Genomic DNA, 56,529 nt, shown 5'->3' with positions numbered 1-56,529 from the left:
CGTCAAGGCGTGGAACAAGGCGTTCTGGCAGACGGCGCCCGTCGAGATCCCCGCGGACGCCCGCCTCCCGCGCGGCATGGTCGGGCCCGCGACGGCGCTCGTCGCCTTCGGCCTCGCGCTCACCCTGGTCGCCGGCCCGCTCTACTCGTACACCGAGCGCGCCGCCACCACGCTCCTCGACGGCCACACCTACGTCGACGCCGTGTTCCCGGGCGACTCCGACCGCGGCCAGGGCGAGTCGAACGAGGTCGCGACCGGCGAGACGGACGACGCGCAGCCCGCCGCCACGACGGGAGGTGGGGACGGATGAGCCTGCACCGCCGTCGTCGCGCGCTCGCCACCGGGTGGTTCGCGCGCGTCACCACGCAGTGGCGCACGATCCTGTGGCTGACGCTCGTCTGGGTCATGCTCTGGGGCGACCTGTCGTGGGGCAACGTCCTCGCGGGCGTCATCCTCGGCTTCGCCGTCATCACGTTCTTCCCGCTGCCGTCGATCGCCGCGCGCGGGAAGTTCCGGCCGTGGCCGTTCGTCGTGCTCGTCGCGCGCTTCGTCGCCGACCTCGTCGTCGCGTCGTTCCAGGTGAGCCTGCTCGCGCTCACCCCGCGCCACACGCCGCGCGGCGCCGTCGTGGGCGTGCGCCTGCGCAACCCGTCGGACATCTACCTGACGATCACGGCCGAGCTCTCCTCGCTCGTGCCCGGCTCGATCGTCGTCGAGGCCCACCGCCTCACCGGGATGCTCTACCTGCACGTGCTCGACGTCGAGGCCGCGGGCGGCGTGGAGAAGGTCCGCCAGGACACGCTCGCCCTGGAAGCGCGCGTCCTGCACGCCTTCGCGTCGAACGAGGACCTGCGCGCCGCCGGCCTGTACCGCGAACCGTCGGAGCGAGAGGTGGCCGAGGCATGAGCGACACCGTCTACCTCGTCGTCGTGATCGCGTCCGCCGCGCTGCTCGCGGTCGGTGCGAGCCTCGCGATCGTGCGCGCCGAGCGCGGGCCCTCGATGCTCGACCGCACCATCGCGCTCGACGTCTTCACGACGACGCTCGTCGGGGCGATCGCGCTGGAGGCCGCGTTCTCGCGCCGTACGGACACCATCCCGATCCTCGTCGTGCTGTCGCTCGTCGGCTTCGTGGGCTCGGTGACGATCGCGCGGTTCGCGTCGGTCGAGCCCGAGGACGAGGGCCGCATCCGCACGGCCGACGAGGTCGCCGCGGAGGACGCCGCGCGCCGCGAGGCGGAGGAGGCCGACCGCGACTCCGCCGTGGACCCCGAGCACCACGGCGGGGCGCCCGAGGGGGAGGTGCGCTGATGGACCCCGCGACCAGCTTCTGGGACACCCTGGCCGACGTCGTCTCGGCCGTCTTCCTGCTGAGCGGCGCGTTCCTCGCGTTCGCCGCGGGGGTCGGCGTCGTCCGTTTCCCCGACCTGCTCGCGCGCATGCACGCCGCGACGAAGCCGCAGGTCCTCGGGCTGATCCTCGTGCTCGCGGGCCTGAGCCTGCGGCTGCGCTCGTGGGGCGCCGTCGCGACGCTGTTCCTCGTCGTGATCTTCCAGCTCCTCACGTCGCCCGTCGCGGCGCACATGGTCGGTCGCGCCGGGTACCGGACCGGCAAGGTGCGCACGGACCTGCTCGTCGTGGACGAGCTCACGCGCGACCAGGACGCCGCCGAGCGCGAGGACTCCGGAGAGCACGAGGGCACCGCCGAGCACGCCGGACAGGGTGCGCACGAGGGGTCGGCCCCTGACGACCGGGGCCCCGCGGCGGTCGACGAGCCCGGGCGCTGACCGCGGCCGTCGCCGGTCCCGGCGCCGACCGCCCTCGCCGCGCGGGTCGCGGACCCGGCTGGTAGACCGGCACCATGGCCGACGCCCCCACGCCTGCCCCGCCACAGCCGGAGTCACGCAACCCCCGGATGGCCCGGCCCGAGGACGGCGGCGAGAGCACCGTCACCGTCGTCGTCGCGTTCCTCGCGAACGCGCTCGTCGCGGGCGCCAAGACGGTCGCCGCGACGATCACCGGGTCGGCGTCGATGCTCGCGGAGGCCGTGCACTCGTGGGCGGACACCGGGAACGAGATCTTCCTGCTCGTCGCCGACAAGCGCTCGCGGCGCCCCGCCGACGCGGAGCACCCGCTCGGCTTCGGGCGCGAGGCGTACGTGTGGTCGATGTTCGCCGCGATCGGGCTGTTCGCCGTGGGCGCGGGGGTGTCGATCACGCACGGTATCCAGGAGCTGGTGCACCCCGAGCCCGCGGACAGCTTTCTCGTCGCGTACGCGGTGCTGGCGTTCGCGTTCGTCCTGGAGGGCGTGTCGTTCCTCCGGGCCCGGCGCCAGGCGCGCGACGAGGCGCGGGCCGCCGACCGGGACACGCTGCACCACGTGCTCGTGACCTCCGACCCGACGCTGCGGGCCGTGTACGCGGAGGACGCCGCCGCGCTCGTCGGCCTCGTCGTCGCGTTCGGCGGCGTGCTCGCGCACCAGCTCACGGGGTCGCCCGTCCCGGACGCGATCGGGTCGATCGTCGTCGGCCTCGTGCTCGCGGTGGTGTCCGTCGTCCTCATCGACCGCAACCGCCGCTTCCTCGTCGGCGAGGCCGCCATGCCCGCGACGCGCGCCGCCGTCCTGCAGGGCATCCGGGACCTGCCGGAGGTCGAGCGCGTGACCTACCTGCGGCTCGAGTACGTCGGCCCGCGAGCGCTGTACCTCGTGGCGAGCGTCGACCTGCGCGGCGACGAGTCGGAGACGTCGGTCGCGCGCCGGCTCGACGAGCTCGAGCGCCGCGTGACCTCCGTGCCGCTCATCGCGGGCGCGGTCTTCACCGTCTCGGCGCCGGAGGAGCAGTCGATCGCCTGACCCTCCACGGCGCCGAACCCGGGGTTGCTCCCCGGTTCGACGCCGAACCGGGGAACAACCCCGGGTTCGGCGGGAACGGGACCGCGGGCAGAACGGACGAAGCGGTACACATCCGCGGTCAGCGTGGGTAGGGTCGAGCGATGGCCCCGCAGCGCACGCCCCGGCACCGGGCCGGCGCGCCCGCGGAGGTGCCCCGCTCGCGACCGGTGTCCGAGGCGTCGCGGCGCGAGCGCTCGTCGTCCACCGTCCCTGCGCCCGGGTCGGCCCGACGGCGGGGCGGCCCGTTCGCACGGCACCTGCGGTCCGGTCCGCGGGTCGCCGTGACGTCGGGGGTCGCCGCGGCGCTGCTGCTCGGCCCACCGCTGGGCGTCACGGTCGCGACGGCGACCGGCGAGCTCCGGCCGGAGCACGTCGGCCCGCTCGGGCCGGTGGTCGCGGCGCTGCCGTGGCAGGGGACCGACCCGGCGTCCTGGCTCGACGGCCGGGACCCGCGCGACGACCGCTCGTCGCGGACGCTGGCCGACGGCCGCTCGGCGGACGGCCTGGAGCATCCCTCGGACACCTCGGCGGAGCCGACCGCGCCCAGCGCGCCGGACACCCCTCCGGACGGCGCCGAGCAGGCTGAGCCGGGCGGGGCCGACGACGGGGCCGAGCCGGCCCCGGCATCCCCGGAGCCGACGCAGCCGGGTCCGGGCGATGCGCAGGCCGATCCGGCGCCGTCGGGCGAGGCGGCCGACCCGGCGCCGAGCGTGACGCCCGCCCCCACCGCGGCGGTCCAGGTGGGGCCGGGTGCGATCTCGGCGGAGGGCGCCGCCGTCGTCGAGCGGACCAACGCGGAGCGTGCCGCGGCGGGATGCGGTCCGCTCGTCGTCGACGAGCGCCTCACGGCCGCGGCGCAGCTCCACAGCGAGGACATGCTCGCCCAGGGCTACTTCGACCACACGAGCCTCGACGGCCGGTCCCCCTGGGACCGCGCGAAGGCCCAGGGCTACGCGAACCCGGGTGCGGAGAACATCGCGAAGGGTCAGGCGACCGCCGAGGACGTGGTGCGCGCGTGGATGGAATCGCCCGGGCACCGGGCGAACATCCTCAACTGCGACCTGCGCGAGATCGGGGTCGGGCACGCGGACCGGGTGTGGACCCAGCTCTTCGGCTGGGGCTGATGCTGAGGCTGGGCGCGTGACCCGGCACGCGTCGGACGCTCAGAGGAGCGACGGCGCCCCGGTCGCGCGCGCCTCGCGGTCGAGCAGGCTCCGCTTGACCTCGAGGCCGTAGCGGAACCCGCCCAGGCTGCCGTCCGTGCGCAGCACGCGGTGGCACGGCACGAACAGCGCGGCCGCGTTCATCGCGCACGCCCCCGCGGCGGCGCGCACCGCGGCCGGCCGCCCCGACAGCTCGGCGTACCGCGTGTAGGTGACGGGGTCGCCCGGCTCGACCGTGCGCAGCACGTCCCACGCGTGCGCGCGGTACGGCCCGGATACCTGGCGCACGGGCACGGCGTCGATCGCGTGCACGTCGCCCGCGTAGTACGCCCGGACCGCGGCGACGGCCGGGACGACGGCGGGCGCGTCGTCGGGCACGGGCGTCACGGCCGCGGGACGCAGGTCCGGGTGGACGAGCGCGACGAGCGCCGCGGGCTCGGCGGTCCAGCCCGAGGCGAGGACCGTGCCGTCGGGGTCGGCGACGACCGTGAACGGGCCGTCCGGCGTCTCGATGGTCGTGGTGACGGCTGCGGTGGCGGGGGTACCGGTGGTGGTCGGCGCGGTGGCGGTGGCTGCGGTGGTCACGGGATCTCCTTCGTGGGGACGGACGAGGGTCGGGGGGCGGCGGCACGCCAGAGGTGCATCGCGGCGTACGAGCGCCACGGCGCCCAGCGCTCCGCGCGCGCAGCGAGCGCGCGGCGGTCGTCGGGCAGGCCGAGCGCCGCGGCGCCCGCACGGAGGGCGAGGTCGCCGTCGAGCAGGACGTCGGGGTCGTGCAGGACGCGCATCGCGACGTACCCGGACGTCCACGGGCCGACGCCGGGCATCGCCTCGAGCGCCTCGCGCTGCGCGGCCGGGTCGTCGGCGGGGGACAGCGCGAGCGTGCCGTCCGCGAGGGCCCGCGCGACGCCGAGGATCGCCGCCGTGCGCCGCGCCGGCCCGCGCACGTGGACCGTGCCGCCGTCGGCGAGCTGCGCCGCGGTCGGGAAGAGGCGGGTCGGCCCGAACCGGGACGCGAACGGCGTGCCGAGCGCGGCGGCGAGCCGCGACAGGTGCGTGCGCGCGGCGGCGACGGAGATCTGCTGCCCGACGAGGGCGCGCACGAGGATCTCCGTCGCGTCCACAGCGCCCGGGACGCGGATCCCGGGCACGGCGTGCACCGACGCGGCGAGCGCGGGGTCCGCCGCGAGGGCGGCGTCCACGGCCGCGGGGTCGGCGTCGAGGTCGAACAGGCGGCGGACCCGTGCGATCGCGGCGGGGAGGTCGGCCACGGACGTGAGCTCGAGCTCGACGTGGAACCCAGCCGTGCCGCGGGCGCTCCCCGGCGGCGGGCCGTACGTTGCGCGGAACGCGCCCGGCCCGTGCGGCAGGGCGAGGGTGCGCGCGTACGACAGGACGGGCCCGGCGAGGTCGGCCACCTCGACGCCGTCGACGGCGCGCGCGGCGAGGAACGCGAACACGCCGGGCGCGTCGAAGGGCTCGCGCAGCGGGAGCGTGAGGTCGAGGGCCGCCGTGGTGCCGCCGTCGTCCCCGACAGCACGTGCGTCGTCGGGGACGCGCACGCCAGCACCGCGGGGAGGGGCCGGGCGGTCGGGCCGGGCCCGACGGCGCAGCTCGCTCGGCGTCGTGTCGAAGACCTCGGTGATGGTGTCGTTGAACTGTCGGACGCTGCCGAAGCCCGCGGCGAACGCGACGTCGGCGAGGCGGAGGTCGGTGCCCGTGAGCAGGGCGCGCGCGGTCTGGGCCCGCAGCGCGCGGGCGAGCGCGACCGGGCCGGCGCCCAGCTCCGCGACCAGCACGCGGTGCACGTGCCGGGCCGAGTACCCGAGGCGCACGGCGAGACCGTCGACGCCCTCGCGGTCCACGACGCCGTCGGCGACGAGGCGCATCGCGCGGGCGGAGAGGTCGTGCCCGAGGTCCCAGCTCGGCGTGCCGGGCACGGCCTCGGGGAGGCAGCGCTTGCACGCGCGGTAGCCCGCCTCGTGGGCGGCCGCGGACGTGAGGTAGAACGTGACGTTCTCCGGCTTGGGCGTCCGTGCCGGGCACGACGGCCGGCAGTAGATGCCCGTGCTGCTCACGGCGGTGATGAACTGCCCGTCGAACCGGCGGTCGCGCGAGGCGATGGCGCGGTAGCGCTCCGCGAAGACGGGGTCCGCCGTCGTGCGGGAGGTCGCGAGGGTCGTGGTCATGCCTCGATCCTCGCCCGCGGGACGACCGCTTGGCTAGCGGGATTCGGACACGACGGTGGGGCCGTCGTCGGGCAGGGCGCGCCGCAGCAGGGGCTTGTTCACCCGCTCGGTGAAGAAGTCGATGAGCGGACCGGCGAAGAACGCCGTCATGACCGTACCGACGCCCACCGGGCCGCCCAGCGCGATCGCGAGCCCCACGAACGCGAGGTCCTGGACCACCCGGACGACGCGGTACCGCGCGTGCGTACGGTCGACGACGATGGGGGCGATCGCGTCGTACGGCGCCGTCCCGACCCCCGCCGTCATGTACGCGGACGCGCCCGCCGTGAACAGGACGATCCCCACGACGAAGAGCGCGGTCTGCAGGAGACGGCTCGGCGGGTCCGGGACGAGCGGGGCGAGGAGCGCGGAGAACCACTGGACGAAGAACCCCGTCATGACCATGTTGATGATCGTCCCGACCCCGATGTACCGCCGCCCCCACACGACGACGGGGACGAGCAGCACCGCGTTGATCGCGAGCTGGTAGACGCCCAGGTCGACACCGAGGAGCGTGCTCGCGCCGATGTTCGCCGCGGTGAACGGGTCCACGCCGACGTGCGCCGACAGCAGCACCGCAGAGCCGAGCCCGAGGACCGCGACCCCGAGGAGCGCCCACACGGCGCGCAGGACGACGTGGGAGGGGCGGGACCGCGGCGCGCTCGTCACACGCCGACGCTAGGGGAGCGGTCGGACGGACGCGACCGGGCCGTCAGACCCGGGCGTCGAGCCAGTCGAGGACCTCGCGCAGGTAGGTCGACCGGGCGGGCTCGGGGGAGAGCGCGAGGTCGTGCGCGCCGCCCTCGACCGCGACGATCGTGACGTCGTCGCCCAGCCGCTCGGCGCGCGACGTGATCTGCCCGACGTCGAGCACGCTGTCGGTCGTGAGCAGGGCGTCGTGCCAGCCGGACGCCGGGCCGCTGCGCGCGGACGCCAGCACGAGGACCGGGCAGTCGACGTGCAGCCCGCGGGCGACGCGCGCGTGCCCGCGCCGCACCGCGCGCAGGAACCCCGCGCGGACGGGGAAGCCCTCGATCGGCTTCCAGGCGAGGTCGAACTCCCACTCGCCGCCCGTGCTCGCGTGCAGGGCCTCGGCCCAGTGCGGGTCCAGGCCGCCCACGACGAGCCGCGGCGCGACCCGACCGACCCCGTCGATCGCCCACGTCACGGGCCCGCGGAACACCCAGGGCTTGTTGAGGTCGAACCACGGGCTGTTCAGCACGAGCGCCGCGAGCCGCCCGGGCCGCGCGTCGGCCCACAGGCTCGCCACGAGACCGCCCGTCGAGTGCCCCAGCACGACGAGCCGCTCGTGCCCCTCCGCGCGGATCGCGCGCGCGGCGGCGTCGAGGTCGCGGGCGTAGACGGCGAGATCGGTGACGAAGTTGGGGTCGTCGTCGGGCCGCGACGGCGCGCCCGAGCCGCGGCCGATCGAGCGCCCGTAGCCGCGCAGGTCGAGCGCGTAGAACCGGTACCCGCGCGCCTCGACGGCCTCGGCGACGTGGGTCTGGAAGAAGTAGTCGATGAACCCGTGCACGTACAGCACCGCGGGCCGTTCTCCGGTGCCCGACGGCGGCTCCTCGCCCACGGCGGTGCCCTCGCCCGGCGCGGTGGAAGGCGCGGCGGGCCGGGCGTCGTCGACCCTGCGCACGAGCGTCGCCACCGCGCCGTCCGGCAGGTCGAGGTCCCGCGCGACCCAGTCCTCGCCCAGCACGTCCGTGCGCCATGCCGGCGGCTGCGTCTCGGTCATCGGCGTCTCCAGTCCTCTGCGTGCGACGTGTCAGCAGATTCTCGCGCCATACGGCGACCTCACGCTGACAACTCACAGGCGCGGCGAGTTGTCAGCGTGAGGTCGTCGTAGGGAGCGACGTGCTGCTGACACGTCCGGGGGGCGTGCCGCGGGTAGCGTGGCGCGCGTGACGAGCGAGATCATCGCCCGCGTCGACGACGGCGTCGGGCACCTCACCCTGGACCGACCCCGCGCGCTCAACGCGCTCGGCTACGCCATGCTCGGCGAGATCGCCGACGTGCTGGAGGAGTGGCGCGTCGACCCGACCGTGCGCGTCGTGCTGCTCGACGGTGCCGGTGACCGGGGCCTGTGCGCGGGTGGGGACGTCCGCGCGCTGCACGCGTCGATCGTGGCCGGGAAGCAGGCCGAGGCGCGCCGCTACTTCCGGCGTGAGTACGCGGTCGACGCGGCGCTCGCGGAGCTGCCCGTGCCCGTCGTGACGATCATGGACGGGATCACCATGGGCGGCGGTGTCGGCCTCGGCGCGCACGCCCCGGTCCGCGTCGTCACCGAGCGATCGCGCGTCGCGATGCCGGAGACGCGGATCGGCTTCACGCCCGACGTCGGCGGGTCCTGGCTGCTGGCCCGCGCGCCCGGGCGGCTGGGGGAGATGCTCGCGCTCGGCGCCGTGACGATGGACGCCGCCGACGCGATCTTCGTCGGGCTCGCCGACCACTACGTGCCGAGCGAGCGGCTGCCCGTGCTGGCGGCCGACCTCGCCGCGCTCGCGACCGCGGGGGTCGACCCGCTCGACGTCGAGGACGTGCGGGAGGTCGTGCGTCGGCACACCCTGCCCGCACCGATCTCGTGCCTCGTCACCCGCCAGGCGGCGGTCGAGGCCGCGTACGCGGCGGACACCGTGCCCGACATCGTGGCGCGCCTCCGCGCCGCCGCCCGAGACGGGGACGAGCAGTCCGGTGCCGAGGCCGACGAGCTCGAGCGACTCTCGCCGACCGCGGTCACCGTGGCGCTCGCGGCCGTGCGCAGCGCGCGCGACCTCCCGGACCTGCGCGCTGCGCTGGAGCAGGAGTACGGCCTCGTCTCCTGGTTCGTCGACACGCAGCCCGACCTCGTCGAGGGCGTCCGCGCGCAGCTCGTCGACAAGGACCGCGACCCCTCGTGGCGCCCGGCGACGCTCGCCGATGTCGACCCTCGTCTCGGCGCCGAGGCGCTCGCCTACGAGCCCCCCGAGCGCCTGTGGGACGACGCGCTCAGCCCGCGCCTCGCGCGTCGGGCGGTCGAGGCCGTCGTCCGCCGGTTCAGCGACGACGAGCCGACCGCGGAGGAGCTCGCGGAGGCGGCTGACGACCTCGTGGTCGAGCTCGTCCAGCGGCGCGACGACGGCGGCACGGTCGTGCACCTCGCGGACTCGTGCGGGGAGCACTTCCTCGACGGGTACTGGCCCGCGGTGCGGTTCGACGCCGTCGGCGACGTCGTCGAGGTGACGGTCGAGTCCTGACGCACGAGCCACGACGCACGACGGCCCGCCCCGGTCTCTCGGGGCGGGCCGTCGACGGTGGTGCTGCGGATCACCGGCTGCGGGTCACCGGCGGCGCGGCGTCGGCCGCGCTGGTGGTCGGACCGTCACTCGGGCGGCGGGCGCAGGCGCGTCGCGTCGTCGATCTCGTCGTCCGGACCGGCGGACCCGTCCGGCCCCGGGGCGCCCGGCTGCGGCGGGAGCGGCTGGGTAGGCGCGGGCTGCTGGTAGGGCGGCAGCGGCTGGGTCGCCCCCGGCGGGACGGGCGGCTGCGCGGGGAGCGGCGTCGTCGGCGACGACTGCGGGTGCGGCGCGGCGGGAGGGGCGTACGGGGCCGCGCCGGGGTAGCCGCCCTGCGGCGGGGCCGGCGGCTGGGCGCCGTACTGGCCCGGGGCCGGGGGCTGCGCCCCGTAGCCCTGCGGCGCGCCCTGCTGGCCGGGGTAGGCGCCGGGCTGACCCGGCTGCTGACCCGGGTAGCCACCCTGCTGGCCCGGGTAGGCACCGGGCTGACCCGGCTGCTGGCCGGGGTAGGCGCCGGGCTGCTGGCCGGGGTAGGCGCCCGGCTGCTGGCCCGGGTAGCCGCCCTGCTGGCCCGGGTACTGACCCTGGGGCTGGCCGGGGTACTGACCGGGTGCGGCGTACGCGCCGGGCTGACCGGGCTGGCCCGGGTAGCCGCCCTGCTGGAAGCCGGTCGCCTGTCCGTCCTGCGCGCCCGGCTTGGAGCGGAGCACCAGCCAGAGCACGAGGCCGATGATGCCGAGCAGCACGATGCCGCCGATCACGAACCAGAGCCAGGCCATGGACCCCGAGTCGGACGCGTCGCTCGCGCTGTCGCCGCCGTCGGGCGCGGTGGCGCCGTCGGAGTCGGAGTCGCCGGTGGCCTCGTCCGAGCCCTCGTCGCCCGTGCCGGCCGCGCCGCCCGCGACGGCCGAGCCGCGCGCGGTCATCTCGTTGGTCTCACCGACGACCGGCGTCCACGTCACGGTGTTGCCGTCGATCTCGCCGTTCGACTCGGCGACCTCGCCGGGGAACGTGATGGAGATCTTGATGTCGAGGCTCTCCATCATCTGCTGCGTCAGCTCGTCGCTCGTCGCGTCGCCCGTGTCGGGGTTGAACTCCTCGCCCGTCATGTCCATCGAGCCGCTCACGACGTACTCGTCGCCCTCGCGCGTGACGGAGATCGAGTCGGCCCCGGCGGACGAGAGCTGCGAGATGGGCTGGTCCGCATAGGTGATCTTGGTGCCCGTGTACCCGTCCTGGGCGTACGGCTCCTGGGTCGCGCCCTCCGGGAGCTCGGACTCCATCTCGGAGCCCATCTGGTCCCACAGCTCCTGCGGGTCCGACCCCATGGACGTGGCGAGCTCGTCGCTGAACGCCATGACGACGCTGCCGTCGAACGTGTCGTCCTCGTTGAGGGTGAGGGCCATGTCCATCCTCATGCACCCCGCGAGGAACAGTGCGAGGGTGGCGAAGAGGGCGCCGAGGCCGAGTCGTCTGCGCAAGGGTGTGGGGTTCACCCGCCCAGCATGTCGCGGATCGTCGCCCGAGGCGAGGGTCGATGCCGATTTGAGACGGAATGCGGCCGGGAGTTCATCCGCTCCGGACGTGGGACCACCGGGGGGTCGCGTGCGAGGCTGACGAACGAAGTTGAGCGGAATACACTCAACTTCGGAGTCGTTCCACTGGTCAGACCATCTTTCGAGCACCACACCGGAGCACCCATGGAAACGAAGTTCACCACGATGTCGCAGCAGGCGATCGGCGAGGCGATCCAGACCGCGTCGGCCGCCGGCAACCCCCAGCTCGAGCCGACCCACCTCCTCGCCGCGCTGCTCACGCAGGAGGGCGGGGTCGCCGTCGGGCTCCTCGACGCCGTCGGCGCGGACAAGCAGGCCGTGGGCCAGAAGGTCCGCGCGGCCCTCGTCGCGCTGCCCACCGCGAGCGGGTCCGCCGTCGCGCAGCCCACGCCGTCGCGCGCCACGTCGACCGCGCTCGACAACGCCGCGAAGGAGGCGCAGGCCCTCGGCGACGAGTACGTCTCCACCGAGCACCTGCTGCTCGGCATCGCCGCGGGCTCGTCGCAGGCGGCGACGATCCTCCAGCAGGCCGGCGCGACCGCCGACGCGCTGCGCTCGGCGCTGCCCGCCGTGCGCGGGAGCGCGCGTGTCACCAGCCCCAACCCCGAGGGCACGTACAAGGCCCTCGAGCAGTACGGCACCGACCTCACGGCCGCCGCCGCCGAGGGGAAGCTCGACCCCGTCATCGGGCGCGACTCCGAGATCCGGCGCGTCGTGCAGGTGCTGAGCCGCCGCACCAAGAACAACCCCGTCCTCATCGGCGAGCCCGGCGTCGGCAAGACGGCCGTCGTCGAGGGCCTCGCGCAGCGCATCGTCGCGGGCGACGTCCCGACGTCGCTCCAGGGCAAGCGCCTCGTGTCGCTCGACCTCGCGAGCATGGTCGCGGGCGCCAAGTACCGCGGCGAGTTCGAGGAGCGCCTCAAGGCCGTGCTGGAGGAGATCCGGTCCTCCGACGGCGAGGTCGTCACGTTCATCGACGAGCTGCACACGGTCGTCGGGGCCGGCGCCGGCGGCGAGGGCGCCATGGACGCGGGCAACATGCTCAAGCCCATGCTCGCGCGCGGCGAGTTGCGCCTCGTCGGCGCGACCACGCTCGACGAGTACCGCGAGTACATCGAGAAGGACCCGGCCCTGGAGCGCCGGTTCCAGCAGGTGTTCGTCGGCGAGCCCTCGGTCGAGGACACGGTCGCGATCCTGCGCGGGCTCAAGGAGCGGTACGAGGCGCACCACAAGGTGACGATCGCCGACTCGGCGCTCGTCGCCGCGGCGTCGCTCTCCGACCGGTACATCACCGGGCGCCAGCTCCCGGACAAGGCGATCGACCTCGTCGACGAGGCGGCGTCGCGCCTGCGCATGGAGCTCGACTCCTCGCCGATCGAGATCGACGAGCTGCAGCGCGCCGTCACGCGCCTCGAGATGGAAGAGGTCGTGCTGTCCGAGTCGACCGACCCCGCGTCGCTCGAACGGCTCGAGAAGCTCCGCGCCGACCTCGCGGACCGTCGCGAGGAGCTCGCCGCGCTCACCGCGCGGTGGGAGGCCGAGAAGGCGGGCCACAACCGCGTCGGCGACCTGCGCGCGAGGCTCGACGAGCTGCGTGTCCAGGTCGAGCGCGCGATCCGCGAGGGTGACCTCGAGACCGCCGGCCGGCTCCAGTACGGCGAGATCCCGCAGCTCCAGCGCGAGCTGGACGCCGCGGAGGCCGAGGAGCAGGCGGACGACGCGTTCGCCGCGTCCGGGCCCGAGGCAGCCCCGATGATCGCCGACAAGGTCGGCGCGGACGAGATCGCGGAGGTCGTGTCCGCGTGGACCGGCATCCCCGCGGGCCGCATGCTCCAGGGCGAGAGCGAGAAGCTCCTGCACATGGAGGACGTCATCGGCGAGCGCCTGATCGGCCAGCAGGCCGCCGTCCGCTCGGTGTCCGACGCCGTCCGTCGCTCGCGCGCGGGCGTCGCCGACCCGGACCGGCCCACGGGCTCGTTCCTGTTCCTCGGTCCCACCGGGGTCGGCAAGACGGAGCTCGCGAAGTCGCTCGCGGACTTCCTCTTCGACGACGAGCGCGCCATGGTGCGCATCGACATGTCGGAGTACTCCGAGAAGCACTCGGTGGCGCGCCTCGTCGGCGCGCCCCCGGGGTACGTCGGCTACGAGGAGGGCGGCCAGCTCACCGAGGCCGTGCGGCGCAGGCCGTACTCGGTCGTGCTGCTCGACGAGGTCGAGAAGGCGCACCCGGAGGTCTTCGACATCCTGCTGCAGGTGCTCGACGACGGCCGCCTCACCGACGGCCAGGGCCGCACGGTGGACTTCCGCAACGTCATCCTCGTGCTCACGTCGAACCTGGGCTCGCAGTTCCTCGTCGACCCGACGCTCGACGACGCCGCGAAGCGCGAGGCCGTGATGAGCACGGTGCGAGCGAGCTTCAAGCCGGAGTTTCTCAACCGCCTCGACGACGTCATCGTGTTCGAGCCGCTCACGATCGAAGAGCTCGGCCGGATCGTCGACATCAGCGTCGCGCACCTCGCGAAGCGCCTCGCCGACCGGCGCATCACGCTCGACGTCACGGCGGCCGCGCGCGAGTGGCTCGCGCTCGAGGGCTTCGACCCGGCCTACGGGGCGCGCCCGCTGCGCCGCCTCGTGCAGCGTGAGATCGGCGACCGCCTCGCGCGGATGCTGCTCTCGGGCGAGGTGAGCGACGGCGACGTCGTGGTCGTCGACCGCGACCCCGAGGCCGAGGGCCTGACCCTCGGCACGGAGATCCTCACGGCGTGATCCTCCGGGGGCCGCGGTAGAGCCCTGGTCCGCCGAGGTAGAGCCCTGGTCATCGACCAGGGCTCTACCTCGTGCGGCCGGGCCGAGGACGTCGATGCCGGGCGGGCGTTGCGGCGTCGGGCCATACTCGGGACGTGCCGACCGACGAGACCCCAGAGCCCGCCGCCCAGCAACGCCTCGACGAGAAGCCCCTGCGCTCCGCCGTCATCGTCAACCCGAACCGGGTCGACGGCCTCGACGCGCTGCGTGCCACGATCACCGCGCGCCTCGCCGAGGCGGGGTGGCCCGAGCCGGCGTGGCTCGAGACCACCGCGGAGGACCCGGGCACGGGACAGGCGCGGCAGGCCGTCGACGACGGCGCGGAGGTCGTGTTCGTCAGCGGTGGCGACGGGACGGTCCGGGCGTGCATCGAGGGGCTCGTGGGCACCGACGCGGCGCTCGCGATCCTGCCGGGCGGCACGGGCAACCTCCTCGCGACGAACCTCGGCATCCCGCCGCGCCCCGAGGACGGGATCCGGCTCGCGCTCGAGCGGGGGCGGCGGCAGATCGACGTCGGCGAGGTCGACGGGCAGGTCTTCGCCGTGATGGCCGGCATGGGCCTCGACGCCGCGATGATGGACGACGCCCCGACCGCGCTCAAGGCGAGGGCCGGGGCGCTCGCGTACGTGGTCTCCGCGCTCAAGCACCTGGCCGACGACGAGATGAACCTCGAGGTGACGGTCGACGGTCGGACGCGGCGGCGTCGGGCACGGACCGTGCTCGTCGGGAACGTCGGGCGCCTGCAGGCGGGGACGAACATCCTGCCCGACGCCGAGCCGGACAACGGGCAGCTCGAGGTCGCGATCGTCGCGCCCCGCAACCTCAAGCACTGGGTGCAGCTCGCATGGGGCGTCGTGCGCGGCAAGAGCCGGGTGCCGAGCCGAGAGGTCGTGCGGGGCCGCCAGATCTCGGTCGTCTCGGACCGCCCCCAGCCGCGCCAGCTCGACGGCGACGTCATCGAGCCGTCGGAGCGCCTCGACGTGACCGTGCGTCCCGACGCCCTGTGGGTGTGCGTGTACCAGCCCGACGAGTCCGAGGACGTCGCCGAGGGCGCACCCTCCGCGCGCTGACGCGGACGTGCCACGACCTGTGGACGGGGAGGTGACGGAGCCGGGCGTTCGGCAGGATGGGCGCATGAGCGCTCCCCAGCCCGGCCCCGAGACCTGGTCGTCGCCCGCCCCACCTGCCGACGGCCCGACCGTGCCGGCGCCCGCACCCGGCGCGCGACGCTCCCCGCTCGCCGTCGCGTCGTTCGTCACCGGTGTCGCGACGGTCGTCGTCGGCGCGGTCGTCACTCTGGCCTTCCCGTTCGTCCTGTCGTCGTCCGGGTACTCGCCGACGTCCGTCGGCGTCCTGCAGCTCGTCAACGGCATCCTCGCCGGCCTGCTCGGCCTCGTCGCGGTGATCACGGGCGCGGTCGCGCTCGTGCGACGGCTGCCGGGCACGGCGTTCGCGGCAGCCGGCACCGCGCTGGGCGCGGCCGCGCTGCTGGGCTTCGTCCTGAGCCTCGTGCAGGGTGCGCTCTACCAGGTGCTCTGACGCGGTGCGCCCGGACTCGCCGCCCGGACCGCCGGCACCGCGCGGCGGGGTCGTCGTGACCGCCCAGCGCTGGGAGTCGCTGACGTTCCTGCACTGGCCGGTCGACCCGGCCGTCGTGCAGCGGTGGCTGCCGCCGGGGCTGACGGTCCAGGTGCTCGACGGCGCGACGTGGGTCGGGGTGGTCCCGTTCGTCATGGCGGACGTGCGGGTGCCGCCGCTGCCTGCGCTCGGCGCGTGGTCGACCTTCCCCGAGCTCAACGTCCGCGTCTACGTCCAGGACCGTGAGGGTGCGGAGGGCGTCTGGTTCCTCGGACTGTGGGCGACCCGTCGCGCGTTCGTCGCCGCGACGCGCGCCGCGGGCGTCCCGTACCACCCGGTGGTCGCGGCGGTCACGGGAGATGGGTCCGACGTCGTGCGCTACCGGTTCCGCGCACCGGGCCGGCGCGGACCTTTCCCCGTCCCGCACGAGCACCCCGCACTGCACTCCGGGTACCTCGACGCGGTGGTCCGCGCGCACGAGGTCGTGGACGCGTCGTCGGGCCTCGCGTCCTGGCTGACCGCCCGCTGGAACGGGTACGGGTCCCGCGCCGGCAGCCTCTGGCGGTTCCCGGTCGAGCACGAGCCGTGGGCGCTTCGGCGAGGGTCGCTCGACGTGCTCGACACCGACCTGCCCCGGCGGCTCGGGCTGCCCGACGGCGGCGCGCCGCCCCTGGTGCACGTCGCCGCACCCGTCCACGCGCGGTTCGCGGTGCCGCGCCCCGTGCGCTGAGGTCAGCCGGCCGGGTCGGCGACGCCGTGCCGGAACGCCCACACGACGAGCTGGACGCGGTCGCGTGCCCCCGTCTTGGTCATCGCCCGGCTCAGGTGCGACTTCACCGTGCTGGGCTCGAGGAACAGGGCCGTCGCGATCTCCGCGTTGGACGACCCGCGGCACAGCAGTCCGACGATGTCGAGCTCGCGCGGGGTGAGGAGCGCGGCCGCGTCGTCGTCCCGCGTGACGGGGGCGCGACGGCGCGCGAACTCGCCGATCACGCGTCGGGTGAGCGACTGGTCGACGAGGCCGTCACCCGCCGCCACGCGGCGCACGGCGTCGACGAGCACGTCCGGCTCGGCGTCCTTGAGCAGGAACCCGCTCGCCCCGGCCTCCAGGGCCCCGAACACGTAGTCGTCGAGGTCGAACGTGCTCACCACGAGCACGGGGACCGGGTCGACGACGTCCGGCCCGGCGAGCGCGCGCGTCGCGGTGATGCCGTCGCCGCCGGGCATGCGCACGTCCATGCACACGACGTCCGGGTGCTCGCGGCGCGCGACGCGGACGGCGTCGGTGCCGTTCGACGCCTCGCCGACCACCTCGATCCCCTCGCTCTCGAGGATGACGGTGAACCCGGCACGGACGACCGCCTGGTCGTCCACGAGCACTACGCGTGTCACGAGACCTCCTGGTCGGGGGTGAGGTGCTCGGCGGGGCGTGGGTCGCGCGCCGGTGAGCGAGGCACGGTCAGGCGGACGAGCCACGCGCCGTCGGGCACCCGCCGTGCGTCGAGCGTGCCGCCGAGCACGGTCGCCCGCTCGCGCATGCCGACGAGCCCGTGACCGGGCCGCGGGTCCGGGGGCGGTGCGGTGCCCGCCGCCGGGTTGCGCACGGTGAGCACCAGGTCCGCGGCGGACCACGCGAACCGCACGGCCACGGGGCGGCCCGGCGCGTGCCGGCGCGCGTTGGCGAGCGCCTCCTGGAGCACGCGGTAGACCGCGATCTGCGTGCTCGGCGTGGGCTCCCACGGGCTGCCGTCGGTCTCGACCGTGACGACGGTGCCGGCGGAGCGTGCCGTGTCGAGGAGGGCCGGGACCTCCGCGAGCGTCGGCTGCGGCGCCTCGCGCTCGGCGCCGTCCTCGTCGTCGCGCCCGCGCAGGATGCCGACGACGAGGCGCAGGTCGTCGAGCGTCTCGCGCCCCTGCGCGCGGATCCACCGCACCGACTCCTTGGCGCGCTCCGGGTCGGCGTCGACGAGGCGCTCGGCGGCGGACGCCTGGACCACGATGCCCGACAGGTGGTGGGCCGCGACGTCGTGCAGCTCCCGCGCCATGCGCGCCCGCTCCTCGAGGACCGCCTGGGCGGCGAGCGCCTCGCGCTCGCGCTCGGCACGGAGGACCCGGTCGCGCAGCTCGGCGACGAGCTCGCGCCGCGTCGCGACGTACGAGCCGACGAGCGCCGCCCCGACGAACGTGAGCAGCGCGGAGAGCAGCGCGCCGCCCACCTGGAGCGCGTGCTGCGCGGGCCCCGCCCCGGCCGGGACGGCGAAGCCTCCGAGGGCGAAGACGAGCACGACCTGCGCGAGCGCCGCGAGCGCCGGGGCGCCCAGGCGCGCCCGGCGCGGCGCGTACGCCCCGGCGGAGTAGGCGGCGACGAGCGTGGCCGGCGCCTGGAACCCGACGTACGGCGGCAGGAGCACGGTGATCGCGACCTGGGCCACGACGGCGAGCGCGAGGCACGTGAGGGGCGCCCGACGGCGGAGCGTGAGCGTCGCGGCCTGGACGACGACGAGCGCGAGCACCGTCGCGCGCGCCCCCGGGGTGACGATCGCGGCGTCCGGCCCGGCGCCGAAGGTCGCCCCGACGTCCGTCGCGAGCACGCGCTCGATGCCGAGGAACAGCACGACGGTCGCGACGGCGACCACCGCGGCGAGCACGGCGTCGCGGCCGGTGTCCGTGCGCACGCCGACCCGGTCGAGCGCGCGGCGCAGGGCCTCGGTCACGATCTCCTCCAGGGGGCGACGGGTACGGACGACGGGAACGGACGGCCCGCTCACCCTACGGGGGCGCACCGACCCGACCGCGAGGTAGAGGCGTGGACCAGGCCTCTACCTCGGCGGCCGTCAGACCAGGTCGCGGCGCTGCAGGGTCACGGCGCCGCTCCCGAGGAGCACGGCGACCCACGCGACGAGCCCGGCGAGCGCGGCGAGCGTCCCCAGCGGTGCGGTGCCGCCCAGGAGCGCCGCACCCGACTGGCCCGTCGAGGCGAGCGCGCCCAGGCCGAGCGGGAGCCACTCCGCCGCGGCGGACTCGCCGCCCGACAGCAGCGTCACGGCGCCCCGGACGATCGGCTCGGCGAGCGCGAGGGCCGCGACGGTCACGACGGCGGCCACCTGGCCGCGCACGAGCGTCCCGATCCCGAGCCCGAGCCACGAGAGGAGGACGAGGACCGCGAGACCGCGGGCCCACACGCCGAGGACCTCGCCCGGTCCGAGCGCGAGGGTCGCGCCCGGGGTCGTGACGATCGCGACGGTCAGCCCCAGGGCACCGACCAGGGCGAGCACCGCGCCGACGGCGAGGGCCACGGTCCCGGTCGCGCCGGCCTTCGCCGCGAGGATGCGCAGGCGCGACGGCTGGGCGAGCGCCGTCGGCACGATGCCGCCCGTCCGGAAGTCCGTGGTCACGGCGAGCACGCCGAGCAGGAGCATGCACACGGTCGCGACGCCCACCGACCCGGAGCCGTTCAGCCCGTTGCCGAGCAGGTCGAGCATGCCGCGCTGGAACGCGGGCTGGGCGGCGTCCGTGAGCGCGCCGAGGTCGGGGGCCAGGTTCTCGAACGTCTCGGGCGACGCCTGGAACCCGACGGTCGCGCCCCCGCCGAGCGCCTCGGTGCCCCGCAGGATCGTGGGCAGCAGGAGGGTGAAGGCCTGGACGACGAGCATCCCGGCGACGGCGACGGCCGCGACGACCCACGTCGCGCGGGTCGTGCGGAGCTTGAGCATCTCGGCGCGGTACATCAGCGCACCCCTTCGGTCGTGGCGGTCAGGTCGAGGTAGAAGTCCTCGAGGGACTCCCCGCGCAGCAGGTCCTCGAGGGGGCCGTCGGCGACGACGCGGCCCTGCCCGACGACGACCAGGTCGTCCGCGACCTGCCGCACCTCGGACAGGACGTGGCTCGCGAGGAGCACGGTCCCGCCGTCGTCGGCGAAGCCGCGCACCAGGTCGCGCAGCCAACGCATGCCCGCCGGGTCGAGCCCGTTGGCGGGCTCGTCGAGCACGAGCACCTCCGGGTCGCCGAGCAGCGCTGCGGCGATGCCGATGCGCTGCCGCATCCCGAGCGAGTAGGTGCGCACGCGCCGGTCGGCGGCGGGCGTCATGCCGACGAGCGCGAGCACCTCGTCGACGCGGCGGACCGGGGTCCGGCCGGCCGCGGCGAGCACCCGCAGGTGGTCGCGGCCCGTGCGCCCGGGGTGGAGGCCGCCCGCGTCGAGCAGCGCGCCGACGGTGCGCGCGGGGTGCGTCAGGTCCGCGAACGCGCGACCGTCGAACGTCGCGCTCCCCGCGGTCGCCGTGGCCAGCCCCAGCAGGACGTGCAGCGTCGTCGACTTCCCGGCGCCGTTCGGCCCGAGCAGCCCGACGACGCGGCCGGGTGCGGCCGTGAACGTCACGTCGTGCACGGCGTCGAACGCCCCGTAGGTCTTGCGCAGCCCGGAGACGTGGATGGTGGTCATGCCGGTCCCTTCCTCGTGCGTCCCGCACGGGCCTCCCGTGCGGTGCCCCACCAGGCTGTCGCGCAGGGGGCGCCCCGGTCTTGCGGCGCAGGGGGGAACCTGCGTTGCGACCTTCGTCGGAGTCGGCGCCGACGCGCCGGGACCGGTGGTGTCCGTCCCGGCGTCGTCGCAGGTGAGGGCGCCCGGCGTGACATCGGGCCGGGCGATGGGGCAGGGTGGACGTTCACCCGACCGCTCTGACGGGCAGCGCCACGCGTCGTCCGCCGGTCCCGACCGTCCTCGGAAGGAGGCGACGTGCGCCGACGTCACGACTCGTCCGGCACCCCCGACGGGGGGCGCGTCAGCCCGCCGAGGGACGCGCACCGCGCGGCCACGCCGTGGGTCACGGTCGCGGCAGGTGCCGGTGCGGTGACTCTCGTCGTCGCGGTCGCCGGGATGGTTGGCGCCGCGACCGGGGGCGGCGAGGCGGTCGTCGTCGGTGCGTCGGCCGACGGGGGGAACGCGGTCGAGGACGGCGTCCCGGCCGTCACGCCCCGCCCCGACGCGCCCCGCCCCGAGGTGACGCGCATCCCACCGCCCGACCACGCGCACGACCCGGCGGACGGTGCGGACCCGGCGGCGACGCCCGCGCCGCGGCCCTCGTCCGGCGGGACGGGCACGCCGCCCACGGTGGCCGACCCTGGGCCGGCGCCGACGACCGAGCCCTCGGCCGCCCCGGGCACCGCCGCGCCGGAGCCCACGCCGACCACCCCCGCGCCGACCGCCGACCCCGCGTCCGTCACCTGGGTCCAGGAGCGGCTGCGCGTGCACGGCGCGGACGTCGCCGTCACGGGCACCCTGGACGACGCGACGCGCGCGGCGCTGCGGGCGTTCCAGCAGGCCCACGGGCTGCCCGGCGACGGCGCCGTGACGGCGGCGACCGCCGAGGCGCTGGCTGCCGCGCCGGCCGGCGGGGGCGAGGCGCCCACCGACCCCGGCGGCACGGCCCCGACGGAGCCGGCGCCGCCGTCGCCCACGGACAAGCCGTCGGCCGGCGTCCCCGGCGCGATTACCCCGAGCACGGGCGGGCAGGCGGAGTCGACCCTCGCGCCGTCGTCCTGAGCGACGGACCACCAGCCCGGCGGACCGCGGGTGAACTCGCGGCTGCACGGGGTTCCGGGCCCGCCATGGTCGGTAGGGTCTTCCCTCGTCGGACGACGGACGGAGCAGGACCATGACGAGCGCGGCCATCGGCGCCGGTCAGGACCGCGGGGCACCCCGCCGCGCCGCGACACCGGACCCCGGGCGCGGGTACGCGAAGGGTCGCGCGAAGCGCGAGGAGATCCTGCAGGCCGCCGTCGTGCTCTTCGGCGAGGTCGGCTTCCACGCCGCCTCCCTGCGTGAGCTCGCGTCGCGCGTGGGCATGTCGCACCCCGGCCTGCTCCACCACTTCCCGACGAAGGTCGCGCTCCTCGAGGCGGTCCTCGACCACCGCGACACCGTCGACCAGGCGGACCTCGACGACGACCTCGCGCGCGGCACGGACTACTTCGACGCGCTCGTGCGTCTGGTCGAGCGCAACGCCCTCCGCCGGCACATCGTCGAGCTGTTCACGGCGCTCTCCGCGGAGGCGACGTCGCCGGACCATCCGGCGCACGAGTACTTCGTCCGACGGTACGAGTGGGCCGTCGCGCGGACGGGCGAGCAGCTCGGGCGCCGGGCACGCGCGGGCGGCCTGCGGGACGGGGTCGACCCCGTGGGCGCGGCGCGGCAGATCATCGCGCTCATGGACGGGCTCCAGGTCCAGTGGCTGCTGTCGCTCGACCGGCCCCGGCCCGAGCGCGTCGACATGGCGGCCGACCTGCGCGCCTACCTCCGGCTCGTCCTCGCCGAGGAGGTCCCCGCGCGCTGAGCGCGAGGACCCCCGGCCGTGCTCAGCCGAGCAGGTCGCCCGGGAGCGGCACGGCGCCTGCCGCCAGGCACAGGCCCGTCCGGTCGCCGTCGCGCCACGACGCCTCGGTCGGCGACCACACGACGAGCTCGACGCCGTCGGGGGCGTCCGACCCCAGCACGTCGGGCGTGCACACCCGTGCCACGCGTCGGTCGACGGCCTGCTGGCCGGGCCACACCTCGTCCGCGCCCAGGTCGGTCCGTGCGACGACCTGCGCCCGGTGCTCGTCCGCGCAGGGCACGGCCCGCACCTGCGTCACCTCGCCGTCGGGCGGCAGCTCGTCCAGGCACGTCCCCAGCACGAGCTGGACCGCGTTGACCGTCTGCGGGGCGGCGACGTCGCCCGCGAGCGGCGCGCGCGCCTGCGCGCCCTGCCACCAGAGGAGCGCGCCCGCGGTCCACGCGACCGTGACGACGGCGCCCACCACCATGCCGGCGACGGCCAGCCCACGACCGCGCGTGCCCCGGGAGCGCACGCGGGAGAGCCCCGCGGCGCCGATCCCGATCCCGACGGGTCCGAGCACCACCCCCGCGGGCACGGCCGCCGCGGCGAGCGGCTCGACGCGCGGCGCCGCCGGCTGCCACCCGGGCGCGTAGTACGTCTCCGCGGCGAAGCCCGGTTCGACCGGGGCGGCCGGGGGCGGCACCGGCGTGCCTGTCGGCGCCGGGGCGCCGGGCAGGTCCGGGCCCCCCGCCGGCGGTGGCGGGACCGGGGCCCGGGGCCCGGGTGGGCCGGTCGGGCCGGTCGGGCCGGTCGGGCCGCCGGGCGGGGCGAAGAGGTCGTCGTCGGCCACGGCTACGAGTCGCTCAGGGTCGCGGCGAGCACGATGAGCATCGCGAACGCCGTGCAGACGGCACCCACGACGATGCCGGTGACGGCGAACCCGCGCCCGCGCGTCCCGTCCCGCATCACCTGGTTGAGGGCGACGATCCCGAGCACGAGGCCGACGATCCCGGGGAAGCCGGCGCAGAGCACGAGGCTCGCGATCGAGACGATCATCGACGCCAGCGCCAGCCCGTTCGTCCGTGGCGGCGCCGTGTAGGCGGACCCGTACGGGGGCGGGTAGGCGCCGTAGCCGGGACTCCCGGCGAAGCCCGACGGGTCCGACGGCGGGTACCCGGGGCCCGGGGCCGAGCCGTACGCGGGTGCCGCGCCGGGGCCGTAGGGCGAGCCCTGCCCGACCGGTGCGGGGGGCACGCCGTACGGCGCTCCCGCCCCGGGCGCCGACGGGCCCGGGTACCCGCCGCCAGCCCCGGACGGTGCGACGAAACCGCCCTGCTCCGGCGTCGGCGCGCCGGTCGTGGCGTCGGTCGGCGGGTTGTACGGGGTGAGCGGCGGCTGGTGCGGGCGCGGAGCGGCGTACGGGTCGACGGGTTCGTCGGGGGACCCGTACGGCGGGACGGGTGGCGTGGTCATGGACACACCGTAGCGACGGCGGAGAACTCCGTCCGACGGATGAACAGACCCTTGCAAGACGGCGCAAATGTTGCTACATCTTGCAGCAACGGTGCAGCCAGGGTGCGTCCTCCATGTCGGCGGCGCGCGGACCGGCGGCCGACGTCCCGGCACCGACGCCGGGGCACGACACGGAGGAACACCGATGCGAACAACGAAGCTCGCAAGGTCGCGGGCACGCCTGGCGGGGGCGCTCGCCCTGGCCGTCGCGCTGCCGGGGGCGGCCGGACTGAGCGCCGTCGCGGCACCGAGCGCGGCGACGAGCGCGGCACAGAGCGCGGCACCGACCACGACGACCGTCTACTACCCGGACCGCCCCGGCTGGGCGGCGACGAACGTCCACTACGGCGTCGACGGCGCCGCGTGGACGTCGGTCCCCGGCGTGCCGATGGCAGACGCGTGCCCGGGGTGGCTGACGGCCGAGATCGACCTCGGCGCGGCGTCGGGGGTGCAGCTCACCTTCAACGACGGTGCCGGGACCTGGGACAACAACCGCGGCGCCAACTACCGGGCGGGCGCGGGGACCGTCGTCGTGCAGGACGGCGTGCTCACCGCGGGGGCGTCGCCGTGCGGCACCGACCCCACCGACCCGACAGACCCGACAGACCCGACGGACCCTGCGGACACGACCGCGACGATCTACTACGCGACGTCGTGGGCCGCGCCGAAGATCCACTACCAGGTGGGTTCGGGTGCGTGGACGAGCGTCCCGGGCACGCCGATGACCGCGGCGTGCGCGGGCTGGTTCGCGCACACGATCGACCTCGGCGAGGCGAGCGGCGGCCAGGTCGTCTTCAACGACGGCGCCGGGCGGTGGGACAACAACGGCGGCGGGAACTACCGCTACGCCGCGGGACCGCAGACGGTCTCCGGCGGCGTCCTCGCGCCCGTCGCGGAGAGCCCGTGCGGACCCGACGTCCCCGAGGAGCCGGACACGCGGGCGCCCAGCGTCCCGTCCGGGCTCGTCGCGACGGCCGACGGCGTGCGCGTGACGGTCACGTGGGACGCCTCGACGGACGACACGGCCGTCACCGGCTACACCCTCACCCGCACCGGAGGGGCGGGTGAGGTGACGCGGGACGTCACGACCCCGTCCGCGACGGACGTGGGACTGCTCGAGTCGACCCCGTACACGTACTCCGTGACGGCCGTCGACGCCGCGGGGAACCGCTCCGCGGCGAGCGCACCCGTCACCGTCACGACGGGCACGAAGCCCGTGGTCGACCCGGGGACGACGGGCGAGCCGCTCGGCGGTGACCCGCGCGAGGACTCGATCTACTTCGTCATGACCGCGCGCTTCAACGACGGCGTGAGCGAGAACAACCGGGGCGGGTCCCAGCACGTGAAGTCGGGCAACGCGGCGAACGGCGACCCGATGTTCCGCGGCGACTTCCAGGGGCTGATCGACAAGCTGGACTACGTCAAGGGCCTCGGCTTCTCGGCGATCTGGATCACGCCGGTGGTGCTCAACCGGTCCGACTACGACTTCCACGGCTACCACGGCTGGGACTTCTTCCGCGTGGACCCGCGCCTCGAGACGCCGGGCGCAACCTACCAGGAGCTCATCGACGCCGCGCACGCGAAGGGCATCAAGATCTACCAGGACGTCGTGTACAACCACTCGTCGCGCTGGGGAGCGAAGGGGCTGTTCGTCCCGACGGTCTGGGGCGCGCGCGACGGCCAGTGGGACTGGATGTACTCGGCCAAGGAGGAGGGCCGCGAGTACGACCCCATGGAGGAGAACGACGGGAACGACCCGAGCCTCACGGCGGCGCAGAACGCGCTCGCGAAGGGGCGCACGTACAACGGCGACCTGTGGTCGACGACGGCTCCGGCGGGGAGCACGTGCACGGGGTTCGGCACCCCCACGCAGTACAAGAGCCCCGAGGGGTTCCAGATCTACAACTGCCAGTGGCCCTCGCCCACGTCGGGCATGTTCCCGAAGAGCGCGTACCACCAGTGCTGGATCGGGAACTGGGAGGGCAAGGACGCGCAGGACTGCTGGCTGCACGACGACCTGGCGGACTTCAACACCGAGAACGCCGAGGTGCAGCAGTACCTGATCGACGCCTACAACCGGTACATCGACATGGGGGTCGACGGCTTCCGCGTCGACACCGCGGTGCACATCCCGCGCGTCATGTGGAACCGGCACTTCCTGCCCGCGATCCAGGAGCACGCCGTCGCGACGCACGGTGAGAAGGGCAAGGACTTCTACGTCTTCGGCGAGGTCGCGGCCTTCGTCAACGACAAGTGGAACCGCGGCTCGGTGAACCACTCCGCGCAGTTCTACACGTGGAAGGAGCGCAAGGAGTACTCGCTCGACGACGTCGTCGCCGCGGCCGAGCAGTTCCAGTACGAGAACCTCCAGGGCACGGGCAACCAGCCGACGTCCGACAACGCGTTCCTCGGGGGCGCCGACGGCAACACGTACCACGCGCCCGACCACACGAAGTTCTCCGGCATGAACGTCATCGACATGCGCATGCACATGAACTTCGGGGACGCGGGCAACGCTTACCACAACGGCAAGGACTCGGACGACTCGTACAACGACGCGACGTACAACGTGGTGTACGTCGACTCGCACGACTACGGGCCGAACAAGTCGACGGTGCGCTACAACGGCGGCACGGACGCGTGGGCCGAGAACATGAGCCTCATGTGGACGTTCCGGGGCATCCCGACGCTCTACTACGGCTCGGAGATCGAGTTCCAGGCGGGCAAGCCGATCGACTGCGGGCCGACGTGCCCCCTCGCGACCACCGGGCGCGCGTACTACGGCGACCATCTCGCGGGCGACGTCGTGGCGAGCGACTTCGGGGTCGTGGAGTCCGCGTCGGGTGCGGTCGCGCAGACGCTCCAGAAGCCGCTGGTCCAGCACGTGCAGCGGCTCAACCAGATCCGTCGCGCCGTGCCGGCGCTGCAGAAGGGCCAGTACTCGACGGTCGGGGTGCAGGGGAGCATGGCGTACAAGCGCCGGTTCACCGAGGGTGCCGTCGACAGCTTCGTGCTCGTCACGGTGACGGACGCCGCGACCTTCGCCCGCGTCCCGAACGGCACGTACGTCGACGCCGTGACGGGCGACCGGAAGGTCGTGACGAACGGGACCCTGGCCGTCCCCGCGCCGGGCAAGGGCAACCTGCGTGCCTACGTGCTCGACCTCCCGGGCAACCCCGCGCCGGGCAAGGTCGGTGAGGCGGGCCCGTACCTGAGGTAGCGGCTCCGCCGCCGGGGGGCCTGCGCACGGCGCGGCTCCGGGGGACGACCCCGGGGACGCGCCGTGCGCGTACCACGATGCGGATGGTTGCAGACAGTTTCCGCAAGTTTCTGTACGTTTGCGGCGTCAGGGGGAGGCGGCGCAGATGCCGCCGGTGCCTTCCGTGCCGCCTGCGGCACGGAAGGTTCCCGTGGCCGACCGGCGGACCGCTCGGTGCCGCCGGCCACGAAGGAGCAGCAATGAAGCGTTCGCTCATCGGTCTCGCGGCGGGTCTCGCCGTCGCTCTCGGCGGGGTCGCGGTCGCCGCACCCGCGTCGGCGGCATCGACGTCGGGATACCAGATCTGCTACGGAGGCAAGGACGTCGGCGCCACGACGACGGGCAAGGGCACCGTCCAGGCCAAGGCGCCGGGCGGTGCCGTCACGACCTACTACGGCGCGACCAGCACGAGGTCCCAGGTCTGGGCCTACGGGGCCGGCTCGACGGGGACGTGGAGCGGGAGCGCCTCGACGCTCATCTCCGCCTCCGGCTTCTGCCACTGACCACGATCGCGGCGGGCGGGCCGTGCCCCGCCCGCCGCACCGGGGAGGACGTATGACGAACGACACCGTGGAACGTCGGCGGAGGTGCCGAGACACCGCGACGGGTGCCGCGCTCGCACTCCTGCCGGCACTCCTTCTCGGGGCCTGCGGCACGGGTGCGCCGACCTCCGGCGCGCCGACCGCGTACACGGAGCCGGGCTGGATGGCCGAGGTGCGGGCGGCCGACGAAGAGTTCCGGGTCGCGGCGGAGGCGTGCCTGCGTGAGCAGGGGCAGGTCCCGGACGTCCAGGCCGGCGGCTACGGCGTCGTCGTCCCCCAGGACGGGCAGGGCGAGTCGCTCCCCGGGGCGGAGGCTGCCGCAGCCGCCGCTGTCGAGGCGTGCCGTGCGGTCGTCCCCGAGCCGGAGTACCAGCGCGACCCGGACCTCCAGGTCGAGTACGAGCGGCTCCTCGACCAGCGTGAGTGCCTCGTCCACGAGGGGTACGACGTCCCGCCGCCCTCGCAGAGCGCCGAGGCGTGGGCCGACGCCTACGCGCAGGACGCCGAGGCGTGGTCGCCGTGGGAGATCTTCGATCCCGGCCCGGACGGGACGACCTCGACAGGTCCCGACGAGCTCTCTCGCGTGGTCCAGGCGTGCCCGACCAGCGCCGCCTTCAAGATGATTGTCAGCAGAGCCCCGCAGGCGTCGTCGTGAGGGGTGGCGCCGGGTGGCGCGGTGCGCGTCCACGGGCCGTCGCGCGTGTCGGCTGGGCGGTCGCGGTGCTCGTCGCAGCCGCCGCGGCGTTCGTCCTCGGCCGAGCGACGTTCGTCCCCCCGCAGGTCGCGACGGCCGCCGACGAGCCGCTGACGACGACCGTGACGGAGGGGACCGTCGGCCGGTCGCTGCCGCTCACGGTCGTGGCGCGGTGGGACACCGCGGGCGCGGGCGTCAGCGCCGCGGACGGGACGCTCACCTCGGTCGCCGTGTCCGACGGCGCGGTCGTGGCTGCCGGAGACGTCCTGTTCACGGTCGACCTGCGCCCGGTGACGGTCCTGCCCGGGGCCGTGCCGTCGTTCCGGGACCTCACCGCGGGCGCGGTCGGCGACGACGTCGCACAGCTCCAACGGTTCCTCACGGCGACCGACCGGCTCGTCGACCCGGGGCGTGGGCTGGGGACCTTCGGCGCGGCCACCACGACGGCCGTCCGCGCCTGGCAGCGGGACCTGGGCATCACCCCCGACGGCACGGTGCGAGCGGGTGACGTCGTGTTCGTGCCGGAGCTGCCGGCCCGGGTGCGGGCGGCGACGGACGTCGAGGTCGGGGACCGCCTCTCCCCGGGGACGCCCGTGGTCGAGGTCCTCGCGGCGGCACCGGGCTTCTCGGCGACCCTGGCCGACGGGGCCGACGTCCCGCCGCCGGGGGCGGCCGCGGCCGTCGGGTACGAGGGTGCGGAGGTGGACGTGGTCGTCGCCGACGTCACGACCGACACGAACGGGTACACGGTGCTGCACCTCGCTCGCCCGGACGGAGCGGCGGTGTGCGGCGAGACGTGCGGGAGCGTGCCCACCGACCCCGGGAGCGCGGTGTACACCGGTCGTCAGGTGCTCGTCCCCGAGACGTCCGGCCCGACCGTGCCGCTCGCCGCGGTGCGGACGGATCCCGAGGGCGCGACCTACGTCCGCGCGCGGGACGGCGTGCGGGTCCCCGTCCGGGTCGTCGCGCAGGGCGGGGGGCGTGCGGTGCTCGAGGGTGTGGAGGTCGGCACCGTGGTCCAGGTCGCCGAGGACGTCCCGTGACGCTCGGCGCGCGGGGCCTCACGTTCTCCTACCGGCGTGGCTCGGCGCCCGTCGTCTCCGACCTCTCGCTCGACCTCGAGCCCGGGACCCTGACCGCCGTGACCGGGCCGTCCGGCTCGGGCAAGTCCACGCTCCTGTACCTCCTCGCCCTGATGCTGCGAGGCACGTCCGGCACCGTGCTGTGGGACGGCGAGCCCGTCTCGGCGCTGCCCGACGCACGACGTGCGCAGATCCGGGCACGCGACGTCGGCTTCGTCTTCCAGGACGCGGTCCTCGACCCGACGCGCACCGTGCTCGACAACGTGTGCGACGCCGGCCTGTTCGGGGGTCTCGACCGGCGGGCCCGCGTCCGCCGCGCGCACGATCTTCTCGAACGGTTCGGCGTCGAGCACCGTGCGGACCACCGCCCGGGCGAGGTGTCCGGGGGGCAGGCGCAGCGGGTCGCGCTGTGCCGTGCGCTCCTGACTCGTCCCCGCGTCCTCCTGGGCGACGAGCCGACCGGAAACCTCGACCCCGTGTCGGCGCGCGTGGTGTGGGAGGCGCTGCAGGCGCACGCCGCGGACGGGGCGACGGTGGTCGTCGCGACGCACGACCCCCGTCTCGCGGCCGAGTCCTCCCGACGGCTGGAGATCTCGTGAACGGCTCTCCGCGGGTCCTGGACCTGCTCCGGGACGCGGTCGAGGCGGCCCGGTCCCAGCGCGCCGCGACGACCGTCACTGCTCTGCTCGTCGCCGTCGTGTGCTTCGTCGTCCTCGTCACGACAGGGCAGGCGGCCGTCGCCGAGCAGCAGGTCGTCGCGCGGATCGACGGGACCGGCACGCGCCTGGTGACCCTGGTCGACGCGACCGGCACCGCCGGAATCCGTGCCGAGGCGGTCGCCGAGACCGAGGAGCTGTCCGACGTGGCGTGGGCGTTCGGCCTCGGCCCCGCGAACGACGTCGTGAACGCGTCCCTGCCGCGCGAGGACGCCCGGGTACCGGCCCGCGCGGTCGTGGGGGACCTGCCGCCCGACCTCGTGCTGGTCGCGGGTCGCGCGCCCCTGCCGGGCGAGGCGGTCGCCGGCCGCGACGCCGCGCGTGCGCTCGGGACGGACGACGGCGTCGGGACGGTCGTCCCGGCGGACGCGACCGCTTCCGGGGTGCGCGTCGACGACGCGAGAGCGGTCCCGGTGGTCGGTACCTTCGACGCGTCGGGCCCGCTCGCGGCGCTGGACGGGACGGTGCTCGTCGCGACGGAGCCGGCCGGGCTCGTGCTGTCGTTCGTGCACGTCCTGGCCGACGACGCGTCGGTCGTCCCGCGGCTCGGCGCGGCGCTCGAGGCCGCACCCCCTGCCGCGGCGCCGGACGAGGTGACCGTCGAGACCGCGGCGGGTGCGGTCGAGCTGCGCGCCGTCGTGGCGGGCGACCTCGGTGCGAGCGCGCGCCGCACGATGGCGCTCGTCATGGCGGTCGGGTGCGTCGTCGTCGCGGTCACCGTGCTCGGCGCGGTGTCCGCCCGTCGCCGTGACTTCGGGCGGCGCCGCGCGCTCGGAGCGACGCGGTCGGCACTGGTCGCGGGGGTGCTGGTCCAGACGGCGTGCGGGGCGGTCTGCGGCGTGGCCCTCGGGACGGTGGCGGGCCTCGTCGTGGTGCTACGCGTCGTCGGCGCGGTCCCGCACGTGCCGTTCGTCGTCGGCGTCGCGGGCCTCACGCTGCTCGTGGCGCTGCTGGGCGCCGTCCCCTCCGCGGCGCTCGCGGCCTTCCGTGATCCCGTGCGCATCCTGCGCGTCCCCTGACCGACTCCCTGCGACCTTCCCACCGAGGAGCACCGTGAACGACCGTCCCCGGCCGCGCCCCCGTCCCCGTCACCGCCGCACCCGTCCGGTGGTCGGCGTCGTCGTCGTGCTGGCCGTCACCGCGCTGGCGGTCGGCGCGGGGGCCACGGCGTGCTCGGCACCCGACGTGGAGCGCTCGCGCGACGTCGGCGTGCAGCTCTTCCAGTGGACCTGGGACGCGATCTCGACCGAGTGCGGCGAGCGGATCGGCCCGGCGGGCTACGCGTTCGTCGTGACCTCCCCGCCGCAGGAGCACGTGCTGGGCGCGCAGTGGTGGACCTCGTACCAGCCGGTGAGCCATCGGGTCGAGTCGCGCCTGGGGACGCGTGACGAGTTCGCGGCGATGGTGGACGCGTGCCACGCCGCCGGAGTGGAGGTCGTCGCGGACGCGGTGCTCAACCACATGTCCGGGCAGGACGAGCCGGGCACGGGCTGGGCCGGCAGCCCGTACGAGCACTACGAGTATCCGGGCCTGTTCTCCGACGCGGACGGCGACTTCCACCACTGCGACACCCCGGGCGGCGACATCTCGACGTACCTCCTCGCCGAGCAGGTCCAGGGTTGTGAGCTCGTCAACCTCGCGGACCTCGCCACGGGGAGCGAGCGCGTCCGTGAGGCGCAGCGGGCCTACCTCGACGACCTGCTCTCGCTGGGCGTCGACGGGTTCCGCATCGACGCCGCCAAGCACGTGCCGCCCGAGGACGTGGCCGCGATCGTCGCGGGTCTGCCCGAGGGCACGCGCGTGCTCCAAGAGGTCATCCGCGACGGCGACCAGCCGGTGAAGCCCGAGCAGTACACCGCGGCCGGGCAGGTGTACGAGTTCGCCTACGGCAAGGACCTCGTCGGGATCCTCGACGGAGGGACGTTCGAGTTCGCGACGTCCCTCGGCGAGGGACGCCTCCCCGACGACGACGCGGTCGTGTTCGTCGAGAACCACGACACGGAGCGCAACGGGTCGACGCTCACCTACCGCGACGGCGCGCGCGACCAGCTCGCGAGCGTGCTCATGCTCGCGACGGACTACGGCACGCCCGTCGTGTACTCCGGGTACGCGTTCACGGACCGCGACGCAGGCCCTGTGCAGGACGCCGAGGGCGCGGTGCTCGACGCCGCGTGCGTGGGCGACGAGGGGCCGGAGCGGTCGTGGGAGGACGGCGAGTGGGTCTGCCAGCACCGCTGGCCCGCGGTCGAGGGCCTCGTCGACTGGCGCGCGGTCGCAGGCGACGCCCCGCTCGTCGACGTGCAGGTGCCGGGTGACGACGTCCTCGCCTTCTCGCGCGGCGACCGCGCGTTCGTGGCCGTGAACCGGGCGGCGGAGCCCGTGACCGTCGAGCTGCGCACGGGCCTGCCCGCGGGGCGCTACTGCGACGTGGGCACGGGCGCGCCGGGCCTCGTGGGCGGCTCGTGCACGGGCGACGTCGTGAAGGTCAGGCGTGACGGCACGGCGAGGGTCGAGATCGGGGCCGTCCGCGCCGTCGCGCTCCACGTGGGTGCTCGTGCCTGAGCCCGCGCGAAGGTGTCAGTCGGCGAGGTCGACGACCACCGGCACGTGGTCCGAGGCGCCCTTGCCCTTGCGCTCGTCGCGGTCGATCGCCACGCCGGTCACCCGGGCGCGAGCGGCGGGGGAGAGGTAGGCGAAGTCGATCCGCATGCCCTCGTTCCGCGGGAACCGCAGCCGTTGGTAGTCCCAGTACGTGTACGTGTGCTCGGCAGGGAGCGCCTCGCGCGTGACCTCGGTGTACCCCGCGGCGCCGAACGCCGCGAACGCGTCGCGCTCGGCCGGCGTCACGTGCGTCTTGCCCGCGAAGTACGCGACGTCCCACACGTCGGTGTCCAGCGGGGCCACGTTCCAGTCGCCGACCAGGGCGACCTGCGCCGCCGGGTCGTCCGCGAGCCAGCCCGCCGCCCGTGCGCGGAGCTCGTCGAGCCACGCCAGCTTGTACGCGTAGTGCGGGTCCCCGATCTCGCGGCCGTGGGGGACGTAGAGGCTCCACACGCGCACGCCCCCGCACGTCGCGCCGAGCGCGCGCGCCTCGACCTTCTCGCCGAAGGCGGGCTGGCCCGGGAAGGAGGTCTCGACGTCGTCCAGGCCGACGCGCGAGACGACCGCGACGCCGTTCCACTGGTTCACGCCCACGTGCGCGACCTCGTACCCCGCCGCCTCGAACGGCGCGACGGGGAACTGCGCGTCGGCGCACTTGGTCTCCTGGAGCGCGAGGACGTCGGTCCCGGTCCGCTCGAGGAACGCGATCGCCCGGTCGACCCGGGCGCGGACGGAGTTGATGTTCCAGGTCGCGAGGCGCACGGGCCCCACCGTACCGACGTCGGCGGCCGTGTGGCGGCCGGGTCCGGGCGCCGCCGCCCGTAGGCTGTGGCCATGGCGACAGCACTCATCACCGGCGCGAGCGCCGGCCTGGGCCTGGAGTTCGCGTGGCAGCTCGCCACGGCGCGGCACGACCTCGTGCTCGTCGCGCGCGACGAGGCGCGCCTCGAGGAGGTCGCGGGCCAGATCCGGGCCGCCGCGGGCGTGCGCGTCCAGGTCCTGCCGGCGGACCTCTCCGTGCCCGACGACGTCGCGCGCGTGGCCGAGCGGCTCGCCTCTCCCGGCGGCCCGGACGAGCGCCCGGTCGGGCTGCTCGTGAACAACGCGGGCTTCGCGACCCAGCAGCACTTCGTGGACGGCGACCTCGACGTCGAGCTCCGTGCGCTCGACGTCATGGTGCGCGCCGTCCTGGTCCTGTCCCACGCCGCCGCCGGTCAGATGACCGCGCGGGGGCGGGGCGCGATCCTCAACGTCGCGTCCGTCGCGGCCCTCACCGCGGGCGGCACCTACGCGGCCGCGAAGGCGTGGGTGCGCTCGTTCACGGAGGGTCTCGCCGTCGAGCTGCACGGCACCGGCGTCACCGCGACCGTGCTCTGCCCGGGCTTCACGCACACGGAGTTCCACGACCGCGCCGGCATCGACAAGTCCGTCCTGCCGGACCTCGCGTGGCTCGACGCCGACCGGGTGGTCGCCGCGGCGCTCGCGGACGTGCGGCGCGGGGTCGTCATCTCGACCCCGTCGGTGCGCTACCGCGTCGCGTCGGCCGCCCTGCGCGCGATGCCGCGCTCGGCCGTCCGCGCGATCGGCAAGTACCGCTGAGGTCCCCGGCCAGGCGTCGGCGACGCCGGTGCCCTCGGACGTCCGCTCCCTCGCTCGCGTCCCTCAGGAGGTCCTCGCACCCGGGGTGAGCTGCTCGATCAGCGCGGCGTAGCTCTGGTCCCCCTGGCCCGCGGCGAGCGCCCGGGCCACCAGCGACTGGAACAGCCGCGGGAGCTCCGCGTCGACGCCCAGCCGCTCGCTCACCCGGACGAGGTGGGCGATCCCGCCCGCGTGGGTGGCGAGCGTCGCGTCGTCGGGCGGGTAGGAGCCGCGGTCGACCTGGTCGGCATAGCCGGACAGCCATCCGACCGTCTCCTGCGCGACCTGTGTCGCGAAGGGCGTGAAGGTGGATGCGTCGACATCGGCGGTCCCGAGCAGGGCCACCCCCTGGAGCCACGCGTTCAGGACGCCCCACATCACGCTGAGGCCGGCGACGTCGTACAGCGCCGACAGGCCGTGGTCGTCGCCGAGGAAGGTCGCGTCTCCGAGTGCGGCGAGCAGGGGCTGGTGGGTCTCGAAGGCCGCCCTCGAACCGCTCAGCAGGATGATCGCGTCAGCGGTGCCGATGGTCGAGGGGACCGCCATGATCGCGCCGTCGAGGGAGCGGGCGCTTCCCTGGTCCGCCCACCGGGCCAGCTCGCGGGCCTGCTCCGGGTCGCCCGAGGTCAGGTTGACCAGGACGCGGCCGTCGAGCTCCCCGGAGACCGACGCGAACGCTTGCTGGAGCGACTCGTAGTCCGCGACGCAGACGATGCTCACGGGGCTCGCGAGGACCGCGCTCTCGACCGATTCGGCGAGCCGCGCGCCTCGGGAGACGAGCCCCTCGGCCTTCGCGGCCGTGCGGTTCCAGACCGTCACCCGGTGCCCCGCCGCCAGGACGGCGTCTGCCAGTGCCCTGCCCATCAGTCCCAGGCCGATGATCGTGACGTCGGTGCTCGTCTCGGTACTGGTCTCGGTGCTGGTCTCGGTGCTCGTCTCGGTGCTCGTCCGGGTGCTCGCGTGGTGTGCCATGGCAGCATGGTGAACGTTCAGACCGGTATGAAGGTCAAGGGGGCGTCGTGCACATCGGAGAGCTGAGCCGTCGGAGCGGGGTCAAGGCCCACCAGCTGCGGTACTACGAGGCGCAGGGGCTGCTGGCACCGGGTCGCACCGCGGCCGGGTACCGCCGGTACGACCAGGCAGACCTCGTCAAGGTGACGCAGATCCGGCACCTGCTCGACGCCGGGCTGTCCACCGAGGACATCGCCTACCTGCTGCCGTGCGCGACCGGAGAGGCCCCGGAGCTCGTGGGCTGCCCCGAGCTGCTGACCGCACTGAGGGCGCGGCTGCGTCGCGTGGACGACCAGATCGACACGCTGACCCGATCCCGCGAGGCCCTGGTCCGCTACATCGACGACGCCGAGCGGGTGGGAGCCACGACGTACGGGCCCTTCGGCGCGATCCCTGCGGAGCCGGCCCACGCGTGAGGAGCCGGGCGTGCCCGGGCAGTCCTGACGGTCGGCGCCCCGCCGACTACCCTGGCGACCGTGACTACTGACTCCGCCTCGACGCTCGCCTCGACGCCCCGCGAGCAGCTGCTCGCCCTGATCCGTGAGCTCGCCGTCGTGCACGGCCGGGTGACGCTCTCCTCCGGCAAGGAGGCGGACTACTACGTCGACCTGCGGCGCGTGACGCTGCACCACCGCGCGGCGCCCCTCATCGGGCACCAGCTCCTGGACCTCCTCGAGGAGCAGGGTCTCGGGACGGCGGAGGTCGACGCCGTCGGCGGGCTGACGCTCGGTGCCGACCCCATCGCGACCGCGCTCCTGCACGCCGCGGCCTCGCGCGGGCAGGACCTCGACGCGTTCGTCGTGCGCAAGGCGGCCAAGGCGCACGGCATGCAGCGGCAGATCGAGGGCCCGGACGTCGCGGGCCGCAAGGTCGTCGTCGTCGAGGACACGACGACGACGGGCGGGTCGCCGATCACGGCGATCGAGGCCGTGCGCGCCGCCGGGGGCGAGGTCGTCGGGGTGGCGACGATCGTCGACCGCGCGACGGGCGCGGGCGAGAAGATCGAGGCGCTCGGCGTGCCGTACCACTTCCTGTTCAGCCTGGAGGACCTCGGCCTCGCCTGAGCCGTCCCGGCCTGCCCGGGTGTGACGAGTCGTGTGTCACACCTGGGTAGGTCAGGCTTACCTTGCTTTGGTGAGGCGAGCCTTATATGGTCCGTCACGACGGGGCGCCGCAGCGCGCCCCGGAATCGTCGGTCCCGCTCCCGCCGGGACCTCGCCCCGGACCAGCACGGGAGACCTTGTGCCCACTTCACCGTCGAGACGCGTCCGTCGCGGCCTCGCCTCCTTCCTCGCCGCGGCGCTCGCCGCCGGCCTGACCGTCGCGGGCGCGGGGGCCCCCGCGCAGGCGGCCCCGACCGACGTGACGGGCGGCTCGGCCACCTGGAACTTCGTCGACTCGTGGACGTCGTACGTCACCGGCCCGATCGCGCAGGGCACGGTCACGCCGGCCCTCCAGGGCGGGCAGTCCTCCTACGGTCCCGCGTCCGGCACGTACGACGACGCGTCCGGCGCGGGCTCGGTGCGGCTCGGCGGATCGACCCGCTACCAGGGCCACCACGGCGCGCTCGACGTGACCGTCTCCGACCTGCGCCTCGACCTCACCGGGCCCGCGACCGGCGTCCTCTACGCCGACTTCGCGGGCACGGTGACCGCCGGCGCGGGCGACGATGCCAAGGTCGCAGACGTCGCCGTGTCGGCGACGCGCGACGGCGACCAGGTGACGTTCGTGGCGAACGGGACCGTGGCCGCGTCGCTCGGCGACGTCTCCTCCTACTTCTCGTCGTACGCGGGCAAGCCGATCGCGACGCTGACCGCACGCGTCGAGTCCCCCGAGTCGGTCGCGCCGGCCGAGGCGACCACGACGACTCTCGCAGTGACGCCCGCGGGCACGTCGGTCGCGGGCGAGACCGTGACTCTCGCCGCGACCGTCGCGCCCGCCGCCGCAGGCACGGTCGAGTTCCGCGACGGCGGTTCCGCGCTCGGCACCGCGCCCGTGACCGACGGCGTCGCGCGCCTGGAGACGTCTGCCCTCGCTGCGGGCGGGCACGAGCTGAGCGCGGCGTTCACGCCCGCCGACCCGGCGGCGTTCGTGGCGTCCGCCTCCGGTGGCGTCGCGCACGCGGTGACGGCGCCCGCGACCGAGCCCGAGCCGGTCGCCGACCCCGTGGTGACCGTCTCGCCGTCGACCCCGGTGGACCCGGCGGTGGAGACCACCTTCACGATCTCCGGCACCGGCTTCGTCGGCGCGGGCGCCGCGAACGGTGCGTACGTGCTCCTCGGAGACGCGGCGATCTGGGACGGCAGCGGCCCGCTCGTCGCGAGCGGCTGGCTCGCCCAGGGCTGGGTGATGCCGCAGCAGGTGCGCGCGGGCGCGTTCACCACGACCCTCACCGTCCCGGCGGGCACGCTCGACCCGGCGAAGGAGTACGTGGTCGCGACGTCCGCCGCCCACGGGCTCTCCGTGACCGACCGCAGCCTCGACACGTTCACGCCCGTCGCGGTGCAGGGCGCCACGACCCCCGAGCCTGGCTGGGAGCCGTCGATCGAGCTGTTCGCCGCCGACGGCACCACCCCGCTCGGCGACGCCCCCGTGCGCCCGGACGACAAGATCGTCGTCAAGGGCTCGGGCTTCGACCCGGAGGCGAACGTCGCGCCCGCGGGCAACCGCCCGCCGATCTCCGGCGGCATCCCCGCCGGCACCTACGTGGTGTTCGGCAAGTTCGCGCCTCAGTGGCGGCCGTCCCAGGGCGTGGCATCGTCCGCGCGCAAGGCCGGGTCGCAGCAGTGGGCGCTCGCGTCCGCGGCGCTCGACCAGGTCGACCCGCGCTACCAGGGCGCGATCCGCGGCCAGTGGGCCGAGCTCTCCGAGGACGGCACGTTCACGGCCGAGCTCGTTGCGAGCGAGCTCGAGCTCGACGGCGGCCGCTACGGCGTCTACACCTACGCCGCGGGCGGCACGGTGAACGCCGCCCAGGAGCTCTACGCGCCCGTCGCCTTCACGACCGAGCCCGCGGCTCCCGTCTGGGAGCCCGAGATCGCGGTCTTCGCCGAGGACGGCGTGACGCCGCTCGGCGACGCCGAGGTCTCGGTGGGCGACACGATCGTCGTCCGCGGCTCGGGCTTCGACCCCGCGGCGAACGTGGGTGGCCGCGGCGTCCCGATCCCGGCGACGCTGCCGCAGGGCACGTACGTCGTGTTCGGCAGCTTCGCCGAGCAGTGGCGGCCGTCCGAGGGGGCCGCGTCGTCGTCGCGCAAGGTCGGTTCCCAGGTGTGGGCCCTCGCCGAGCCGGTGCTCGACCAGGTCCCCGCCCAGTACCAGTCGGTGGTCCGCGCACAGTGGACGGACATCGCCGCGGACGGCACGTTCGAGGCGCGGCTCGTGGTGAAGAGCCCGGGGCTGCTCGACGGCGGCCGGTACGGCGTCTACACGTACGGCGCGGGCGGCGTGAGCAACGCGGACCAGGAGCTCTTCGCTCCCGTCGCGTTCGACGCCCCCGCGTCGCTCACGGTGACGCCCGCAGCGACGACGGTCGAGGCCGGCGGCACCGTCCGGCTCACCGTGGGGGGCCTCGTCGAGGGCGACGCCGTCAAGGGCGTGACGTTCGGCGGCAAGGCCGCGACCTACTCGCGCGACGGCACCACGATCCTGCTCACGGTTCCGGCCGACGCCGCCGCGGGGCCCGTCCCCGTCGTCGTGACGTCCGAGCTCGGCGTGACGGGCAGCACGACGCTCACCGTCACGGCCCCGGCTCCGGGGGCTCGACCGACCACGACGACCCTCGCCTCCTCGGCGACCTCGGCCGTCGAGGGCACGGCGGTGACGCTGACGGCGACGGTCACCCCGCAGGCGGCCGGCACGGTCCGCTTCACCGACGGCGACACGACCCTCGGCACGGCGGTCGTCACCGACGGCGCCGCGACGCACCGGGCGACCGGCCTCGCCGTGGGGAAGCACGTCGTCACGGCGACGTTCGTGCCGGCGGACCCCGCCGCGTTCGTCGGCTCGGTCTCGGCTCCGGTCACGGTCACCGTCACGGCGAAGCCGACCGCTCCGACGACGGCGGGCGCCCTGACCTGGGGCGTCAAGGAGTCGTTCCGCAGCTACATCGTCGGACCGGTCGCGGGCGGCGGCGCGACGGCGACGAGCGGTGCGAGCGTCGTCGACGGTCTCTTCCGCTTCGGCCAGGCCGACGGCGGCACGTGGACCTCGGCGTCGGGCCGTGGCACGGCGAAGTACAGCGGGACGGTCCGCTTCACGGGCCACTCGGGCGCGCTGGACCTCGCGCTGACGAACCCGGTCGTCGACGTCACCGGACCGGGCGCTGGCCGCCTGCTCGTGGACGCGCGCTCGACGGGGCTCGACGGCTCGACGTTCGACCGCCAGGGCGTCGTCTTCGCGACGCTCGCGCTCGGTGCGCCGACGACGAGCGCGGACGGGGCCGTGACCTACACGAAGGCCGCGGCGACGCTCACGGCCGACGGCTCGCTCGCGTTCTCCGGCTTCTACCCGGCGGGCACCGCGCTCGACCTGGTGACGTTCACCGTCGGCGCGGCGTCGACCGGCCCCGGTGACGGCGGCACCATCGGCACCCCGGGCACCGGGACGCCGGGGGCGCCGACCGACCCGGCGACGGCGACGCTCTCGGTGGCGCAGGCCCGCCCGGGTGACGAGGTCACGATCAGCGGCGTCGGGTTCGGCGCGCACGAGGCGGGGATCCGCACGGAGATCCGCTCGACCCCGCGCACGCTCGCGACGGGCGTCACGGCGAACGCCGGCGGGGCCGCGACCTCCACGGTGACGATCCCGACGGACGTCGCCCCGGGCGAGCACATGCTGCTGCTGATCGGCGCGAACCACACGGCGTCCGCCCCCATCACGATCGTCGGCACCGGGACCGCCGGAACCGGCACGGGCAGCGCGGCGGAGCAGTGCTTCGCCCAGGGCGTCAACGGCGCGACCCTCTCGTGGGGCGTGAGCGACCGGTTCCGCGCGTACGTCACCGGACCGATCGCGAAGGGCTCCGTCTCGACGAGCGGCGTCGGCGACACCGGCTCGGCGTTCACGTGGAGCGGCGGCAAGGGCTCGTTCAACACGGACCTCGGCAAGGGCCGCGCGAGCTTCGGCGGCTCGGTGTCGTTCTCCGGCCACGAGGGCATCCTCGACCTGCGGATCAGCAACCCGCGTGTCGTCGTGAACGGCTCGTCGGGCACGCTCGTGGTCGACGTCCGGAGCAGCGACATGGAGGGCAACACGTCCTCGTCGAGCGGCGTCGCGTTCGCGAGCCTGGACCTGTCGGGCAAGAAGTCGACGTCGGGTTCCACGATCACGTGGAGCGGGGCTCCCGCGACCCTCACGGCCGCCGGGGCGAAGGCCTTCGCCGGGTTCTACGAGGCCGGCACCGCGCTCTCGCCCGTGACGTTCGCCTTCCCGGTCGGCGGCGACGTCGAGTGCGACGCGTACTCCGGTGCGCTCGCCTCGACCGGCACGGACGCGGGCAGCCTCGCGCTCCTCGCCGGGACCCTGCTCCTCACGGGCGGGGCGATCCTCGCCGTGCGGCGCCGTCGCGCGGGTCGTGTGCAGGCGGTCGCGACCGCCTGAGCCACCGGCCCCGCACGACGGCGCCCGGTCACCTCGCGAGGTGACCGGGCGCCGTCGTGCGTGCGGGAGAGCGGTGGGCCTCAGACCAGGTCGACGAGGTCCGCGACGGAGTCGACGACCTTGCTCGGCCGGAACGGGAACCGGTCGACGTCGGACATCTTCGTGGACCCCGTCATGACGAGGTACGTGTACAGCCCGGCCTCGATGCCCGCGACGACGTCGGTGTCCATGCGGTCGCCGATCATCGCCGTCTTCTCCGAGTGCGCGTCGATCCGGTTGAGCGCGGAACGGAACATCATGGGGTTCGGCTTGCCGACGAAGTACGGCTTGCGGCCCGTCGCCGCCGTGATCATCGCCGCCACCGCGCCCGTCGCGGGCAGCGGGCCCTCCTGGGACGGGCCGGTCGTGTCGGGGTTGGTGCAGATGAACCGCGAGCCGCCGAGGATGAGGCGGATCGCCTTGGTGATCGCCTCGAACGAGTACGTGCGCGTCTCGCCCAGCACCACGTAGTCCGGGTCGGACTCGGTGAGCGTGTAGCCCGCCTCGTAGAGCGCCGTCGTCAGCCCCGCCTCTCCGACCGCGTACGCGCTGCCGTTCGGGATCTGGTCGCTGAGGAACTGGGCGGTGGCGAGCGCCGACGTCCAGATCGACTCCTCGGGGACGTCGATCCCCGACGTCGCGAGGCGCGCGCGCAGGTCGCGCGCCGTGAAGATCGAGTTGTTCGTGAGGATGAGGAACGGGCGGCCCTTGTCGCGCAGCGCCCGCACGAACTCCGGGGCGCCGGGGATCGCGTGCCCCTCGTGGACGAGCACGCCGTCCATGTCCGTCAGCCAGCTCGTGATCTCTCGTGTCATCTCAGGCGTCCTTCCCGTCCGTCTCGCCGTGCCCGACGGCGGTCGTGCCCTCGGTGACGGCCGGCTCGCCGTCGGTCCCCGCCGCGTCGGCCGCGATCTGCGCCTCGAGCGCCGCGGCCCGCTTCTCGGCGCGGCGCCCGCGCCAGACCTCCACGATCATCGGGATCACCGAGAGGAACACGATGAGCAGGACGAGCGCCTCGATGTTGTCCTTGACGAACGTGATGTTGCCGAGCAGGTAGCCGAGCCACGTGAGGCCCACGGCCCACAGCAGCGCGCCGAGCGCGTTGAACCCCACGAAGTGCCGGTAGTGCATCTTGCCGACGCCCGCGGCGACGGGCGCGTACGTGCGCACGATGGGCACGAAGCGCGCGATGACGATCGTCCGGCCGCCGTACTTCTCGAAGTAGGCGTTGGTCTGGTCGATGTACTTGCGCTTGAAGAACCGCGAGTCCGGCCGGTCGAACACCTTGGGCCCGACGGTGCGCCCGATGAGGTACGCCGTCTGGTCACCGAGGAACGCCGCCGCGAAGAGCAGGAGGAGCAGCACGGGCAGGCTGATCTGCAGCGAGTCCTGCGCGACGAGCGCGCCCGCGGTGAACAGCAGCGAGTCGCCCGGCAGGATCGGGAACAGCAGGCCCGTCTCGATGAAGATGACGACCACGATGCCGACGAGCGCGGCGTCGCCGAAGCGCTCGATGAGCGACATCGGGTCCATCCAGTCCGGGCCCAGGGCGGCGACGGGTCCGGCGGCGCCGAGGCCCGCGGCGTGCGCGGCCCCGGGCAGGGCGGAGACGAGCTCGGCGAGGGTGTTCACGGGTCACCAGCGTAGTGGGGGCGGTGCGCTCGTCCCCGACGCCGGGTGTGCACCGGCCGTGAAGGTCTCGCGCGGCCGGAGCGGCGGGGTGCGTACCGGGCAGAATGTCCGTCATGGCGAGCATCGCGGTGGTGGGCGGGACCGGCGCGGCAGGTCGCGCCGTCGTGCGGGAGGCCGTCGCGCGCGGCCATGACGTGCGTGTGCTCTCGCGGCACGTGCCCGACGACGGGGCGCGGGTCCCCGGGACGACGCACCACCGCGTCGATCTCCTCGGGTCCGACGACGGCACGGTCGCGACCGCGCTCGACGCGGCGTTCGCAGGCGTCGACGCGGTGGTCGACGCGAGCAACGGGATGTCGCCGGGGGCGATGAAGGTCTTCTCGGTGGGGGCGGGCCGCCTCGCGGCGGCGGCACGGCGCGCCGGGGTGGGCCGCGTCGTCGTGCTCTCCATCGTGAACGTCGACCAGGGGGACTACGGGTACTACCGCGCGAAGGCCGAGCAGGAGCGGGTCCTGTCGTCCGGCGGCGTCCCGACGACGGTCGTGCGCGCGACCCAGTTCCACGAGTTCCTCGAGATCTTCCTCGGGCGCGACGGACGGCTCGGCCGATGGACGCGCCTCGGACTCCTGCCCGTGCCGCGCGGGGTGCGGTTCCAGCCGATCGCGCTCGCCGACGTCGCGCGGGCGCTCGTCGACGCCGCCGAGGGGACGCTGCCCGGGCGCGGCGTGCCAGGACCCGGCCCTGCCGCGACGACCGTGACGATCGGCGGCCCGGAGGTCCTCGACGCGCGCGACATGGCGCGCGCCTGGCGCGCGGCGCACGGCTCGCGTCGGCCGGTCGTCGGTGTGCCGCTGCCCGGCCCCCTGGGAGAGTTCTTCCGCGCGGGCCGCAACCTCGTGCCCGACCACCGCTACGGGACGCTCACGTACCGCGAGTGGCTGCGGGAGCGCGCATGACGCCGTCCGACGGGGTGCGTGCGGAGCCGCCCGGGGCGCGACCCGCCGTCGGGGACGACGAGCACGCCGAGGAGCGCGAGGTGGGGGTGGGGCCGTGGCCCGGTGGGCCGGACGCGTGGCCGCGCGTCCCGGACCCCGAGGGCCAGCCCGGGGCGACCCGCGTGGACCCGCGCTACGACCCCGAGCTGCTCGCGCACGGCGACCGGCGCAACGTCGTCGACGCCTACCGCTACTGGACCGTCGAGGCCGTCGTGGCGGACCTCGACGCGCGGCGCGACCCCGCGCGCTCCCTGCACGTCGCGATCGAGAACTGGGCGCACGACCTCAACATCGGGTCCGTGGTGCGCACGGCGAACGCGTTCAACACGGCGGGCGTGCACGTCGTCGGGCGGCGCCGGTGGAACCGCCGCGGCGCGATGGTCACCGACCGCTACCTCCACGTGCACCACCACGCGTCCGTCGACGGCCTCGCCGCCTGGGCCGCGGCGGAGGGGCTGCCACTCCTGGGCGTCGACAACCTCCCGGGCTCCGTCCCGATCGAGGGCTACGCGCTGCCCGCGTCGTGCGTGCTGCTGCTCGGCCAGGAGTCGACCGGGCTCACGCCCGAGGCGGTCGCGGCGTGCCGCGACGTCCTGCACATCACCCAGCACGGCTCGACCCGCTCGATCAACGCCGGGGCGGCGGGCGCGATCGCCCTGCACGCGTGGGCCGCGCGGCACCTCGCCCCGGGCGGCGGCGCGAGGTAGAGGCGTGGTCACCGGGCGACCACAGGTCGAACGGCCCTGACGCTCGCGCTGTCATCCATGCCAGACTTTGACCCGACAGTCCACCCCGCACGACTCCACAGGAGCTTCGCATGCCCATCGCTACCCCCGAGGTCTACGCCGAGATGATCGACCGGGCGAAGGCAGGCTCGTTCGCCTACCCGGCCGTCAACATCACCTCGTCGCAGACCATCACCGCCGCGCTCCAGGGCTTCGCCGAGGCCGAGTCCGACGGCATCATCCAGGTCTCCGTGGGCGGCGCCGAGTACGGCTCGGGTTCGACGGTCAAGGACCGCATCGCCGGTTCGCTCGCGCTCGCGGCGTACGCGCGCGAGGTCGCGAACAGCTACCCCGTGCAGATCGCGATCCACACCGACCACTGCGTCAAGAAGAACCTCGACTCCTGGGTCCGCCCGCTCCTGGCCATCGAGGCCGAGCAGGTGAAGAACGGCGGCCTGCCGACGTTCCAGTCGCACATGTACGACGGCTCGGACGTCCCGCTGGACGAGAACCTCACCATCGCGGCGGAGCTCCTCGAGCTCTCGCAGGCGGCGCGCACGATCCTCGAGATCGAGGTCGGCGTCGTCGGGGGCGAGGAGGACGGCCACGAGGCCGAGATCAACGAGAAGCTCTACACGACGGTCGAGGACGGCCTCGCGACGATCGCGGCCCTCGGCACGGGCGAGAAGGGCCGCTACCTGACGGCCCTCACGTTCGGCAACGTGCACGGCGTGTACAAGCCGGGCGCGGTCAAGCTCCGCCCGGAGATCCTCAAGGAGATCCAGGAGGCCGTCGGCGCGAAGGTCGGCAAGGCGAACCCGTTCGACCTCGTCTTCCACGGCGGCTCCGGCTCCACGGCCGAGGAGATCTCGGCCGCGGTCGACTACGGCGTCATCAAGATGAACATCGACACGGACACGCAGTACGCGTTCACGCGTCCGGTCGTCGGCCACATGTTCTCGAACTACGACGGCGTCCTGAAGGTCGACGGCGAGGTCGGCAACAAGAAGGCCTACGACCCGCGCGCCTGGGGCAAGCTGGCCGAGGCCGGCATGGCCGCCCGCATCATCGAGGCGTCGCAGCAGCTGCGCTCGGCGGGCAACAAGATCCGCTGACACCCCGAGAGCCGGCGTGCGCCGGCTCCGGACGTGCGAAGGCCCCCGGTCCGTTCGGACCGGGGGCCTTCGTCGTCGTGCGTCGTGCCCGGTGCGGGCCGCACAGGTGGTGCGTGGCCGGTGACCGTCTGTCGCGACCGCGCGGCAGGCGGCGCCGACGTCAGTCCGTGGCGTCGGAGCCGTTGCCCGTGCCCGCGGGCTCGTCGAGGTCGAAGCCGGGGTCCACGTCGACGATGTCGAGCAGCTCGCCGATGCGGGTCACCTCGAGGAGGAACCGGACCGTCGGCGGGGCGCGCAGGACACGGACCCGGTGCGGGCCGCGCGACGCGAGGCGTGCGAGGAACGCCACACCGGACGAGTCCATGAAGGTGACGTGGTGCGCGTCGATCTCGACCGGGAGCCCGGAGTCCTCCGCCGCGGCGGTCGCCTCCTGGAGGTCGGCGCCGAGGTCGGCGTCGATCTCGCCCGAGAGGACGATGCGTGCCCGCGTCGTCCCCACGATGACGTGCACGCTCGCCGGGTCGCCCGCCCCGGCGGGGTCGCCGGCGACGCCGACCGGACGGTCGGCGGCCGAGGGTGTACCTTCGCGCACCGGCGCTCCTCTCTGCGTGGTCCCGACCCGTTCCGGTCTCGGGAAGCACCAATCTACGGTTGAATGTCCAGTCGGGACAGTAACGCGACCGTGGCGTCGGTTTCCAGACGATCGACGCACGGACCGTCGGAGGTGACGATGGGCAGCTCGCCGGGGCTCGGCACCGACCTGCCCGCGCACGTCCAGGAGCTGTGCACGCGCGCGATGGAGGGCGCGGGCGTCGCGATGTTCGTCACCGGGCCGCGCTCGGACGAGATGCCGATCGTGTGGGTGAACGCCGCGTTCGAGCGCCAGACCGGGTTCGCCGCCGCCGAGGTCCTGGGCCGCAGCCCGCACGTCCTCGAGTCCCTCCTCTCGGAGCCGGTGGAGGCGCAGGAGCTGCGCGCGGCCATCACGGAGGAGCGCGAGATCACGCACACCGTCCGCGCCCTGCGCCGCGACGGCTCCCCCGTGTGGACCCAGCTCTCGCTCGCCCCGCTCGCCGGCCCGGACGGCACCGTCACCCACTGGGTCGGGGTGCAGGTCGACGTCTCCGAGCACCTCGAGCGGTACGCGGCCCAGGTCGCGTCGCTCGCGCTGGAGCGGCGCGAGCGCGCGGTGCTCGACGTCGTCTCCCGCAGCTCGGACCTCCTCGCCGACCTCGACCAGCCGTACGCGCTGCGCGACATCACCGAGCTCCTCGCCGGGTACGTCGTCGACTGGGCCGGCTTCTACCTCAACGACGACGGGCTCCGGTACGCGGAGGGCGTCGACACCGCCGCGCCCCCGAGCGGGCGCGGGCAACGCCACGGCCGCTACACGCCCGGGGCGTACCCCGTCGCACCCGGCCTGCACACGACCGACGCGCTCGGTGACTCCGCCGCCGTCACCGGCTCTCTGCCGCGCGTGCGCCTCGTCGACGTGCCCGACCGCGTCCAGGACGTCCTGGACGGGCGCATCGAGGGCCCCGTGACCCTCGACCTGTCCGCCACGTACCCGCAGTGGTCGGCCTCCGGCTGGCTCCAGCGCGACCTGCACCACCGCCTCTCCGGCCTGCCGCACCGGCCGGGTACCGTCACCGTCACGGCTGTCCCGGGACGACGCCGCATCCTCGGCCTGCTCGTCACGGGCGACACCTCCGAGGCGGGCCCCCACGGGCTCGGTACCGAGGCGGAGGCGCGCGAGGGCGTGCGCACGCTCCTGCAGATCATCGCGCGCCGGGCCGGCACCGCGATCGACAACGTGCGGCTCTACGCCCGCGAGCACCGGCTCGCCGAGACGCTGCAGCGCGCGATGCTGCCCGAGCAGGCCGACGTGACCGGGCTCGACGTCTGGACCTACTACGCGCCCAACTCGGAGCACGCCCAGGTGGGCGGCGACTGGTACGACGTCCTGCAGATCGCGCCGGACGTCGTCGGGCTCGTCATCGGCGACGTCGTGGGTCACGACGTCGAGGCGGCCGCGGCGATGGGCCAGCTCCGCTCGGTCGTCCGGTCGTACGCGTACGAGCTCACGACGCCCGGGCCGGTGCTCGAGCGCGTCGACCAGCTCGTCCAGGGCATGCGCATCCCGCGCTCCGCGAGCCTCGTGTACGCGGCGCTCACCCAGCCCGACGCCGAGCAGCCCGACGACGCGTGGCGCATCGAGTACTCGCGTGCCGGGCACCTGCCCCCGCTCCTGCTGCGCGACGGCACGGTGACCCAGCTCGACGACGCCGGGGGCGCGCTCGTCGGGTTCGGCGGCCGGAGCCGGTCGACGGGCGTCGCAGCGCTCGCGCCGGGCGACACGCTCGTCTTCTACACCGACGGCCTCATCGAGCGCCGCGACCGCGCGCTGCGGGTGGGGCTCGAGGCGCTCGTCGCGGCGTCCGAGGCCGTGACGGCCGTCGACGCCGCGGGCGTGGGCGAGGAGCTGCTGTCCCGCCTCGCGGACGCCCCCGAGGACGACGTCGCGCTCGTCGTCGTGCGCATCCCCGACCCCGTGCACGACGCGTCGGCCGTCGTGCTCAGCCCGCGCAGCCGCCGGTGGCTCCTGCCGAGCGAGCCCGCGTCGATCGGGCGCGCGCGGCACGCCGTCGTGCGCACGTGCCAGGCGTGGGGCGTGCGCGACAGCGCGAACGCGGAGCTCGTCGTCTCCGAGCTGGTGGCGAACGGTGTGCTGCACGGGTGGGGGCACCTCGCGCTGCGCCTCTTCGACACGGGCGACGGCATCCGCGTCGAGGTCGAGGACTCCAACCCGGCGCCGCCCGTCCCCACGGACGGGCACCCGAACCGCATGGGCGGCTTCGGCATGCAGATCGTCGAGCGGCTCGCGGACTGGGGCTGGCGCCCGACGGCGTCCGGCAAGCTCGTCTGGGCGACGCTGCGGCCCTCCGGGCGGTAGCCGGTCGTCGCCGAGGAGACCGACCGTCAGGCCGGGGGCTCGACCTTCGCGAAGCCGGACGGCGGCGTCGCGGGCTCGCAGCGGTGGTCGGCGTCGATGCGGAACAGCTCGAGCGCCCCGCAGACCTCCAGCACGAACAGGTCGCGGTCGTCGCAGCCGCGCAGCACCGTGGCGCCGCCACGCTTGCGCCCCGAGTCCGCGAGCGAGATGAGGAACGCCGCGCCGGTGGAGTCCATGAACGTCACACGGCACATGTCGATCACGAGGAGCTGACGGCGCAGCCCGACGACGCGGGCCGCGATCTCCGGGAACTGGTCGCGCTCGGCGAGATCGAGGTCCCCGGCGATGACGAGGGTCGTCGTCGCGGGTGACGTGGCGATCTCGATCATGGCATCGACTCTAGACGCCGCCCGGGTCCGTCGCGCGTCCACCCGACCTGCCGGACGGGCGCGCGACGGGTCTCGTCAGCGCAGGGCGCGGACCTCGTCGGCCGACGTCCCGGAGTCGCGCAGGAACTGCTCGCAGCGCTCCGCCTCCTCGACCTCGCCGATGTACGCCGCGCACTCCGCGAGCGCGAGCAGCGCGCGCAGGAAGCCCTGGTTCGGGACGTGGTCGGCGGGGATCGGGCCCTGCCCGCGCCAGCCCGCGCGACGCAGCGAGTCGAGGCCGCGGTGGTACCCGGTGCGCGCGAACGCGTACGCCGTGACGGCACCGCGGGACCCGTTCTCGTGGAGGAAGTCCTCCGCGAGGTACGCCCAGGCGAGCGAGCTGGCCGGGGTGCGGGCCGCGATCTCGTACGGGTCGCCGTCGGCGGCGATGGCGTCGCGGACGTGCGCGAAGTCGTCGGGGAGGCGGACCGGCGCGGGGCCGTCGAGGAGGTTCGCGTGCGTGTCGCTCATGGAGCCATTCTGCCCGCCCGGGATGCGCCCGGCACCGGAACGTGCCGAACCCGGGGTAGCTCCCCACGCCGGCCGCACGATGAGGAGCGATCACGGGCTCGGCGGACGCGCCGTGGACGACGGACGCCCGAAAGGTCAATGGCCGGTAAACTCGGCGCCGGTCCCCGGGTGACTGCCGCCCGGGTGACGCCTCGGGCCCGCGGGCCCAGCGCCGTCGGGCACGACCTGCCCGCTCCGCTCCGGACGCCGGTGCGCCCACGACCATGACCGGCCCGAGGAACAGGCAGTGCGAAAGTGGGGATTCCATGCCAGGCGTGGTGCTCGTCGGTGCCCAGTGGGGCGATGAGGGCAAGGGCAAGGCGACCGACCTGCTCGGCTCCCGGGTCGACTACGTGGTCAAGTTCAACGGCGGCAACAACGCCGGCCACACGGTCGTCATCGGGGACGAGAAGTACGCGCTCCACCTGCTGCCGTCGGGCATCCTGTCCCCGGGCGTCACGCCGGTCATCGCGAACGGCGTCGTCGTGGACATCGAGGTGCTGTTCCAGGAGCTCGACGACCTGATCTCGCGCGGCGTGGACGTCTCCCGTCTGCTGGTCTCGGGCTCGGCGCACGTCATCGCGGGGTACCACCGCACGATCGACAAGGTGAGCGAGCGGTTCCTCGGCAAGCGCCGCATCGGCACGACCGGCCGCGGGATCGGCCCGGCCTACGCGGACAAGATCAACCGCGTCGGCATCCGCATCTGGGACCTCTTCGACGAGAAGATCCTCGCGGAGAAGATCGAGGGCTCGCTCGACCAGAAGAACCACCTGCTGGTGAAGGTCTACAACCGCCGCGCCATCACGGTCGACGAGACCGTGGCCGAGCTGCTCCAGTACGCCGAGCGCCTCAAGCCGATGGTGGCCGACACCGCGCTCGAGCTGAACAAGGCCCTCGACGCCGGCAAGAACGTCCTCTTCGAGGGTGGCCAGGCGACCATGCTCGACGTCGACCACGGCACGTACCCGTTCGTCACGTCGTCCAACGCGACGGCGGGCGGCGCACTCACCGGCTCGGGCGTCGGGCCGACGCGCATCAGCTCCGTCATCGGCGTCATCAAGGCGTACACGACGCGCGTGGGCGAGGGCCCGTTCCCGACCGAGCTGTTCGACGCGAACGGCGAGTACCTGCTCAAGCAGGGCGGCGAGTTCGGCGTCACGACGGGCCGCGCGCGCCGCTGCGGCTGGTACGACTCGGTCATCGCGCGCTACGCGACGCGCGTCAACGGCATCACGGACATGGTGCTCACCAAGCTCGACATCCTCACCGGCTTCGAGAAGGTCCCGGTGTGCGTCGCGTACGACGTCGACGGCGTCCGCTACGACGAGATGCCGCTCGACCAGACGGCGTTCCACCACGCGAAGCCGATCTACGAGGAGCTCGACGGCTGGTGGGAGGACATCTCCGGCGCCCGCACGTTCGAGGACCTGCCGACGAACGCGCAGCGCTACGTGCTCGCTCTCGAGGAGATGTCGGGCACGCGGATCTCGGCCATCGGCGTCGGCCCCAGCCGCGACGCGATCATCCCGCGCCACGACCTCATCCACTGATCCCTCGAGCCGGCGAACCTGTCAGCGCCCCACGGGTCCCCGGACCGGTGGGGTGCTGACGACGTCTCGGGCCGGTCGCCCGTCAGCGGTGTGCGGGCCTCCAGGCCGGTGAGACGCTGACAGGTCGCGCGAGCGGCCTCGGTAGACTCGGCGCCCGTGAAGATCCTCGTCGTCGGGACCGGTGCCCGCGAGCACGCCATCGTCCACGCCCTCGCGCACGAGGCCGACCGCCCGGGCGCCGAGCCGCACGAGCTGCACGCCGCCCCCGGGAACCCCGGCATCGGGAACCTCGCGACGCTGCACGCGGTCGACCAGAACGACGGCGCCGCGGTCGCCGCGCTCGCGACCGGACTGGGCGTCGACCTCGTCGTCGTCGGCCCGGAGGCCCCGCTCGTCGCGGGGGTCGGCGACGCGGTGCGCGCGGCGGGGATCCCGGTGTTCGGCCCGAGCGCCGAGGCCGCGCGCCTCGAGGGCTCCAAGGCGTTCGCCAAGGACGTCATGGCCGCGGCCTCCGTCCCGACGGCGCTCGCGCACGTGTGCACCGACGTCGACCAGGTCGCGGCCGCCGTCGACGCGTTCGGTGCCCCGTACGTCATCAAGGACGACGGCCTCGCCGCGGGCAAGGGCGTCGTCGTCACCGAGGACCGGCAGGTCGCGCTCGAGCACGCCGCCGCGTGCTTCGCGTCCCCGCGCCGCGCGGCGGACGGCACGCCCGAGGACCCGCGCGTCGTCGTCGAGGAGTACCTGGACGGCCCGGAGGTCTCCCTCTTCTGCGTGAGCGACGGCGCGACCGTCGTCCCGCTGGCCCCCGCCCAGGACTTCAAGCGCGCGTTCGACGCCGACGCCGGCCCCAACACGGGCGGCATGGGCGCCTACAGCCCGCTGCCGTGGGCACCCGAGGGCCTCGTCGACGAGGTCGTCACGCGCGTCGCGCAGCCGACGATCGACGAGATGGCGCGGCGCGGGACCCCGTTCGTCGGCGTCCTGTACGTGGGCCTCGCGCTGACGAGCCGCGGCACGCGCGTCGTCGAGTTCAACGCGCGGTTCGGCGACCCGGAGACGCAGTCGGTGCTCACGCGCCTCGCGACGCCGCTGTCCGCCGTGATGCTCGCGGCGGCGCAGGGCCGCCTGGCCGAGATCGGTGCGCTGCGCTGGCACGACGACGCGTCGGTCACGGTCGTCGTCGCGGCGCACGGCTACCCGGGCGCGGTGCGCGGCGGCGACCCGATCACGGGCCTCGACGCGGCGGAGGACGTCGAGGGCGTGCACGTGCTGCACGCGGGCACGTCGCGCGGGGACGACGGCGGCCTGGTCGCCGCGGGCGGTCGTGTCCTGTCGGTCGTGGCGCGCGGTGCCGACCTGGCCGAGGCGCGCCGTCGGGCGTACGCGGCGGTCGACCGCATCGTGCTCCCGGGCTCGCACCACCGCACGGACATCGCGGCGAAGGCCGCCGCGGGCGAGGTCACCCTCGCGGGCTGACCCCCGCCGTCGGGCCCGCCGCGCTGGCGCCGCCGAGAACGAGGTTCCACGCGGCCGAGCACGACGTTGCTGTCGTTCTGGGGGCTTTGACGACAACAACGTCGTGCTCGGCGTCAGGGTGTCAGGCCTTGTGCCACTTCTGGGCGGCGGTGCCGTTGCACGTCCAGATCTGGAGCTGCGTGCCGTCGTTGCTGTTGCTGCTCGGCACGTCGACGCACTTGTTCGCGAGGACGGACACGAGGTCGCCCGCGCCGCTCAGGACGAACTGCTGGGCGGGGTTGCCGCTGCAGTTCGCGAGCTGCACGGCCGTGCCGTCGGCGGTGCTCGCCCACGCCACGTCCATGCACTTGCCGCCCGCGCGGACCGTGCCGTCGGACTCGAACGTCCAGCGCTGCGCGCTCGTCCCGTTGCACGTCCAGAGCTGCAGCCGCTTGCCGTCGCTGAAGTCCGAGCTCGGCACGTCGATGCACTTGCCCGCGAGGCCGACGAGCGCGCTGCCCGACCCGCCGCCCGTGGTGACGAGCGACAGCCCGTACGCCGACAGGATCGGGTTGACGGGCTGGTAGATGAACTTCCCGCCGTTGGAGCAGTCGTTGATGCGGCCCGAGGTCACGCCCTGCGCCTGGTTCCCCGAGATCACGGAGCCGCCCGAGTCGCCGCCCTCGGCGCACGCCGAGCCGCGCACGAGCCCGGGGATGTCACCGTTGCCGTAGTTCACGGTGATGTTCTTCTGCTCGATGACGCCGCAGCGCCAGCCCGTCGTCGCGCCGGACCGGCAGACGGACGCGCCCACCGGCGCCTCGGCGGACCCGGCGACGTCGACCGTGCCGCCCGCGTAGTTGTTCACCCGGGGGACGGGGGAGAACCCGGCGTCGACGCGCACCCAGGCGTAGTCGTGCCCGGGGAACGACGCCGCCTGGACGGTGCCCATGCGCGCCCAGCTCGCCGTGAGGACCTCCTTGCCCGCGGCGCCGCAGTGCCCGGCCGTGACGAAGCCGCCCTGCACGGCGAAGCCGATCGAGCAGGCCGACCCCGACGACGCGCCCGGGTCCCGGGTGATGTACCGGTCGCCGCCGCGCACATCGGCCGTGAGCTCGTAGGGCGCGTCGACGACCTCGGTCCGGACGGCGGCCGGGTCGACCCCCGAGGCCGCGACGAACGCCTCCGCCGCGGCGGGGTCGAGGGACTCGACGACGACCTCGTTCGTCGTCACGTCGACGTACCAGGCCTGGACGGCGTCGGGCGTCGACACCTTGTCCAGCCCGGTGGCGACGGCGTCCAGCTCGGCGAGGCCGTGCTCGACGACGACGGCCTCGGCACCCGCGGCCTCGACCTCGGGGACCGCGGCCGGGTCGGTGACGGCGACGACGGGCGTCGCGGCGTCGGCGTCGACCCACGTGCCGGCGTACGTGGCGCCCAGGCCGCCGCCCAGCGCCTGCTCGACGGCGGCGGTCGCGGCGTCGAGCGCGAGCCGGTCGGCGACGCCGGCCGCGTCGAGGCCCAGGTCGCGCTCGAGCGCGCGGAGCTGGCCGTCGGACAGGTCGTCGGGCCCGGGGACCGGGCCGGCGAGCAGGGCTGGGGCCTCGGCCCCGACGGTCGCCGGTGCGGGCGCGCTCGCTGCGGGTGCGCTCGCGCTCGCGGCCGTCGCGAGCCCGACGCTCGCGGCGATCACGCCGACTCCGGTTGCTAGCGCTGTCAGGCGATGGTGCATCGTGCCGTGGTGCATCGTTGCCTCCTCGGTGCGGATGTCGGCCCCGCCGTCGTCGGCCGGGCCGGGACAGCGGTGCAGGCGCCCCCGAGGGGGTCGCTCCGATGCAGGCCCCCGACGGTGAGGGAGCGCTCCCACGACCGTCCTGACGGCACAGTAGCGGCTTCGGGCGCGTTCGTCGCGCCGGGCTCGACGGCGGTCGTCGTCCCGTGCCGTCGGGTGCGGTCGGCGCGGCGCCCGACAGGACGGCGGGCGGGCCGCCCTCTCGGTGGCGGGCGGGAGGGCGACCGGTCGTCGGACACGGTGCCGCGTCTGCGACGGCCGGTGCGAGACTAGGGGCCGTGACCGACACCCCTCAGGACCCTGCCTCGGCCCTCTCGCTCGGCGAGGTGGACGCGCTCGACACCGCGGCGCTCGACCTGCCCGGCTGGACGCACGTGTACTCCGGCAAGGTGCGCGACCTCTACGCGCCCGACCTGCCCGCCGTCGGCGGCGTGCACCCGCTCGGCGACGTCGTGCTCGTCGTCGCGAGCGACCGGGTCAGCGCCTACGACCACGTGCTGTCGCCCGGGATCCCCGACAAGGGCGTCGTGCTCACGCAGCTCAGCCTGTGGTGGTTCGAGCAGCTCGCCGACCTCGTGCCGAACCACGTCGTGTCGACCGAGGTGTCGTCGGAGCCGGGCGACGGACTCGTGCCCGACGTCGTCGCCGGGCGCGCGATGATCTGCCGCCGCCTCGACATGTTCCCCGTCGAGTGCGTGGCGCGTGGCTACCTCACCGGCTCGGGGCTCGTCGAGTACCGCGCCGGCGGCGAGGTGTGCGGCGTGCCGCTGCCCGCCGGCCTCGTCGACGGCTCGCGCCTGCCCGCGCCGATCTTCACGCCCGCGACCAAGGCCGCCGTGGGCGAGCACGACGAGAACGTCTCGTTCGACGTCGTCGCCGAGCAGGTCGGGATCGACGACGCGACCCGCCTGCGCGACCTCACGCTCGCCGTCTACGCCCGGGCCGAGGGGATCGCGCGCGAGCGCGGCGTGATCCTCGCCGACACGAAGCTCGAGTTCGGCGTCGACCCGACCACGGGCGCGACCGTGCTCGGCGACGAGGTGCTCACCCCGGACTCGTCCCGGTTCTGGCCCGCGGACCAGTGGGAGCCGGGCCGGGCGCAGCCGAGCTTCGACAAGCAGCCGCTGCGCGACTGGCTCGCGTCGCCGGCGTCGGGCTGGGACCGCGCGTCCGACACCCCGCCGCCGTCGATCCCCGCCGAGGTCGTCACGCGCACCCGCGCCCGGTACCTCGAGGCGTACGAGAGGCTCACGGGCTCCGCGCTCGGCTGAGCCCTCAGGCGGTCCAGGCCCTCAGGCGGTGCGGGCGGTGCCCGGGCGCACGTAGGTGTGCCCGCTCGGCGCGGTCCACCGGACCGAGCCGTCGGCGAGGAGGGCGGGCCGCCAGCCGTCGCGCGCGCGGACGACCCGGTGGTGCCGGCAGAGCGCGACGAGGTTGTCGGCCTCCTGCGCGGAGGCTGCGGCGTCGTCGTCCACGCCCGGCCGCGGGGCCACGACGTGGTCGAGGTCGCAGCGGAACGCCGGGACGCGGCACCCGGGGAACACGCAGGTCTCGTCGCGCGCGAGGACGCGCGCGACGGTCCGCGGCGTCGGTCGAGCCCTGGCGCGCTCGGCGGTCGGAGCGGGTGCGAGCGGTGCTGCCACGCGGACCTCCCTGCGTCGTGGGACCAGTTCGTGCGAGGGCGGGGAAGGGGCAGGACCCCGCCCTCGCACCGTGCCCGAGCGTGCGTCTCGAACACGTGTTCGACTCTAGCTGCACCCTCTGACACGCGTCGAGAGCTGGCGCGATAGGTCGTCGTCCGATATATATCGTGCATGGCACCGAGTCCTCCCGCGTTCCGCATGACCGAGCAGGCGTACCTCGTGCTGCTCTCCCTCAGCGCGGAGCCGCGGCACGGGTACGCGGTGATCCAGGCCGTCCGCGAGCTCTCGGACGGCCGTACCCGGCTCGGGGCCGGCACGCTCTACGGCAATCTCGACCGCCTCGTCGCCGCCGGGCTCGTCGAGCCGACCGGCGAGGAGGTCGTCGACGGCCGCCTGCGGCGCTACTACCGCGCCACCGACGAGGGGCGCCGTGCGGCCCGGGCGGAGACCCTCCGCCTCGCCGAGCTCGCCGAGCGCGCGCGGCGGTCCCTGGAGAGTCGCGGCCCCGCGGGCGCCACCGACGGCCTGGCCGGGAGCGGCGCATGACCGCCGTCGGGACGGACCGGTACGAGCGGTCCGCGAGGTTCTGGCTCCGCGCCTACCCGCCGCGCTGGCGTCGCCTGCACGGCGACGAGGCGCTCGCGGTGCTGCTCGACCTCGCGCCGTCGAGCACGGTGCCCGACGGCGCTCACCGGAGCCGGGGGATCGGCGCCCGGGAGGCGTGGGACCTGGTCCGCGCGGGCTGTGGGCTGCGGTGGCGCGAGCGCCCTCCGCTCGGCCGCTGGCTCCTCTACCGGGTGTTCGACGCCCGGCTGCCGGCGCCGTACTGGTGGTGGGTCGCGGACGACATCCACGGTGCGCTCTACCACTGCCGCCGGGGCGTGGCGGCCGCGCTGCTCGTCACGGGTATCCAGATGATCGTCCCCACCGTGATGGCGCTCCTCGGGCTCGTCTCGACGGGGCCGGAGAACGCATGGCGCCTCCCGTTCACCTGGTGGTACTGGCCACTCGTCCTCGTGTGCGCCCTCGGGTCCGCCACGCTCTTCTCCCGGTCGAACGTCGAGCGAGCGTGGCGCAAGCACGTGCTCGACGGCAACATCCCCGTGAACGTCCCGGCAGACCCGCCGCGGGCAGCCGGGGCCTGAGCCTGCGCCGCGCCGTCGTGCCAGGGTGCGGACGCCCGCCGGAGGCGTCGTGCGCGCCCGGTAGA

53 protein-coding genes (1 of these 53 only partly in view) are annotated in these 56,529 nt (G+C 74.8%); 33 read left to right on the top strand and 20 right to left on the bottom strand.

Features of this window, described 5'->3' with window-relative positions:
* From NF338_RS04010 to NF338_RS03985, 6 genes are all read left to right on the top strand, one after another.
* Window positions 1-310, top strand: the 3' portion of a protein-coding gene (locus NF338_RS04010) for a Na+/H+ antiporter subunit D (protein ID WP_264029608.1). Its footprint begins 1,289 nt before the window's first position; only the last 310 of its 1,599 coding nucleotides appear in the window; the start codon falls outside the window, past its left edge; its stop codon occupies window positions 308-310.
* On the top strand, window positions 307-906 hold the full coding sequence (locus NF338_RS04005; RefSeq protein WP_264029607.1) for a Na+/H+ antiporter subunit E: 600 nt from the start codon (window positions 307-309) through the stop codon (window positions 904-906). Before NF338_RS04010 ends, NF338_RS04005 begins: the two co-directional genes overlap by 4 nt.
* A complete protein-coding gene (locus NF338_RS04000; protein ID WP_087470905.1) occupies window positions 903-1,310 on the top strand; it encodes a monovalent cation/H+ antiporter complex subunit F in 408 nt (135 codons plus the stop codon). The genes NF338_RS04005 and NF338_RS04000 overlap by 4 nt, the downstream gene beginning before the upstream one ends.
* Complete coding sequence (mnhG, locus tag NF338_RS03995; RefSeq protein WP_264029606.1) at window positions 1,310-1,786, top strand: monovalent cation/H(+) antiporter subunit G; 477 nt, start codon at window positions 1,310-1,312, stop codon at window positions 1,784-1,786. Before NF338_RS04000 ends, mnhG begins: the two co-directional genes overlap by 1 nt.
* Before the next feature lie 74 nt (window positions 1,787-1,860).
* Entirely contained in the window at window positions 1,861-2,853 is a 993-nt protein-coding gene (locus tag NF338_RS03990) for a cation diffusion facilitator family transporter (protein ID WP_318782944.1), read from the top strand.
* A 140-nt stretch (window positions 2,854-2,993) separates the two neighbouring features.
* Window positions 2,994-4,016 (top strand): CAP domain-containing protein, encoded by a 1,023-nt coding sequence (locus NF338_RS03985; protein WP_264029605.1) that lies wholly within the window; start codon window positions 2,994-2,996, stop codon window positions 4,014-4,016.
* Between the two features lie 39 nt (window positions 4,017-4,055).
* On the opposite strand, the gene NF338_RS03980 is transcribed toward NF338_RS03985, so the two are convergent.
* The 4 genes from NF338_RS03980 to NF338_RS03965 all read right to left on the bottom strand — a co-directional run bounded on the left by NF338_RS03980 (window position 4,056) and on the right by NF338_RS03965 (window position 8,030).
* Complete coding sequence (locus NF338_RS03980; protein WP_264029794.1) at window positions 4,056-4,568, bottom strand: methylated-DNA--[protein]-cysteine S-methyltransferase; 513 nt, start codon at window positions 4,566-4,568, stop codon at window positions 4,056-4,058.
* Between the two features lie 68 nt (window positions 4,569-4,636).
* The gene (locus NF338_RS03975; RefSeq protein WP_264029604.1) at window positions 4,637-6,244 is read right to left on the bottom strand and encodes an AlkA N-terminal domain-containing protein; all 1,608 of its coding nucleotides are present in this window, start codon (window positions 6,242-6,244) and stop codon (window positions 4,637-4,639) included.
* A gap of 33 nt (window positions 6,245-6,277) precedes the next feature.
* Window positions 6,278-6,952: a YczE/YyaS/YitT family protein gene (locus NF338_RS03970; RefSeq protein WP_264029603.1), complete on the bottom strand. Its 675-nt coding sequence runs from the start codon at window positions 6,950-6,952 to the stop codon at window positions 6,278-6,280.
* Between the two features lie 43 nt (window positions 6,953-6,995).
* Window positions 6,996-8,030, bottom strand: a complete 1,035-nt coding sequence (locus tag NF338_RS03965; RefSeq protein ID WP_264029602.1) for an alpha/beta hydrolase — start codon at window positions 8,028-8,030, stop codon at window positions 6,996-6,998.
* 166 nt (window positions 8,031-8,196) lie between these two features.
* On the opposite strand from NF338_RS03965, the gene NF338_RS03960 reads away from it, so the two are divergent.
* Window positions 8,197-9,528, top strand: coding sequence for an enoyl-CoA hydratase/isomerase family protein (locus NF338_RS03960; protein WP_318782943.1), 1,332 nt, complete (start codon window positions 8,197-8,199; stop codon window positions 9,526-9,528).
* A 125-nt stretch (window positions 9,529-9,653) separates the two neighbouring features.
* Here NF338_RS03960 and NF338_RS03955 read toward each other — a convergent pair whose 3' ends face one another.
* On the bottom strand, window positions 9,654-10,973 hold the full coding sequence (locus tag NF338_RS03955; RefSeq protein ID WP_264029601.1) for an LppM family (lipo)protein: 1,320 nt from the start codon (window positions 10,971-10,973) through the stop codon (window positions 9,654-9,656).
* Between the two features lie 294 nt (window positions 10,974-11,267).
* On the opposite strand from NF338_RS03955, the gene clpB reads away from it, so the two are divergent.
* The 4 genes from clpB (at window position 11,268) to NF338_RS03935 (ending at window position 16,236) form a co-directional block, all read left to right on the top strand.
* Window positions 11,268-13,889 (top strand): ATP-dependent chaperone ClpB, encoded by a 2,622-nt coding sequence (clpB, locus tag NF338_RS03950; protein ID WP_264029600.1) that lies wholly within the window; start codon window positions 11,268-11,270, stop codon window positions 13,887-13,889.
* A gap of 134 nt (window positions 13,890-14,023) precedes the next feature.
* Window positions 14,024-14,998: a diacylglycerol/lipid kinase family protein gene (locus NF338_RS03945; protein ID WP_264029599.1), complete on the top strand. Its 975-nt coding sequence runs from the start codon at window positions 14,024-14,026 to the stop codon at window positions 14,996-14,998.
* A gap of 64 nt (window positions 14,999-15,062) precedes the next feature.
* Window positions 15,063-15,467 (top strand): hypothetical protein, encoded by a 405-nt coding sequence (locus tag NF338_RS03940; protein WP_264029598.1) that lies wholly within the window; start codon window positions 15,063-15,065, stop codon window positions 15,465-15,467.
* Window positions 15,468-15,522: 55 nt separating this feature from the next.
* A complete protein-coding gene (locus NF338_RS03935) occupies window positions 15,523-16,236 on the top strand; it encodes a YqjF family protein (protein ID WP_264029597.1) in 714 nt (237 codons plus the stop codon).
* 2 nt (window positions 16,237-16,238) lie between these two features.
* Here the strand turns inward: NF338_RS03935 and NF338_RS03930 are convergent, their stop codons facing one another.
* From NF338_RS03930 to NF338_RS03915, 4 genes are all read right to left on the bottom strand, one after another.
* Complete coding sequence (locus tag NF338_RS03930) at window positions 16,239-16,898, bottom strand: response regulator transcription factor (RefSeq protein WP_264029596.1); 660 nt, start codon at window positions 16,896-16,898, stop codon at window positions 16,239-16,241.
* A complete protein-coding gene (locus NF338_RS03925; protein ID WP_264029595.1) occupies window positions 16,895-18,220 on the bottom strand; it encodes a sensor histidine kinase in 1,326 nt (441 codons plus the stop codon). Before NF338_RS03925 ends, NF338_RS03930 begins: the two co-directional genes overlap by 4 nt.
* A gap of 120 nt (window positions 18,221-18,340) precedes the next feature.
* Complete coding sequence (locus NF338_RS03920; RefSeq protein ID WP_264029594.1) at window positions 18,341-19,234, bottom strand: hypothetical protein; 894 nt, start codon at window positions 19,232-19,234, stop codon at window positions 18,341-18,343.
* A complete protein-coding gene (locus NF338_RS03915; protein WP_087470919.1) occupies window positions 19,234-19,947 on the bottom strand; it encodes an ABC transporter ATP-binding protein in 714 nt (237 codons plus the stop codon). The genes NF338_RS03920 and NF338_RS03915 overlap by 1 nt, the downstream gene beginning before the upstream one ends.
* A gap of 294 nt (window positions 19,948-20,241) precedes the next feature.
* Here NF338_RS03915 and NF338_RS03910 point away from each other — a divergent pair, with 294 nt between their 5' ends.
* Window positions 20,242-21,048 carry a peptidoglycan-binding protein gene (locus NF338_RS03910; protein WP_264029593.1) on the top strand — a complete coding sequence of 269 codons (807 nt, stop codon included), beginning with the start codon at window positions 20,242-20,244 and terminating at the stop codon, window positions 21,046-21,048.
* 112 nt (window positions 21,049-21,160) lie between these two features.
* Window positions 21,161-21,838: a TetR/AcrR family transcriptional regulator gene (locus NF338_RS03905; RefSeq protein WP_264029592.1), complete on the top strand. Its 678-nt coding sequence runs from the start codon at window positions 21,161-21,163 to the stop codon at window positions 21,836-21,838.
* A gap of 22 nt (window positions 21,839-21,860) precedes the next feature.
* Here the strand turns inward: NF338_RS03905 and NF338_RS03900 are convergent, their stop codons facing one another.
* Both NF338_RS03900 and NF338_RS03895 read right to left on the bottom strand, forming a co-directional pair.
* A complete protein-coding gene (locus tag NF338_RS03900) occupies window positions 21,861-22,670 on the bottom strand; it encodes a septum formation family protein (RefSeq protein ID WP_264029591.1) in 810 nt (269 codons plus the stop codon).
* A 2-nt stretch (window positions 22,671-22,672) separates the two neighbouring features.
* Complete coding sequence (locus NF338_RS03895) at window positions 22,673-23,293, bottom strand: DUF4190 domain-containing protein (protein ID WP_264029590.1); 621 nt, start codon at window positions 23,291-23,293, stop codon at window positions 22,673-22,675.
* Between the two features lie 184 nt (window positions 23,294-23,477).
* Here NF338_RS03895 and NF338_RS03890 point away from each other — a divergent pair, with 184 nt between their 5' ends.
* The 7 genes from NF338_RS03890 (at window position 23,478) to NF338_RS03860 (ending at window position 32,187) form a co-directional block, all read left to right on the top strand.
* Window positions 23,478-26,552, top strand: coding sequence for a carbohydrate binding domain-containing protein (locus tag NF338_RS03890; RefSeq protein ID WP_264029589.1), 3,075 nt, complete (start codon window positions 23,478-23,480; stop codon window positions 26,550-26,552).
* Between the two features lie 239 nt (window positions 26,553-26,791).
* Complete coding sequence (locus tag NF338_RS03885; protein ID WP_264029588.1) at window positions 26,792-27,094, top strand: hypothetical protein; 303 nt, start codon at window positions 26,792-26,794, stop codon at window positions 27,092-27,094.
* Between the two features lie 52 nt (window positions 27,095-27,146).
* The gene (locus tag NF338_RS03880; RefSeq protein WP_264029587.1) at window positions 27,147-27,788 is read left to right on the top strand and encodes a hypothetical protein; all 642 of its coding nucleotides are present in this window, start codon (window positions 27,147-27,149) and stop codon (window positions 27,786-27,788) included.
* A 65-nt stretch (window positions 27,789-27,853) separates the two neighbouring features.
* Window positions 27,854-28,870: a peptidoglycan-binding protein gene (locus tag NF338_RS03875; protein ID WP_264029586.1), complete on the top strand. Its 1,017-nt coding sequence runs from the start codon at window positions 27,854-27,856 to the stop codon at window positions 28,868-28,870.
* On the top strand, window positions 28,867-29,508 hold the full coding sequence (locus NF338_RS03870; RefSeq protein ID WP_264029585.1) for an ABC transporter ATP-binding protein: 642 nt from the start codon (window positions 28,867-28,869) through the stop codon (window positions 29,506-29,508). The genes NF338_RS03875 and NF338_RS03870 overlap by 4 nt, the downstream gene beginning before the upstream one ends.
* The gene (locus NF338_RS03865; protein WP_264029584.1) at window positions 29,505-30,644 is read left to right on the top strand and encodes an FtsX-like permease family protein; all 1,140 of its coding nucleotides are present in this window, start codon (window positions 29,505-29,507) and stop codon (window positions 30,642-30,644) included. Before NF338_RS03870 ends, NF338_RS03865 begins: the two co-directional genes overlap by 4 nt.
* 34 nt (window positions 30,645-30,678) lie before the next feature.
* Window positions 30,679-32,187, top strand: coding sequence for an alpha-amylase (locus NF338_RS03860; protein WP_264029583.1), 1,509 nt, complete (start codon window positions 30,679-30,681; stop codon window positions 32,185-32,187).
* Window positions 32,188-32,202: 15 nt separating this feature from the next.
* On the opposite strand, the gene NF338_RS03855 is transcribed toward NF338_RS03860, so the two are convergent.
* Window positions 32,203-32,988 (bottom strand): exodeoxyribonuclease III, encoded by a 786-nt coding sequence (locus NF338_RS03855; RefSeq protein ID WP_264029582.1) that lies wholly within the window; start codon window positions 32,986-32,988, stop codon window positions 32,203-32,205.
* A 72-nt stretch (window positions 32,989-33,060) separates the two neighbouring features.
* Here NF338_RS03855 and NF338_RS03850 point away from each other — a divergent pair, with 72 nt between their 5' ends.
* On the top strand, window positions 33,061-33,825 hold the full coding sequence (locus NF338_RS03850; protein ID WP_264029581.1) for an SDR family NAD(P)-dependent oxidoreductase: 765 nt from the start codon (window positions 33,061-33,063) through the stop codon (window positions 33,823-33,825).
* Between the two features lie 63 nt (window positions 33,826-33,888).
* On the opposite strand, the gene NF338_RS03845 is transcribed toward NF338_RS03850, so the two are convergent.
* Complete coding sequence (locus NF338_RS03845) at window positions 33,889-34,836, bottom strand: NAD(P)-dependent oxidoreductase (protein ID WP_264029580.1); 948 nt, start codon at window positions 34,834-34,836, stop codon at window positions 33,889-33,891.
* Window positions 34,837-34,883: 47 nt separating this feature from the next.
* Here NF338_RS03845 and NF338_RS03840 point away from each other — a divergent pair, with 47 nt between their 5' ends.
* The 3 genes from NF338_RS03840 (at window position 34,884) to NF338_RS03830 (ending at window position 40,476) form a co-directional block, all read left to right on the top strand.
* Entirely contained in the window at window positions 34,884-35,291 is a 408-nt protein-coding gene (locus NF338_RS03840; protein WP_264029579.1) for a MerR family transcriptional regulator, read from the top strand.
* Between the two features lie 51 nt (window positions 35,292-35,342).
* Complete coding sequence (pyrE, locus tag NF338_RS03835) at window positions 35,343-35,939, top strand: orotate phosphoribosyltransferase (protein WP_374059062.1); 597 nt, start codon at window positions 35,343-35,345, stop codon at window positions 35,937-35,939.
* A 178-nt stretch (window positions 35,940-36,117) separates the two neighbouring features.
* Window positions 36,118-40,476 (top strand): HtaA domain-containing protein, encoded by a 4,359-nt coding sequence (locus NF338_RS03830; protein ID WP_264029578.1) that lies wholly within the window; start codon window positions 36,118-36,120, stop codon window positions 40,474-40,476.
* An 80-nt stretch (window positions 40,477-40,556) separates the two neighbouring features.
* Here the strand turns inward: NF338_RS03830 and NF338_RS03825 are convergent, their stop codons facing one another.
* Window positions 40,557-41,330: an HAD-IIA family hydrolase gene (locus tag NF338_RS03825; protein WP_264029577.1), complete on the bottom strand. Its 774-nt coding sequence runs from the start codon at window positions 41,328-41,330 to the stop codon at window positions 40,557-40,559.
* Between the two features lies 1 nt (window position 41,331).
* Window positions 41,332-42,147, bottom strand: coding sequence for a VTT domain-containing protein (locus NF338_RS03820; RefSeq protein WP_412846026.1), 816 nt, complete (start codon window positions 42,145-42,147; stop codon window positions 41,332-41,334).
* A 113-nt stretch (window positions 42,148-42,260) separates the two neighbouring features.
* Between NF338_RS03820 and NF338_RS03815 the strand changes: the two genes are divergently transcribed.
* From NF338_RS03815 to fbaA, 3 genes are all read left to right on the top strand, one after another.
* Window positions 42,261-43,103, top strand: coding sequence for an SDR family oxidoreductase (locus NF338_RS03815; RefSeq protein WP_264029576.1), 843 nt, complete (start codon window positions 42,261-42,263; stop codon window positions 43,101-43,103).
* On the top strand, window positions 43,100-43,849 hold the full coding sequence (locus NF338_RS03810; RefSeq protein WP_264029575.1) for a TrmH family RNA methyltransferase: 750 nt from the start codon (window positions 43,100-43,102) through the stop codon (window positions 43,847-43,849). The genes NF338_RS03815 and NF338_RS03810 overlap by 4 nt, the downstream gene beginning before the upstream one ends.
* Window positions 43,850-43,959: 110 nt before the next feature.
* Window positions 43,960-44,982 (top strand): class II fructose-bisphosphate aldolase, encoded by a 1,023-nt coding sequence (fbaA, locus tag NF338_RS03805; protein ID WP_264029574.1) that lies wholly within the window; start codon window positions 43,960-43,962, stop codon window positions 44,980-44,982.
* 160 nt (window positions 44,983-45,142) lie between these two features.
* On the opposite strand, the gene NF338_RS03800 is transcribed toward fbaA, so the two are convergent.
* Entirely contained in the window at window positions 45,143-45,574 is a 432-nt protein-coding gene (locus tag NF338_RS03800; protein WP_412846023.1) for an STAS domain-containing protein, read from the bottom strand.
* 138 nt (window positions 45,575-45,712) lie between these two features.
* On the opposite strand from NF338_RS03800, the gene NF338_RS03795 reads away from it, so the two are divergent.
* Window positions 45,713-47,935, top strand: coding sequence for a SpoIIE family protein phosphatase (locus NF338_RS03795; protein WP_264029573.1), 2,223 nt, complete (start codon window positions 45,713-45,715; stop codon window positions 47,933-47,935).
* A gap of 26 nt (window positions 47,936-47,961) precedes the next feature.
* On the opposite strand, the gene NF338_RS03790 is transcribed toward NF338_RS03795, so the two are convergent.
* Window positions 47,962-48,324, bottom strand: a complete 363-nt coding sequence (locus NF338_RS03790) for an STAS domain-containing protein (protein ID WP_024839094.1) — start codon at window positions 48,322-48,324, stop codon at window positions 47,962-47,964.
* Window positions 48,325-48,399: 75 nt separating this feature from the next.
* Complete coding sequence (locus tag NF338_RS03785; RefSeq protein WP_087470930.1) at window positions 48,400-48,834, bottom strand: DUF3151 domain-containing protein; 435 nt, start codon at window positions 48,832-48,834, stop codon at window positions 48,400-48,402.
* A 305-nt stretch (window positions 48,835-49,139) separates the two neighbouring features.
* Here NF338_RS03785 and NF338_RS03780 point away from each other — a divergent pair, with 305 nt between their 5' ends.
* Both NF338_RS03780 and purD read left to right on the top strand, forming a co-directional pair.
* Window positions 49,140-50,426: an adenylosuccinate synthase gene (locus tag NF338_RS03780; RefSeq protein WP_264029572.1), complete on the top strand. Its 1,287-nt coding sequence runs from the start codon at window positions 49,140-49,142 to the stop codon at window positions 50,424-50,426.
* 156 nt (window positions 50,427-50,582) lie between these two features.
* Window positions 50,583-51,905, top strand: coding sequence for a phosphoribosylamine--glycine ligase (gene purD / locus NF338_RS03775; protein ID WP_264029571.1), 1,323 nt, complete (start codon window positions 50,583-50,585; stop codon window positions 51,903-51,905).
* 121 nt (window positions 51,906-52,026) lie between these two features.
* Here purD and NF338_RS03770 read toward each other — a convergent pair whose 3' ends face one another.
* Window positions 52,027-53,631, bottom strand: coding sequence for a ricin-type beta-trefoil lectin domain protein (locus NF338_RS03770; protein WP_264029570.1), 1,605 nt, complete (start codon window positions 53,629-53,631; stop codon window positions 52,027-52,029).
* 371 nt (window positions 53,632-54,002) lie between these two features.
* On the opposite strand from NF338_RS03770, the gene NF338_RS03765 reads away from it, so the two are divergent.
* Window positions 54,003-54,947, top strand: a complete 945-nt coding sequence (locus tag NF338_RS03765; RefSeq protein WP_264029791.1) for a phosphoribosylaminoimidazolesuccinocarboxamide synthase — start codon at window positions 54,003-54,005, stop codon at window positions 54,945-54,947.
* Window positions 54,948-54,968: 21 nt separating this feature from the next.
* Here NF338_RS03765 and NF338_RS03760 read toward each other — a convergent pair whose 3' ends face one another.
* Window positions 54,969-55,319 (bottom strand): HNH endonuclease signature motif containing protein, encoded by a 351-nt coding sequence (locus NF338_RS03760; protein ID WP_264029568.1) that lies wholly within the window; start codon window positions 55,317-55,319, stop codon window positions 54,969-54,971.
* 171 nt (window positions 55,320-55,490) lie between these two features.
* Here NF338_RS03760 and NF338_RS03755 point away from each other — a divergent pair, with 171 nt between their 5' ends.
* Together NF338_RS03755 and NF338_RS03750 are read left to right on the top strand one after the other, a co-directional pair.
* The gene (locus NF338_RS03755) at window positions 55,491-55,865 is read left to right on the top strand and encodes a PadR family transcriptional regulator (protein WP_264029567.1); all 375 of its coding nucleotides are present in this window, start codon (window positions 55,491-55,493) and stop codon (window positions 55,863-55,865) included.
* Window positions 55,862-56,464 (top strand): hypothetical protein, encoded by a 603-nt coding sequence (locus tag NF338_RS03750; protein ID WP_264029566.1) that lies wholly within the window; start codon window positions 55,862-55,864, stop codon window positions 56,462-56,464. The genes NF338_RS03755 and NF338_RS03750 overlap by 4 nt, the downstream gene beginning before the upstream one ends.
* The last annotated feature ends 65 nt before the right edge of the window (window positions 56,465-56,529 follow it).

The organism is Cellulosimicrobium sp. SH8, from assembly GCF_025818875.1.
Lineage (GTDB): Bacteria > Actinomycetota > Actinomycetes > Actinomycetales > Cellulomonadaceae > Cellulosimicrobium > Cellulosimicrobium cellulans_D.
The sequence above is the reverse complement of the archived record's forward strand: the minus strand, read 5'-3'. Positions and strand labels throughout refer to the sequence as shown.

What these genes read in the sequence shown, in the direction of transcription:
- NF338_RS04005 (WP_264029607.1), top strand. Translation starts at nt 307, where the DNA reads ATGAGCCTGCACCGCCGTCGTCGCGCGCTCGCCACCGGGTGGTTCGCG.
- NF338_RS04000 (WP_087470905.1), top strand. Translation starts at nt 903, where the DNA reads ATGAGCGACACCGTCTACCTCGTCGTCGTGATCGCGTCCGCCGCGCTG.
- mnhG (WP_264029606.1), top strand. Translation starts at nt 1,310, where the DNA reads ATGGACCCCGCGACCAGCTTCTGGGACACCCTGGCCGACGTCGTCTCG.
- NF338_RS03990 (WP_318782944.1), top strand. Translation starts at nt 1,861, where the DNA reads ATGGCCGACGCCCCCACGCCTGCCCCGCCACAGCCGGAGTCACGCAAC.
- NF338_RS03985 (WP_264029605.1), top strand. Translation starts at nt 2,994, where the DNA reads ATGGCCCCGCAGCGCACGCCCCGGCACCGGGCCGGCGCGCCCGCGGAG.
- NF338_RS03975 (WP_264029604.1), bottom strand. Translation starts at nt 6,244, where the DNA reads ATGACCACGACCCTCGCGACCTCCCGCACGACGGCGGACCCCGTCTTC.
- NF338_RS03965 (WP_264029602.1), bottom strand. Translation starts at nt 8,030, where the DNA reads ATGACCGAGACGCAGCCGCCGGCATGGCGCACGGACGTGCTGGGCGAG.
- NF338_RS03955 (WP_264029601.1), bottom strand. Translation starts at nt 10,973, where the DNA reads ATGGCCCTCACCCTCAACGAGGACGACACGTTCGACGGCAGCGTCGTC.
- clpB (WP_264029600.1), top strand. Translation starts at nt 11,268, where the DNA reads ATGGAAACGAAGTTCACCACGATGTCGCAGCAGGCGATCGGCGAGGCG.
- NF338_RS03940 (WP_264029598.1), top strand. Translation starts at nt 15,063, where the DNA reads ATGAGCGCTCCCCAGCCCGGCCCCGAGACCTGGTCGTCGCCCGCCCCA.
- NF338_RS03920 (WP_264029594.1), bottom strand. Translation starts at nt 19,234, where the DNA reads ATGTACCGCGCCGAGATGCTCAAGCTCCGCACGACCCGCGCGACGTGG.
- NF338_RS03915 (WP_087470919.1), bottom strand. Translation starts at nt 19,947, where the DNA reads ATGACCACCATCCACGTCTCCGGGCTGCGCAAGACCTACGGGGCGTTC.
- NF338_RS03905 (WP_264029592.1), top strand. Translation starts at nt 21,161, where the DNA reads ATGACGAGCGCGGCCATCGGCGCCGGTCAGGACCGCGGGGCACCCCGC.
- NF338_RS03895 (WP_264029590.1), bottom strand. Translation starts at nt 23,293, where the DNA reads ATGACCACGCCACCCGTCCCGCCGTACGGGTCCCCCGACGAACCCGTC.
- NF338_RS03890 (WP_264029589.1), top strand. Translation starts at nt 23,478, where the DNA reads ATGCGAACAACGAAGCTCGCAAGGTCGCGGGCACGCCTGGCGGGGGCG.
- NF338_RS03885 (WP_264029588.1), top strand. Translation starts at nt 26,792, where the DNA reads ATGAAGCGTTCGCTCATCGGTCTCGCGGCGGGTCTCGCCGTCGCTCTC.
- NF338_RS03880 (WP_264029587.1), top strand. Translation starts at nt 27,147, where the DNA reads ATGACGAACGACACCGTGGAACGTCGGCGGAGGTGCCGAGACACCGCG.
- NF338_RS03850 (WP_264029581.1), top strand. Translation starts at nt 33,061, where the DNA reads ATGGCGACAGCACTCATCACCGGCGCGAGCGCCGGCCTGGGCCTGGAG.
- NF338_RS03845 (WP_264029580.1), bottom strand. Translation starts at nt 34,836, where the DNA reads ATGGCACACCACGCGAGCACCCGGACGAGCACCGAGACGAGCACCGAG.
- NF338_RS03825 (WP_264029577.1), bottom strand. Translation starts at nt 41,330, where the DNA reads ATGACACGAGAGATCACGAGCTGGCTGACGGACATGGACGGCGTGCTC.
- NF338_RS03815 (WP_264029576.1), top strand. Translation starts at nt 42,261, where the DNA reads ATGGCGAGCATCGCGGTGGTGGGCGGGACCGGCGCGGCAGGTCGCGCC.
- NF338_RS03810 (WP_264029575.1), top strand. Translation starts at nt 43,100, where the DNA reads ATGACGCCGTCCGACGGGGTGCGTGCGGAGCCGCCCGGGGCGCGACCC.
- fbaA (WP_264029574.1), top strand. Translation starts at nt 43,960, where the DNA reads ATGCCCATCGCTACCCCCGAGGTCTACGCCGAGATGATCGACCGGGCG.
- NF338_RS03795 (WP_264029573.1), top strand. Translation starts at nt 45,713, where the DNA reads ATGGGCAGCTCGCCGGGGCTCGGCACCGACCTGCCCGCGCACGTCCAG.
- NF338_RS03790 (WP_024839094.1), bottom strand. Translation starts at nt 48,324, where the DNA reads ATGATCGAGATCGCCACGTCACCCGCGACGACGACCCTCGTCATCGCC.
- NF338_RS03785 (WP_087470930.1), bottom strand. Translation starts at nt 48,834, where the DNA reads ATGAGCGACACGCACGCGAACCTCCTCGACGGCCCCGCGCCGGTCCGC.
- NF338_RS03780 (WP_264029572.1), top strand. Translation starts at nt 49,140, where the DNA reads ATGCCAGGCGTGGTGCTCGTCGGTGCCCAGTGGGGCGATGAGGGCAAG.
- NF338_RS03770 (WP_264029570.1), bottom strand. Translation starts at nt 53,631, where the DNA reads ATGCACCACGGCACGATGCACCATCGCCTGACAGCGCTAGCAACCGGA.
- NF338_RS03755 (WP_264029567.1), top strand. Translation starts at nt 55,491, where the DNA reads ATGGCACCGAGTCCTCCCGCGTTCCGCATGACCGAGCAGGCGTACCTC.
- NF338_RS03750 (WP_264029566.1), top strand. Translation starts at nt 55,862, where the DNA reads ATGACCGCCGTCGGGACGGACCGGTACGAGCGGTCCGCGAGGTTCTGG.